The following is a 54,887-nucleotide window of genomic DNA, read 5'->3' as shown; positions in this document are numbered from 1 at the left end:
CGCATTTCGAGAGCAGAAATGCCGCAAAAGCCCTGTTTGACACGCTCAAGTGAGGGGGCGCAAACCCCGGTGGCAGGCGTCGCATCTTTTTACAATCTGCGCACTCGGGAAAGAATGCGTTCGCGCAAAGCACTGTCCCGAAACGGGTTTTTCAAGCAGGCACGCAATGTGCTGAAGCCGGGTTGATTGTTCGCACACGGCCTCTCGGAGGAGATTCAGAATGAAAGCAAGTATTTCCCTCGCCATCCGGTCGCTCGGCTTGATGCTCGGCCTCGGTGCCTGCGTTGCGGCTCAGGCCGCCAACACTTGGTACAACTACGGCTCCAGCAGCACCGTCGCGGGCGTCGAGGCCAGCGCCTTCTACGCCACCAACAAGACCGACGGCACCAACGCCATCGGCTCCTCGACGACGTGGACCAGCACCACGCTGGCCTGGGCCAGCGGCTACGGTCTGAAGGTGGACAGCGACAGCACCGCGTCGCCCAACCACGCGGTGGACAACTCGATCCGCACAGAAGCCATCCTGCTGAAGTTCACCGGCGGCCCGGTTGCGCTGTCCGCCATCGACCTGAGCTGGGTTGGCTGCCCCGACGGCACCAACAACACCAGCTGCTCGGACGCCGACATCACGATCTACCGCTACAACGGTTCCGACTCCACGCCCATGACCAACACGGCGTCACCCGCCGTGCCCATCACGGCCAGCCAGACGGGCATGACCACCAACGGTTGGGCGCTGGTGGGCAGCTATGCCGACCTGAAGGAAGACACCAACACCTCGTCGCCGTACAACATGGTCAACGGCTCGACGACCAGCGCCCAGGGTGCCCTGAGCGACGGCGTGTACTACTCCAGCTGGTGGCTGATCTCCGCCTTCAACAGCAGCCTGGACACCACCAAGACGCTGTCGACCGGCACGGCCGGCTTCAACAACGGCAACGACTACTTCAAGCTGTACTCCGTGGCGGCCTCCACCTGCACCGGTACCGTCACGTCGGGCGGCACCTGCACGCCGCCCAGCGGTGGTGGCGGCAAGCTGCCCGAGCCGGCAACGCTGGCTCTGACCGGCGTCGCGCTGCTGGGCGTCATGGGTCTGCGCCGCCGCAAGGCCAAGCTGGCTGCCTGATCGGCTGCCCGCCCCACCCGCGAAAGGCACTCTTCGGAGTGCCTTTTTGTTTGGCTGACGCCAACCGCTGCACTGTCCCTGGCCGGACAGCGAAGATACGAACGACCGTGCTAAAAAGCCCGGCATTGCCATCACGACAACGCAGCACGCGGAGACACATGGACCTCAACTTCACCGATGCGGAGCTGGCCTTCCGCGCCGAGGTGCGCGACTGGGTGCGCGCCAACCTGCCGGCCGACATCGCCCACAAGGTGCGCCATGCGCTGCGCCTGAACAAGGACGACCTGCAGCGCTGGGCCAAGATCCTCGGCGCCAAGGGCTGGCACGGCTGGGCCTGGCCCGAACAATTCGGCGGCCCCGGCTGGAACGCCGTGCAACGCCACCTGTTCGAGGAGGAATGCGCCCTCGCCTGCGCGCCGCGCATCGTGCCGTTCGGGCCGGTGATGGTCGCGCCGGTCATCATGGCCTTCGGCACGCCGGAGCAGCAGCAGCGCTTCCTACCGGGCATCATGAGTGGCGAGGTCTGGTGGAGCCAGGGCTACAGCGAGCCGGGCTCCGGCTCCGACCTGGCGTCGCTGAAATGCCGCGCCGAACGGCAGGGCGACAAGTACATCGTCAACGGCCAGAAGACCTGGACGACGCTGGGCCAGTACGGGGACTGGATCTTCTGCCTGGTCCGCACCTCCACCGAGGGCAAGCCGCAGACGGGCATCAGCTTCCTGCTGATCGACATGAAGTCGCCCGGCGTCAGCATCAAGCCCATCATCATGCTGGACGGCGAGCACGAGGTGAACGAGGTCTGGTTCGACAACGTCGAGGTGCCGGCCGAGAACCTGATCGGCGAGGAGAACAAGGGCTGGACGTATGCCAAGCACCTGCTGTCGCACGAGCGCACCAACATCGCCGACGTGAACCGCGCCAAGCGGGAACTGGAGCGCCTCAAGCGCATCGCCAAGGCCGAGGGGCTGATGGACGACACCCGCTTCCGCGACCAGATTGCGCTGTGCGAGGTGGATGTCGTGGCACTCGAGATGATGGTGCTGCGTGTACTGTCCGGCGAGCGTACGGGCAAGCAGCCGCTGGACGTCGCCGGTCTGCTGAAGATCCGCGGCAGCGAGCTGCAGCAGCGCTACACCGAGCTGATGATGCTGGCTGGCGGCCCGCTGGCGCTGCCCCATGTCCACGAGGCGATGGAGGCCGGCTGGCAGGGCGACCAGTGGCTGGGCGGCGCCTGGATCGGCGGTGCCGACCACGCCATCCCGCTGACCGGCAATTACCTGAACGTCCGCAAGACGACCATCTACGGCGGCTCCAACGAAGTGCAGCGCAACATCGTCGCGCAGACCGTGCTCGGCTGACCCCAGAGGAGACAGACAAATGGATTTCGACTTCTCGGAAGACCAGCAGGCGCTGCGTGATGCCGTGCGCCGCTACGTCGACAAGGACTACAGCTTCGAACGCCGCGTGCAGATCACGCGGGCCGGCGGCTTCGACCGCGCCGTCTGGGACGGCCTGGCCGGCCTGGGCCTGACGGCGCTGGCCGTGCCCGAGGCCCACGGCGGCCTGGGCTTCGGCGCAGTGGAGGCGATGGTGGTCATGGAAGAGCTGGGCCGCGGCCTGGTCATGGAGCCCATCGCCCAGGGCGCGCTGATCGCCCCGGCCGTGCTGGCCCACGCGCCTGACGAGCTGCAGGCCGTTTGGCTGCCGCGCATTGCCGGCGGTGAGGCGCTGGTGGTGCTGGCGCACCAGGAGGCCAAGGCGCGCTACCGGCTGAACCAGGTCGCCACGCGCGCGGTTGACGGCAAGCTCACCGGCGTGAAGAGCCTGGTGCCGGCCGGCGATGTGGCCGACGCCTTCATCGTGCCCGCCCGCGTGGCCGGCAACGACGACGCGCCGCATGGCGTGGCGCTCTACCTCGTCGAGCGCTCGGCGCCGGGCGTGCACACGCGCGCCTATTCGCTGTACGACGGCTCGCGCGCCGCCGAGGTCCACTTCGACAACACGCCCGCCCAGCTCATCGTGGGTGCCGACCAGGGCCTGATGCTGCTGGAACTGGCCGCGGACATCGGCATCGCGGCCCAGGCGGCGGAGGCCGTGGGCGTCATGGAGAAATACCTGGCGCTGACCGTCGAGTACCTCAACACGCGCAAGCAGTTCGGCGTCGCCATCGCCAGCTTCCAGGCGCTGCGCCACCGCACGGCGGACGTGAAGATGCAGCTGGAGCTGGCCCGCTCCATGAGCTACTACGCCACGCTGCGCCTGGGCGACCTGCCCGCCGTGCGCCGCCGCGCGCTGTCGCAGGCCAAGGTGCAGCTGGGCCAGGCGATGCGCTTCGTCGGCCAGCAGTGCACGCAGCTGCACGGTGGCATCGGCGTCACCGACGAGTACGTCGGCAGCCACTACTTCAAGCGCCTGACCGTCATGGAGATGCAGTGGGGCGACACGCTGCATCACCTGGGCGAAGTGAGCGCGCGGATGCAGGACACTGCAGGGGTGTTTGCCTGAGCAGCGCCGTCATCGGCGCTGCCCTCTCTGCCCTCGTGGAGGTCACCCGATGAAGTACACCCTCTTGCTGCTGGCCGTGCTGGCCAGCCTGCACCCCACCGCCAGCCACGCCCAGACCATGAAGCCCGGGCTGTGGGAGTTCAAACAGACGCCCCAGCTCGACCCCGGCCGCAAGGCGCAGATGGAACAGGCGCAGAAGGCCATGGACAACATGCCGCCCGAACGCCGTGCCATGGTCGAGCAGATGCTGGGCAAGCAGGGCGTCAGCGTGAACATGGCCGGCGGCGTCATCACCGTGAAGACCTGCGTGACCAAGGAGCAGGCCGAGCGCAACTTCGCACCGGTCACCCAGCACGGCAACTGCACGCAGGAAGCCAAGCGCAGCGGCAACGTCATCCAGACGCATTTCGTCTGCACCGATCCGGCCTCCGAAGGCGACGCCACCGTCACGCTGCGCGGCAGCGAGGGCTTCACGAACGAGGTCACCATCCGCCGGGACCGCCAGGGCAAGGCCGAGACCACCAAGGTCAGCGGCGAAGGCCGCTGGCTGGGCGCCGACTGCGGCGAGGTGCAGCCAACGAAGTCGATGCCCAAGTGAAGCAGAAGCTCTCTCACATCCTGTTCAGCCAGGGATTCGGAACGCGGCGCCTGTGCGCCGGGCTGGTGTGGAATGGCGAGGTCATGGTCAACGGCGAGGTGGTGGAGGAACCCGACACCGAGTTCGAGACCGCGGGCCTGCGCTTCACGATCAACGGCCACGAATGGCCTGTCTACGACAAGGCGCTGGTGCTGCTGAACAAGCCGGCCGGCTACGAGTGCTCGCAGAAGCCCAAGCACCACCCCAGCGTCATGAGCCTGCTCCCCGCCCCGCTGCGCGAGCGTGGCGTGCAGCCCATCGGCCGGCTGGACGAAGACACCACCGGCCTGCTGCTGCTGACCGACGACGGCACGCTGATCCACAAGCTCACGTCGCCCAAGCACCATGTGCCCAAGGTCTACGAGGCGCGCTGCAAGCATCCGCTGACCGCGGCGATGGTCGAGCAGTTGCTGGCCGGCGTCGAGCTGAAGGAGCCGGAAGACAAGCTGCGCCCACCGGGCAAGTTCCAGCGGCCGCCGGAGATGACCCAAGCCGATGGCGCCGAGATCGTTGACGAGACGCTGCTGCGCCTGACGCTGCTGGAAGGCAAGTACCACCAGGTCAAGCGCATGGTGGCGGCCGTCGGCAACCGCGTGGAGGCGCTGCACCGGCCGCAGTTCGGCGCGCTGAGCCTGCCCGCCGACCTCAAGCCCGGCGAGTGGCGCTGGGTCCACAGCCCGGCCGAGGTCTGGGGACAATAGCGCCGATGCGAGTCTTCAGAGGTTTTCACCATCCCGGCGTGGCGCCCGCCTGCGCGCTGACCATCGGCAACTTCGACGGCGTGCACCGCGGCCACCAGGCCATGCTGGCGCTGCTGCAGTCCGAGGCGCGGCACCGCGGCCTGCCGACCTGCGTGATGACGTTCGAGCCGCATCCGCGCGACTTCTTCGCCGCCAGGCTGGGCAAGCCCGAGCTGGCGCCGGCGCGCATCGCGACGCTGCGCGACAAGCTGGCCGAGCTGGAGCGCTGCGGCATCGACCAGGTCGTCATCCTGCCGTTCGACGAGGCGCTGGCGGGGCTGCCACCGCAGGACTTCATCCGCCAGGTGCTGATGGACGGGCTGGGCGCCAAATACGTGCTGGTCGGTGACGACTTCCGCTTCGGCGCCAAGCGGCTGGGCGACTACGCGACGCTGGACGCCGCCGGCCGGGCCCAGGGCTTCGACGTCGCCCGCATGATGAGCTACGAGGTGCACGGCCTGCGCGTCAGCAGCTCGGCCGTGCGCGAGGCGCTGGCCCGCGGCGATATGGCCGGCGCCGCGGCGCTGCTGGGGCGCCCCTACGCCGTCTCGGGTCACGTCACGCATGGCCGCAAGCTGGGCCGGCAGCTGGGCGAATCCACGCCCGGCGCGGCCGATGGTTTTCGCACGCTGAACCTGCGCTTCCCGCACGACAAGCCGGCCGCGCACGGCATCTTCGCCGTGCTCGTGCACGGCCTCACGCCCGAGCCGCTGCCGGGCGTTGCCAGCCTGGGCAACCGCCCCACGGTGGAAGACGCCGGCCGCGTGCTGCTGGAGGTCCACTGCCTGGACTGGCCCCTGGGTGCCGAGGGGGGCTACGGTAAACTCGCCCGCGTGGAACTGCTGCACAAACTTCGCGACGAAGCCAAGTACGACGGGCTGGATGCGCTCACGGCCGCCATCGCGGCGGATACCGAGGCAGCACGCGCCTTCCTGGCCACCCACGCTGCCCAGCGTCGCCAGACCACGCGCGATCGAATTTGAAGCGGCGCCCAGCCGCTCTTCGCCGTCGCCCTTCCCGCCTTTGAACCGCCAGGCCCGCCGCCTGGCCGCATGCCATGACCACCCCGGACGCACCCGACTACCGCTCCACGCTCAACCTGCCCGACACGCCCTTCCCGATGCGCGGCGACCTGCCCAAGCGCGAGCCGGGCTGGGTGAAGGCCTGGGACGAGCAAGGCCTGTACAAGCGCCTGCGCGACGCCAGCTGCGGCCGCCCGAAGTTCGTGCTGCACGACGGACCGCCGTATGCCAACGGCCAGATCCACATCGGCCACGCCGCCAACAAGATCCTGAAGGACATGATCGTCAAGGCGCGCCAGCTGGCGGGTTTTGATGCGGCTTACATCCCCGGCTGGGACTGCCACGGCCTGCCCATCGAGAACCAGATCGAGAAGACCTTTGGCCGCGGCCTGCCGCGCGACGAGGTGCAGGCCAAGAGCCGCGCCTACGCCACCGAGCAGATCGACGGCCAGCGCGCCGACTTCAAGCGCCTGGGCGTGCTGGGCGAGTGGAGCAACCCGTACAAGACGATGAACTTCGCCAACGAGGCCGGCGAAATCCGCGTCTTGAAGCGCCTGTTCGAGCGCGGCTTCGTCTACCGCGGCCTGAAGCCCGTGTACTGGTGCTTCGACTGCGGCTCGTCGCTGGCCGAGTTCGAGATCGAGTACGCGGACAAGCAGTCGCCCGCGGTCGACGTGGCGTTCCTGTCGGCCGAGCCCGAGAAGCTGGCTGCCGCCTTCGGCGTCGCGCCGCTCGGCAAGGACGCGTTCACCGTCATCTGGACGACGACACCCTGGACCATCCCGGCCAACCAGGCGCTGAACCTGAACCCCGAGCTGCCCTACGCGCTGGTCGACACGCCCAAGGGCTTCTTCGTCGTCGCCGAGGCGCTGGTGGAGAAGTGCCTGGCGCGCTGGCAGCTGGAAGGCAGCGTCGTCGCCACGGTCCCCGGCCGCACCCTCGAACTGCTGAAGTTCAAGCACCCGCTGGCCCACGTGCACCCGGGCTATGACCGCGAAAGCCCGGTCTACCTGGCCGACTACGCGACCGCCGACGACGGCACCGGCGTCGTCCACTCCGCGCCCGCCTACGGCCTGGACGACTTCCAAAGCTGCGTCGCCCACGGCCTGGCGTTCGACGACATCCTGAACCCCGTGCAGGGCAACGGCGCCTACGCGGCCGACCTGCCGCTGTTTGGCGGCCAGCACATCTGGAAGGCCAACGCCGTCGTCGCGCAGACGCTGCTGGACAACGGCCGCCTGATGGCGCAGTCCAAGATCACGCACAGCTACCCGCACTGCTGGCGCCACAAGACGCCGGTCATCTACCGCGCCGCGGCGCAGTGGTTCGTGCGCATGGACGACGGCGACGGCCTGTTCACCACCGACAAGGCGCCGGACAGCCTGCGCAAGACGGCGCTGGCCGCCATCGAAGCGACCAGCTTCTATCCCGAGAACGGCCGCGCCCGCCTGCACGACATGATCGCCGGCCGGCCCGACTGGTGCATCTCGCGCCAGCGCAGCTGGGGCGTGCCGCTACCCATCTTCCTGCACAAGGACACCGGCGAGGCGCACCCGAACACGCTGGAATTCATCGAGCGCGCCGCGCAGCTGGTGGAGGCCAATGGCATCGAGGCCTGGTCCAAGCTGGACGCGGCCGAGTGGCTGGGCGCCGAGGCGGCCCAGTACACCAAGGGCAACGACATCCTGGACGTCTGGTTCGACTCCGGCTCCACCTTCGAGCATGTGCTCAAGGGCAGCCACAAGGGCGCTGCGCACGACAGCGGCCCCGAGGCCGACCTCTATCTCGAAGGCCACGACCAGCACCGCGGCTGGTTCCACTCGTCGCTGCTGATCGCCTGCGCGCTGTACGGCCGCGCGCCGTACAAGGGCCTGCTGACGCACGGCTTCGTCGTCGACGGCCAGGGCCGCAAGATGAGCAAGTCGCAGGGCAACGTCGTCGCACCGCAGGCCGTGTCGGACAAGTTCGGCGCCGAGATCCTGCGCCTGTGGACGGCCGCGACCGACTACTCCGGCGACCTGGGCCTGGACGAGAAGATCCTCGCCCGCGTCGTCGACAGCTACCGCCGCATCCGCAACACGTTGCGCTTCCTGCTCGCCAACGTCAGCGACTTCGACCCGGCGACGGACACGGTCGCGCCGGGCGACCTGCTGGAGGTGGACCGCTACGCGCTGGCTCGCGCGGCCGAGCTGCAGGCGGACATCCTGGCCCACTTCGAGCGCTACGAGTTCCACCCCGTCGTCGCCAAGCTGCAGGTCTACTGCTCCGAGGACCTGGGCGCGTTCTACCTGGACGTGCTGAAGGACCGCCTCTACACGACGGCGCCCAAGAGCCTGGCGCGCCGCTCGGCGCAGACGGCGCTGTGGCAGATCACGAACGCAATGCTGCGCTGGATGGCGCCGTTCCTGAGCTTCACCGCCGAGGAGGCGTGGCAGGTCTTTGCGAAGGGCGAGACCATCTTCACCGAGACCTTCTGGGACTTCGGCGCCACCGACGCCAGCCTGCTGGCCAAGTGGGCCCGCATCCACGAGATCCGTGACGAGGTCAACAAGGCCATCGAGGCGGTGCGCACGACCGGCGCGGTCGGCGCGTCGCTGCAGGCCGAGCTGGTGCTGAAGGTCAACGAGCAGGACGAGGCGCTGCTCGCCAGCCTGGGCGAGGACCTGCGTTTCGTCTTCATCACGTCGGCCGTCAAGCTCGTGTCGGCGGCGGAACTGGGCGTCATGGTCACGCCCAGCAGCCACGCCAAGTGCGAGCGCTGCTGGCACTACCGCGCCGACGTCGGCAGCATCGCCGCACACCCGACGCTGTGCGGCCGCTGCGACAGCAACCTGCACGGCGCGGGCGAAACCCGGACGGTGGCCTGACATGGCGGGCAAATCCTCGACGGGCCTGGCCCAGTGGCTGCTGATCGCGGCACTCATCATCCTGGCCGACCAGTTCACCAAGATCCTCGTCATCGGCAGCTTCCAGCTGGGCGACGTGCGCCCGGTGACCGGCTTCTTCGACCTGGTGCGCGCCCACAACTACGGCGCCGCGTTCAGCTTCCTGCACGGTGCCTCGGGCTGGCAGCGCTGGTTCTTCCTGGGCCTGGGGCTGGCGGCCGCCGTCTTCATCACCTGGATGCTGCGCCGCCACGGCCATCAGAAGCTGTTCGCCTGGGCGCTGACGCTGATCCTCGGCGGCGCGCTGGGCAACGTCATCGACCGCGCCATCCACGGCTACGTCGTCGACTTCATCCAGGTCCACGCCGGCGGCTGGTACTTCCCGGCCTTCAACATCGCCGACAGCGCCATCACGGTGGGCGCGGTGCTGCTGATCCTGGACGAATTGCGCCGCGTGCGGCGCACCTGACGGGGCCCGCGCCGCGTGCATTAATTCACGCGGCGCAGTTGTGACGGAAGGTGACAATCGCGCGCCTTCCGCCGCCCCCTCCATGCTTCTCGATTTCGCCAGCCTCAGCCACTACGACTGGCTCGACGTGCCCCTGTGGGTGTTCGACCCGCAGCAGCAGCGCAACCTGTGGGCCAACGCCGCCGCGCTGCGCTTCTGGCATGCCGACAGCGCCGAGGAATTCCTGTCGCGCGACTTCTCCGAGCATGGCGACGCCGTGCAGGAACGCCTGGCCGTCACGGCCGCCGACCACGCGCAGGGCAGGATCGTGCGGGAGATGTGGACGCTCTACCCCAAGGGCGAGCCCACCACGGTGATGCTGGTGTCGCGCGGCATGCGCACGCCGGACCGGCGCCAGGTCATGCTGTTCGCGGCCGACTCGCTGGGCGGCGGCGCGGACTCGGGCCTGCTGCGCGGCGTGGAGGCGCTACAGCACACCTCCGTGCGCATCGCCGTGTTCGGCCTGGAAGGCGGCGAGCTGCTGATGCGCAACCCCGCCGCGGCGCTGACCTTCGGCGACACACCGCCGCCGCCCGGCGGCAGCGAGTTCACGCGGCTGTTCGCGCACGCGCACGACGCCGCCAGCATCCAGTCGCGCGTGCAGCGCGGCGAGACCTGCCGCCAGGACGCCGAGCTGCAGACGCTGGCCGGCCCGCGCTGGCATGCGCTGGACGCGCGCCCGATGCGCGACCCGGTCACCGGCGACACCGTCATGCTGCTGAACGCACGCGACATCGCCGACCTCAAGGCCAGCCAGGCCGCGCTGGTGGCCGCCCGCGAGGCCGCCGAGGCCGCCAGCCTGGCCAAGAGCAGCTTCCTGGCCAACATGAGCCACGAGATCCGCACACCCATGAACGGCGTGCTGGGGCTGACCGAGCTGGTGCTGCAGGGCGACGACCTCACCGAGCGCCAGCGCCGCTTCATCACGATGGCGCACGACTCCGCCAAGGGCTTGATGACCATCATCAACGACCTGCTGGACGTGGCCAAGATCGAGGCCGGCCGCACCGTCATCGACGAACAGCCGTTCGGCCTGCACGACTGCCTGACCGAGTCGCTGCAGCCGCTGCTGCTGCAGGCGCATGCCAAGGGCATCCAGCTGCATGCGATGGTGCAGCCAAACGTGCCGCAGCGGCTGGTGGGCGACGCCGTGCGGCTGCGCCAAGTACTGATCAACCTGATCGGCAACGCGCTGAAGTTCACCGAGCGCGGCGAGGTGCGCATCGAGATCGCGCGCGCCGACGCGCGGCCCGACGACGCGGCCGACCGCCTGCGGCTGCGCATCGCCGTGACCGACACCGGCATCGGCATGACGCGCGACCAGATCGGCCAGATCTTCGACCCCTTCACGCAGGCCGACGGCAGCATCACGCGGCGCTACGGCGGCACGGGCCTGGGGTTGACCATCGTGCAGCGGCTGGTGGACCTGATGGGCGGCAGCGTCAGCGTGGAGAGCGAACCGGGCGTGGGCTCCAGCTTCAGCTTCGAGGTGGCGCTGGGCCGGGTGATGCAGCTGGTGCCGCGCACCGAGGCCCGGGCGGCCTGAGGCCGGACCTCAAGACCCGTCGAACGACACCCTCAGCCGTCCGTTGACGACCCGCACGTCGCGCACGGTCCGCTTCGCGAGCGCGCCCTTGGCCGTGCCCGTGTCCAGCGTGTAGATCGGGTGCGACTGCAACGCCCCCTGCGCCGCCGCCGGGCCGCGCAGCTTCACCAGCTCCGCGTACGCCTCGGGCAGGCCTGCCAGCGCCAGCGAGTCGATGCGCAGGTCGTCCAGGAACAGCTGCCCCTGCTGCGGCTCGTAGCGCGGTCGCCCGGACAAGCCGATGTGCCCGGTGCGCGCCTTCAAGCCGAGCACGACGCTGACGTCGGCCGTGAAGCCGATGCGGTCGTCGCCGTCCTTCAGCACCACCACCGGGTTGGACAGGTCCACGCAAGCCACGACCAGCTTGCAGTGGTGTGTCGGGAAGCGCGGCGCGATGCGCGCCTGCAGCTCGGCCTGCGAGATGTCCAGATGCCCGGTGACGAGCCCGCCGACGACGTCACAGCCGGCGAGCACGAGCGCGGCGAGTGTGACACCGGCCCACCTCTTCGCTTTGCCGGCCATGTCAGGGCAGCAGCACCGCGCTGCCCAGCAGCTGGCGGGCTTCCAGGTCGCGATGCGCCTGCGCCGCGTCGCCCAGCGCGTAGCGCCTGTCGATGCGGATCTTGACCTGGCCGCTGCGCACGACGTCGAACAGCTCGTCGCCCATGGCCTGCGTGCTCTCGCGCGTGGCGATGTGCGTGAACAGCGTCGGCCGCGTCACGTAGAGCGAGCCCTTGGCCGCCAGCGTGCCGATGTTGATGGGCGGCACCGGGCCGGACGCGCCGCCGAAGCTGGCCAGCAGCCCGAACGGCGCCAGGCTGTCCAGCGAGCCGGCCCAGGTGTCGGCGCCCACCGAGTCGTAGACCACCTTCACGCCGCGGCCGCCGGTGATGTCGCGCACCTGGGCGGCGAAGTCGGGCTGGCTGCGGTAGTTGATCGCATGCGCCGCGCCGTGCTCCAGCGCCAGCGCGCATTTCTCGTCGCTGCCGGCGGTGCCGATGAGCTGCAGGCCCAGCGCGTGGGCCCACTGGCAGGCGATCAGCCCGACGCCGCCCGCCGCGGCGTGGAACAGCACGAAGTCGCCCGCTTGCAGGCCGCCCTGCGGCAGCGTCTTGCGCAGCAGGTACTGCACTGTCAGGCCCTTCAGCATCATGGCGGCCGCCGTGTCGAACGGGATGTCGTCGGGCAGCTTCAGCACGGCCCTGGCCGGCATCACCCGCGCCGTCGCGTAGGCGCCCGGCGGCTGGCTGGCGTAGGCCGCGCGGTCGCCGGGCTTCAGGTGCGAAACGCCCTCGCCCACCGCCTCCACGACGCCCGCGCCTTCCATGCCCAGCCGCGCCGCCAGCGGCAGCGGGTAGGTGCCGTTGCGGTGGTAGACGTCGATGTAGTTCAGCCCGCAGGCCTCGTGGCGGATGCGGATCTCGCCCGGCCCGGGTGCGCCGACGTCCACCTCCACCAGCTTCAGCTGCTCAGGCCCTCCGGGCTGCTCGATGACCACGGCTTTTTCACGCATGCGACTTCTCCAGTTGGCGAGGTCGGCTATCGTGCCAGCCCTTTGCGCCCTTCGCCGCCGCCGATGAAGCTGACCCCACGACTTGCCCTGCTGCTGACGCTGCCGCCGCTGCTGTGGGCCGGCAACGCGGTGGTGGGCCGGCTGGTGCGCGACGCCATCCCGCCGATGACGCTGAACGCGCTGCGCTGGGGGCTGGCCTTCCTGCTGCTGGCGCCGCTGGCCTGGCCGCTGCTGCGCCGCCCCGGCGAGGCGCTGAAGCGCTGGCGCGGCCTGGCGTGGCTGGGCCTGCTGGGCATGGGTTGCTACAACGCGCTGCAGTACCTGGCGCTGCACACCTCGTCGCCGCTGAACGTGACGCTGATCACCGCCAGCATGCCGGTCTGGATGCTGGGCGTGGGCGCCCTCTTCTACGGCGTGCGCCCCAAGCCGCGCCAGCTGGCCGGCGCCGTGCTGTCGCTGCTGGGCGTGGCGCTGGTCATCGCGCGCGGCGACCCGGCCGCGCTGCTGGCCGTGCACTTCGTGCCGGGCGACCTGCTGATGCTGGTGGCCATCTTCACCTGGGCCATCTACTCGTGGATGCTGGCGCGGCCCGCGCCGGGGCTGCGGCCCGGCGAGCGGCCCGACTGGAACTGGGCCGAGTCGCTGATGGCGCAGCTGATGTTCGGCGTCGTGTTCTCGGCCGTGTCGGCCGGCGTCGAGCAGGCCATGGCGCCCGCCGCCATCCACTGGAGCCCCACGCTGCTGGCCGTGCTGGCCTACGTGGCCATCGGGCCGTCGCTGATCGCCTACCGCTGCTGGGGCCTGGGCGTGGCGGAGGCCGGGCCGGCGCTGGCGGGCTTCTTCGTCAACCTGACGCCGCTGTTCGCCGCCGTCATCTCCGCCGCGGTGCTGGGCCAGATGCCGGCCTGGTACCACGGCGCGGCCTTCGTGCTGATCGCGGCCGGCATCGTCGTGTCGTCCCGCGCGTGAGGATCGTCCACACCGACGACCGCCTGGTCGTCATCGACAAGCCGGCCGGCCTGCTCAGCGTGCCGGGCCGCACCGAGCCCGACTGCGCCAGCGCCCGCGTGCAGGCGCTCTACCCCGACGCGCTCATCGTGCACCGGCTGGACCAGGCCACGTCGGGCCTGCTGCTGTTCGCCCGCGGCCCGCAGGCGCAGCGCGAGCTGAGCGCGGATTTCGCCGAGCGGCGCGTCGACAAGGTCTACATCGCCATCGTCGCCGGCCTGCTGGAAGGCGACGGCCTCATCGACCTGCCGCTGGCCGCCGACTGGCCCAACCGGCCGCGCCAGCAGGTGGACGCCGTGCACGGCAAGCCGTCGCAGACCCGCTGGCAGGCGCTCAGCCACGACGGCGGCACGACCCGCGTGCGGCTGCAGCCGCTGACCGGCCGCAGCCACCAGCTGCGCGTGCACCTGGCCACGCTGAGCCACGCCATCCTCGGCGACGCGCTGTACGCCGCGCCGGACGTCGCCGCCGCCAGCCCGCGGCTGCTGCTGCACGCCAGCGAACTGCAGATCGGCGACCATCGCTTCGTCTGCCCACCGGAGTTCTGAATGCATCTTTTCGTCATCACCGGCAGCTCGCGCGGCCTGGGCGCCGGCCTCGTGCGCCAGCTGGCTCAGCCGGGCCACACCGTCATCGGCATCGCCCGCCAGGCCGACCCGGCCCTGCCCGCCGAGCAATGGACGCTGGACCTCGCCGACCCGCTGCCCGCCGCCGAGCGGCTGCAGGCCTGGCTGCGCGGCCACGGCGGCTGGGCCAGCGCAACGCTGATCAACAACGCCGCGCTGCTGAGCGCCCCGGGCCCACTGGCCGCGACGGACCTGGGCCAGCTCTCTGCCGCGCTGCGCGTCGGCCTGGAGGCGCCGGCGCTGCTGAGCCGCGTGTTCCTGGCCGAGACGACCGCCGTGCCGACGCGGCGCGTCCTCAACATCTCGTCCGGCCTGGGCCGGCGCGCGATGGCCGGCAGCGCTGGCTACTGCGCCGTCAAGGCGGGGCTGGACCACCTCAGCCGGGCGCTGGCGCTGGAGGAGCCCGGCGTGGGCGTCGTGTCGCTGGCGCCGGGCGTCATCGACACCGACATGCAGGTGCAGCTGCGTGGCGCGGACCTGGCCCGCTTCCCCGAGCAGGCGCGCTTCCAGGGCCTGAAGGACGGCGGCCAGCTGCAGACGGCCGATGACACGGCGGCCGCGATTGTTCGGTTTCTCATGCGGCCAGACTTCGGAAAAACCGTTGTTGCAGACATCCGGGACGCTTGAAAATCCTGATCCACGTCCGCACCTGCGGACGGTTCGATTCCTCACCCGGAGACTGACGTGAACCGCATCCTTGCTGTGACCCTGGCCACCTTGATGGCCGTCGCCCTGCCCGTGCAGGACGCCGAGGCCAAACGCCTCAGCGGCGGCGGCATGAAGCGCAGCGTGCCCGCGCAGACGGCCCCCAACACGCCGCCGGCCCAGCAGCCCGCCGCGCCGCAGCAGGCCGCCCCCGCCAAACAGGCTGCGGCCACGCCGGCAGCGCCCGCCGCAGCACCCAAGCGCTCGTGGATGGGCCCCATCGCCGGCCTCGCCGCCGGCCTGGGCCTGGCCGCGCTGGCCAGCCACTTCGGCTTCGGCGCCGAGCTGGCCAACTTCATGACGATGCTGCTGGTCGGCGTGCTGGCTGCGGTGGTCATCGGCTTCCTGGTGCGCCGCTTCGCCAAGCCCAAGGCGCAGCTGGCCGGTGCCGGCGCGCATGGCGCCAACTTCCGCATGCAGCCCGAGCCGCAGACGCCCGCCGCCTGGCAGCCGCAAGGCAGCGCCGCCCCGGCTGCCACGGTGGCCTCGGCCCTGCCGGCCGACTTCGACGCCGCCGGCTTCGAGAAGATCGCCAAGCAGGTGTTCATCCGCCTGCAGGCCGCCAACGACGCCGGTGACCAGGCCGACCTGCGCCGCTTCACGACGCCGCAGATGTACGCCGCCATCCAGCACGAGCTGCTGGAACGCAGCGGCAAGACGCAGCGCACCGAGGTGCTGCAGCTGGACGCCAGCGTCGTCGACGTCGCCACCGAGAACGGCGAGCAGGTCGTCTCGGTGCGCTTCTGGGGCCTGGTGCGCGAAGACAGCGAGCAGGCCGCAACGGACTTCGACGAGGTCTGGCACCTGGTCAAGTCGGGCGAAGGCTGGCTGATCGCCGGCATCCAGCAGACGGCATGACCAACGACACGTCGGGTTAGTCGCTAACCCGACCTCCCCGAAAATGGGCGCCCTGAGCGCCCATTTCCTTTTCAAGGCTCCCATGACTCCTGTTCGTCTTTCCCTGTGCGCGCTGGCCACCGCCCTGCTCGCCGCCTGCGCGTCCACCCCGACGCCCGCGCCCACCGCCGTCGTCGCACCCAACGCCAATCTCGTCGCGCAGGGCATCCCGCCCGTGCCGCAGAGCCTGGCCGACGCCATCGGCCGCTACAACGACTTCCGCGGCCACGCGTTCGTCGACTGGCATCCGCAGCAGCGCGAGATGCTGGTGGCCCACCGCAAGGCCGGCGCCAACACGGCGCAGCTGTTCCGCCTGACGGCGCCGATGGCTGAGCCGCAGCAGCTGACCGACAGCGCCGAGCCGGTCACGCAGGCCAGCTACGAGCCGCGCACGGGCCAGTACATCGTCTTCGAGCGGGCGAGCGGCGGCAACGAGGTGGGGCAGCTGTACCGCCTGTCGTTGACACAGCCCGGCGCCCAGCCGCAGCTGCTGACCAACCCGGACGAGCGCCACGCGATGAACACCTGGCTGCGCAAGAGCGGCCAGCTGATCCACTCGTCCGTGCCCATCGACCGCACGGCCCAAGGCGGCACGCGCGCGAAGGTCACCACCACGCTATGGCTGATGGACCCAGAGAAGCCCGAAGGCCGCCGCAAGCTGGCCGAGCTGGACGGCGGCGGCTGGTCGGCCAGCCGCCCGTCGCCGGATGAGCGCACGGTGCTGCTGTCGCGCTACCTGTCGGCGAACGAGTCGCAGGTCTGGTCACTGGACATTGCCACCGGTGCGGTGAAGCAGCTCATGCCGGCCGCCGGCAGCCAGGAAGCCAAGGCCACCTACTCGCCGGTCGGCTGGTCGGCGGATGCGGCGGCGCTGTGGATTGCCAGCGACCGCGCCGGCGAGTTCCGCGAGCTGATGAAGCTGGACACCGCCAGCGGTCGCGTCGACCGTGTCAGCCGCCACATCCCTTGGGATGTCAGCGGCGTCACGTTCACCGACGACCGCCGCAAGCTGGCGGCGCAGTTCAACGTGGACGGCCGTGACGAGCTGCACTTCTTCGACGCCGCCACCGGCCAGGAGACCACCGCGCCCGCCGCGCTGCCGGCCGGCAACGTCGGTGCCGCGTCCTACCACCGCGGCCGTGGCGACCTGGCCTTCTCGGTCAGCAACGCGCAGGGGCCGGGCCAGGTCTATTCGCTGGACGCCGACGGCCGCGTGCAGCAATGGACCCGCGCCTACGCGCCGGCCGGCATCGACACCGCGCAGTTCACGGAGCAGAAGATCGTGCGCTGGAAGAGCTTCGACGGCACGACGATCTCGGGCCTGCTGACGCCGCCGCCTAAGAAGTTCACCGGCAAGCGCCCGGTGCTGATCGCCATCCACGGCGGCCCCGAGTCGCAGGCGCAGATGGGCTTCCTGGGACGCAACGCCTACTTCACGCAGGAGCTGGGCATCGCGCTGATCCAGCCCAACGTGCGCGGCTCCAGCGGCTACGGCAAGAGCTTCCTGGCGATGGACAACGGTTTCAAGCGCGAGGACTCCGTGAAGGACATCGGCGCGCTGCTGGACTGGATCGCCACGCAGCCGGACCTGGACGCCTCGCGCGTGCTGGTGACCGGCGGCAGCTACGGCGGCTACATGTCGCTGGCCGTGTCGACGCACTACGCCGACCGCATTGCCGGCGCCATCGACGTGGTGGGCATCTCGCACTTCGTGACCTTCCTGAACAACACCGAGAGCTACCGCCGCGACCTGCGCCGCGTCGAGTACGGCGACGAGCGCGACCCGGCGATGCGGGCCCACCTGGAGAAGATCTCGCCACTGACCAACGTGGCCAGGATCAAGAAGCCGCTGTTCGTCATCCAGGGCAAGAACGACCCGCGCGTGCCCTACACCGAGGCCGAGCAGATCGTCACCAAGGTGCGCGAGGGTGGCACGCCGGTCTGGTACCTGCGCGCGGAGAACGAGGGCCATGGTTTCCAGAAGAAGGAGAACCAGGACTTCCAGTTCTACGCGACGGTGCTGTTCATGCAGCAGACGGTGCTGAAGCAGTAGGCCGGCCGTAGCCGGGCGGTGCCGGCCAGCTCGACGGTGTCGGCGCCGCCCCGCCGGGCCAGTGCCTGGCGGTGATCCAGCCGCCATGGCCCACGGCCAGCGCGCACGGCGGCTGCCAGGCCGCGGCGCGGGCCAGCAGCGCGGTCAGCGACTCGCCGCCGTCGAAATCGAAGCCGCAGAAGTCGGCCATCCAGCGGTCGAACTCGTGCGCCGGGATGGCGCTCCACGGCTGCCCGTCCCAGCGGCCGAAGTCCATCTCGGCCAGCGCGGGGTCGACGCGCCAGGCAAAGCCCCAGCGTTTCAACCAGCGCCCCACGTCGGCTGCGCGCGCCAACGGCGACGTGACGACCTCGCGCGGCAGCGCATGCCGCCGTGCGTGGGCGCGGAGGCGATGGGCCAGGCGCTTGGCCTTGCGCGGGTCCACGGGCAGGTCCGTGCGCCCGCCGATGCAGCGCCCCTCGGCGCCACGCGGCTTGGGGTGGCGCCAGATCGTGAACATCAGAACGAGGCCGTGAAAGCCAGCAGCACGGCGATCTCGGCCAGCTGCTCGGTGGCACCCAGCCCGTCGCCCGTGTAGCCGCCCAGGCGGCGCTGCAGCCATTGGCGCATCAGCCAGGCCACGCTGGCCGCCGCAGCCAGGGCCAGCAGCAGCCGCGGCGGCCACACGCCGGCCGCCGCCAGCCCGGCCAGCAGCAGCCCGCACCAGGCCAGCGCGATGACGAAGTTGCGCGGCGCGACCGCCAGCGCCAGCGGCTTGGCCTTGGCGTGCTCCGCATCGCCGCCGTAGGGCAGGCTGACCATGACGCCCACCGCCGCCGCCCGCGCCAGCGCATGGCTGGCCAGCAGCGCGGCCACGGCGCCCAGCAGCGGCCGCGTCGCCAGCACCGCCAGCAGCGCGGCGCGCAGCAGCAGGCTCAGGCCCAGCGCCAGCGCGCCGTAGCTGCCGATGCGCGAGTCCTTCATGATCGTGAGTGCCTTGTCGCGCGGCACCACGCCGCCCAGCGCATCGAAGGTGTCGGCCAGGCCGTCCTCGTGGAAGCCGCCCGTCAGCGCAACCGTCGCCGCCAGCGCCAGCACGGCCGCTACCCACGCGGGCCACAGCTGCGACGCCCCCGCCAGCACGGCCGCCCCGACCGCACCAACCAGCACGCCAACCAGCGGAAAGTGCCGCACGCAGTCGTTCAGCCAGCCCGGCTCGAAGCGGCTCAGCCGCACCGGCAGCCGGGTCAGGAACTGCAGCGCGACGAGAAGGAGCCGCACCGCTTACTCGCGGTTGCTGACGCCGGCGCTGTCGAAGCTGGCCATGTCGGCCAGCAGCGCGCAGGCGGCCGTCAGCAGCGGCCAGGCCAGTGCGGCGCCGCTGCCCTCGCCCAGGCGCAGGTCCAGGTCCAGCAGCGCATGCGCACCCAGCTGCTGCAGCCAGCGCGCGTGCGGCCCCTCGGCAGAGCGATGCGCGAACACGCAGGCCGCCAGCACGCCGGGGCGCAGCGCCTCGGCCAGCGCGACGGCGGCGGTCGTGATGAAGCCGTCCACCAGCACCACGCGGCGCTGCGCCGCGGCGGCGATGACGCTGCCGGCCATCGTGACGATCTCGAACCCGCCCAGCGCGGCGCCGATCTCCAGCGGCGCCTGCGCGGCCGCATTGGCGGCCAGTGCTTCCTGCAGCACGGCCAGCTTGCGCGCGAGGCCGGCGTCGTCCACGCCCGTGCCGCGGCCGACGCAGTCGGCCAGCGGCAGGCCGGTCAGCCGCTGCATCAGCAGGCTGGCCGAGGACGTGTTGCCGATGCCCATCTCGCCCAGCAGCAGCGCGTTGCCCGGCAGGCGCTCGACGAGGGCCATGCCGTGGCGCAGCGCGCGTTCGGCCTGCGCAATGGACATCGCCGGGCCGACGCTCGCATCGGCCGTGCCGGCGGCGATGCGCAGATCCACCGCGCCCTCGGCCAGCGGCGCGTCCACACCGCAATCCGCGATCGTCAACGCCAGCTCCTGCTGGCGCGCCAGCACCGACACGGCCGCGCCGCCGGCCAGCATGTTGGCCACCATCTGCGGCGTCACCTCGCGCGGATAGGCCGACACGCCGCGCCGCGACAGGCCGTGGTCCGCCGCGTAGACGACGAGCTGCGGCTCGCGCAGCGCAGGTCGCTCCACGCCCTGGATCAGCGCCAGCTGCAGTGCCAGCGCCTCGATGCGGCCCAGCGCGCCCAGCGGCTTGGTCTTGTGATCGAGGGCATGCTGCACACGCGCCGCGAGGCCGGGCTCGGCGAGTGCCGGCAGGTCAGGAAAGTTCATTTACAGCACCAAAACATGATTTGCGGGCCGAGCGCCGGGCCGCTCCCAAGCCGGCCCGCTCGGGCGATGTGCTTGCGGCTCAATGCCGCAAGCATCGCCGTCCCCCAGGGGGACCGACCGGGCTCGCCCGCGTCCAGCGGGGCGAGACTGGGCGAGGGGCACCATTCTTCAGCCGACGAGATTGGCCAGGGTAAGCAATGCCAGCAGCAGCATCCACAGCACCACCGAACGCCACACCAGGCCCACGACGCTCTGCAGATGGCCCAGCTGCGGCAGCGCGCCGGCCGTGGAGCCGGCCGCGCCGGTGGCATCGGGCTCCGAGCCGGACTCGAACGTGCGGCTGCGGTCCGGCGTGATGCCCGGTGCCGCCGCGCCGCCCAGTTGCAGGCCCACGGCGCCGGCGGCGGAGGCGAGGATGATGCCCTCGTTGGGATGCAGCCACAGCGCGGCGTCGCGACGCCACGCGTTCACGGCTTCCTCGAAGTTGCCGACGATGGCAAAGCCCGCCGCCGTCAGACGCGCCGGCACGTGGTCGATGACCATGAAGGCCTGGCGTGACAGGGCCAGCAGGCGCGGGTTGGTGGGCGCGTCCAGCGTGCGGCTCTTGAAGGCCCAGTAGCGGCTGGCGAACTCAGCCATGCGGTAGATGATGGCGCCGGCCGGGCCCAGGCCCAGCGTCGAGAACACGATGAACCAGAAGAACACGCCGAACACATGCCGGTGCGCGGCCAGCAGCGAATGCTCGATGACGTGGCGGATCAGCTCGGTGCGCGGCAGCTCGCTGGCGTCCAGGTGGCGCCAGTCGGCCAGCAGCTGGCGGGCGGTCAGGTCGTCGCCGCGCTCCAGCGCGTCGCGGATGTCGGTGAAGTAGTGGCTGAACTGCCGGAAGCCCAGCGTCAGGTAGAGCACCAGCACGTTCAGCGCCAGCGCCAGCAGCAGGCTGAAGTGGCGCAGACCCCAGTAGGCCAGCGTCAGCAGCAGGCCCGGCACGAGCACGGTGATGGTCCAGACGATGACGGCATGGTGCTCGTCACCGGCGTCGAAATTGCGGCCCGTCCAGCGCACCCAGCCGATGACGGACTGGTGCACACGGTTGCCGTGTCTCAGGGGCTTGAGCTGCTCACACAACAGGGCCAACAGCACCGCGAAGAAATTCATGGGCCGGGATGATAGTGGCGCGCTCAGCCCGCGCTGAGGAGTCGGTAGAGGTTGCGCAACATTGCGGCCGTTGCGCCCCAGATGAAGTACTCGCGTTCGGGGCCCTGCCACGGCATGGACAGGAAGCGCCGCTCCGTGCCGCCGAACTCGAAGCGGTGATGGCGATGGTGTGCCGGGTTCATCAGGAAGGCCAGCGGCACCTCGAAGGCTTCGGCCACCTCGAAGTCGTCCAGCGCCAGCGTGAATCCGGGCTCGACCAGCGCCACGACGGGCGTGACCTGGAAGGCCGTCACCGTGGAATAGACCGGCAACTGGCCGATGACGCGGATGCGCTCGCGCGGCAGGCCGATCTCCTCCTCGGTCTCGCGCAGCGCGGTGGCGACGGGGCCGTCGTCCTCGGGCTCGACGCGGCCGCCGGGGAAGCTGATCTGGCCGGCGTGGTCACGCAGGTGGTCGGCGCGGCGCGTCAGCAGCAGCGTGAGGCCGTCGTCGTGCTGCACCAGCGGCACCAGCACGGCGGCCCCGGCCGGCTCGCGGCCGGCGAACAGGCCGCCGTCGCCGGCGAACTCGGGCGCCCAGCCGGCGAGCGAGGCCAGGCGCGCCCGGATCGCGTCGGGCGTCAGCCCCGCCACCGGGACGGCGGGCAGATGGCTGTCAATGCTCGTGACCGGCACGAGCTGCGGCTGGGTGATGGCGGGTCGAGTCGTCGTCATGAACGCAAAAAACAAAAGCCGCCGAGAGCGTAGCTCCAGGCGGCTTTGGCGGTAAGGAACCGGCTGATTAAGCCAGCTTTTCCTTGATACGCGCCGACTTGCCCGAACGCTGGCGGAGGTAGTACAGCTTGGCGCGACGGACGTCGCCGCGACGCTTAACTTCGATCGACGCGATCAGCGGGCTGTACAGCTGGAACGTACGCTCCACGCCTTCGCCGCTGGAGATCTTGCGAACGATGAAGCTGCTGTTCAGGCCGCGGTTGCGCTTGGCAATCACGACGCCTTCGTAGGCCTGCACGCGCTTGCGGGTGCCTTCAACGACGTTGACGCTGACGATCACGGTGTCGCCGGGGGCGAACGTCGGGATGGTCTTGTTCAGGCGAGCAATTTCTTCTTGCTCGAGGGTTTGGATCAGGTTCATCTGTGCTCCTGGGATCTTGGCGGACCGCTATTTATCGGGATGTTTGCAGCGCTGCCGTTTTTGCATTCAACAGCGCCACTCGACCCGCCAGAGGATCGGACAGCCCGCTAGTGTAGCGGGGATCGAGGGTTTTGCCTAGAGTTTGGCCAGAAAGGCTTCGTCGGCCTTGCTGAGCCGGCCTGCCGCACGGGCGGCGGCGATGAGCTCGGGCCGTCGCGCGGCGGTCAGCGCCAGCGAGCGTTCGCGGCGCCAGCGCTTGATGTCGGCGTGGTGACCGGACATCAGCACCGCAGGCACCTCGCGGCCATCGGCCAGCACCTCGGGGCGGCTGTAGTGTGGGCAGTCCAGCAGGCCGTCCGAGAAACTGTCCTGCTGGTGCGACTGGGCATCCCCCAGCACGCCGTCCTGAAGCCGCGCCACGGCGTCCAGCAGCGCCAGCGCCGGCAGCTCGCCGCCGGACAGCACGAAATCGCCCAGGCTCAGCTCCAGCGTCACATGGCGGTCCAGCACGCGCTGGTCGATGCCCTCGTAGCGGCCGCACAGCAGTATGGCGCCGGGGCCGGCGGCCAGTTCCTGCACGAGCGACTGGTCGATGCGCCGGCCGGTCGGCGTGAAATGGATGACGGCCGGCGCCGCTTCGCCGCGGTCGGCCCGGGCGGCGGTCAGCGCCCGCTCCAGCGGCTCCACCAGCATGACCATGCCGGGGCCGCCGCCGTACGGGCGGTCATCGACGCGGCGGTAGTTGTCGTCGGCGAAGTCGCGCAGCGACCACAACCGCACGTCGACCTGCCGGCTCTCGAACGCGCGCCGCGTGACGCCGTGCGTCAGGTGCGGCGCGAACAGCTCGGGGAAGATCGTCAGGATGTCGAAGCGCATGGCCTCAGAAATCCAGACCCCAGTCGACGGTGATGCGCTTGGCTTCGAGGCTCACATCGTCGATGAACGCGCCGACGAACGGGATCAGGCGCTCCTGGTCCGGCTTGGCCGGCTCTTCCACGCCGGGCGGCAGGATGCGCAGCACCGCGTGCGGGCCGGTGTCGATGAGCCCGATGACGCGGCCCAGCGGCTGCGACTCGCGGTTGACGACGTCCAGACCGATCAGGTCGATCCAGTAGTACTCGCCGTCTGGCGTGCGCGGAAAGTCGCTGCGGGGGATGAAGATCTCATGGCCGCGCAGCGCCTCCGCGGCGTTGCGGTCGTCCACGCCGTCGGCGGTCGCGACGATGCCTTCGCCCTGCTCCCGCACCGAGCGCACGGCCAGTTGCAGCTGCGCGGGCTTGGGGCCGATGGACTTCAGGTACCAGCGCTTGGCGCTGAACAGCGCGTCGGCGTCGGTCGAGTAGGCCTGCACCTTCAGGCCGCCCTTGATGCCCCAGGCATCCAGGATGCGGCCGACCGGCACGAGATCTTCCGGCCAGGAAGCACCAGAAGCAAAAGACGGCGCCGAGGCGCCGTCTTGCTGAGGCTTGTTGCCTGCCACGCCTGCTTAGGCGGCAGCGACGGCCGCCTTCTTGGCGTCGTCCACGAGGCGAGCCACGGTGGGCGACAGCTGGGCGCCGACGCCGATCCAGTAGCTGACGCGGTCCTGCGCCACGCGCAGCTTCTCAGCGGCACCGGCGGCGATGGGGTTGTAGAAGCCGACGCGCTCGATGAAGCGGCCGTCACGGCGTTGCTGGCTGTTGGCGACGACGATGTTGTAGAAGGGGCGCTTCTTGGAACCGCCGCGGGCAAGACGAATGACAACCATGATGTTTCCTAAAAATTGGGCGACTGACGCACGAGGAGACACTCAGGGCGAGCAAGTCGGATAGCAGGAACCCCCTGCGAGGGGCTGGCCTCTGTAGATACGCCGCCACCTTCTTGACAAGGCGGCGACCAGCGCCAAAACCGCGCATTATAAACTCGTTCGGATTCACTTCCGACACATATGTCACATCCCTCGCCTGCCGCCCCGCTGATTCTGCGTCCCAGCACGGACGCCGACCTCCCCGCCATCCAGGCCATCTATGCCCAGGCCGTGCTGGAAGGCGCCGGCACCTTCGAGACCGAGGTGCCCGCCGTCGAGGAGATGGGCCGCCGCCGCGCCGAGGTGCTGGGCCGGCATTTGCCGTGGCTGGTGGCCGAGCGCGACGGCAATATTCTCGGCTACGCCTACGCCAACTACTTCCGCCCGCGCCTGGCCTACCGGTTCTGCGTGGAGGACTCGATTTACCTCGCCCCCGCCGCCCAGGGCCAGGGCGTGGGCAGGCTGCTGCTGGCCGAGCTGATGGCCCGCTGCGAGGCCGCGGGTGCGCGCCAGATGCTGGCCGTCATCGGCGACGCGGCCAACGCCGGCTCCATCGGCGTGCACACGGCACTGGGCTTCCAGCACACCGGCGTGTTGAAGAGCGCCGGCTGGAAGTTCGGCCGCTGGCTGGACGTGGTACTGATGCAGCGCCCGCTGGGCCTGGGCGACGGCACGACGCCCACCGAATGAGCCGCCCCGTCAAGCACAAGGCGGTCGCCACCTGGCTGGCGCTGCTGGTGGGCGTGTTCGGCGTGCACCGTTTCTACCTGCACGGTCCGAAGGACCGCTGGGCCTGGCTGTTCCCGCTGCCGACGCTGCTGGGCCTCGCGGGCCTGCAGCGCATGGACACACTGGGCCAGGACGACCGCCTGGCCTGGCTGCTGATCCCGTTGCTGGGCGCCAGCCTCGTTGCGGCGCTGCTGGGCGGCATCGTCTACGGGCTGATGCCGGACGAGCGCTGGAACCAGCGCTTCAACGGCGCGCAGGCCGCGTCGACGGGCGGCTGGGCCGCCGTCATCGGCGTCGTGCTGTGCCTGTTCGTCGGCGGCATCGCACTGATGTCGACCATCGCCTTCAGCGCCCAGCGCTATTTCGAGTCACAGGTCGAATCGCGCTAGCCAAGCTCGCGCGCGCAGCGCCTCGAGCCCTCCGGCGGCTGCCGTGGAACCGGCGTTGCCGGGCCACTGGCAGCGCCCCCTTGAGGGGGCCGCCGTCAGGCGGTAGGGGGCGGGTCAATACAGGGCGAAGCTGACCCAGTAGCAGATCGCGGCGACGAGCGCCGCGGCGGGGATCGTGAAGATCCATGCCCAGACGATGTTGCCGGCCACCCCCCAGCGCACGGCCGAGGCACGTTGCACCGACCCCACGCCGACGATGGCGCCGGTGATGGTGTGCGTCGTCGACACCGGCACGCCCATCGCCGTCGCGAGGAACAGCGTGATCGCGCCCCCGGTCTCGGCGCAGAAGCCCCCGACCGGCTTGAGCTTGGTGATGCGTTGACCCATGGTCTGCACGATGCGCCAGCCGCCGAACATCGTCCCCAGGCCGATGGCGACGTAGCAGGCGAAGATGACCCAGCTGGGCGGCGCATGGTCACCCACCGACACCATGCCGGCGGCGATCAGCAGCATCCAGATCAGGCCGATGGTCTTCTGCGCGTCGTTGCCGCCATGGCCCAGGCTGTACAGCCCGGCGGACACCAGTTGCAGCCGGCGGAACCAGCGGTCCACCCGCAGCGGCGACGTGTTTCGGCAGATCCAGGCCACCAGCACCATCATCAGCGAGCCCAGCAGATAGCCCAGCAACGGCGAGATGACGATGAAGGCCACCGTCTTCCAGATGCCGGCCCCGACCAGCGCATCCGGGCCGGCCTTGGCGATGACGGCGCCGACGATGCCGCCGATCAGCGCGTGCGAGGAGCTGGACGGGATGCCCCACCACCAAGTGATGGCGTTCCAGGCGATGGCACCGATCAGCGCGCCGAAGATGACGTGGTGATCGACGATGCCCGGCTCGACGATGCCCTTGCCGATGGTGGCCGCCACCTTGAGCTGGAAGAAGGCGATGGCGACGACGTTGAAGAACGCAGCGAACAGCACCGCCTGCTGCGGCTTCAGCACGCCCGTGGACACGACGGTGGCGATGGAGTTGGCCGCGTCGTGGAAGCCGTTCATGAAGTCGAACAGCAGCGCCAGCACGACGAGCAGGGCCACCACCCAGAAGGCGATCTCAGCGGATGCCATGGACAGCCCTGATCAGGAGTTCTCGAGGACGATGCCCTCGATGAGATTGGCGACGTCCTCGCAGCGGTCGGAGATGGACTCCAGTTGCTCGTAGATGGCCTTGAGCTTGATCAGCTCGCGCACGTCCGCCTCCTCGCGGAACAGGCGCGACATGGCCGAGCGCATGACGCGGTCGGCGTCGGACTCCAGGCGGTCGATCTCCTCGCAGGTCTTGATCGCGGCCTCGGTCGTGGCCGGCTGGCTCAGGTGCGGCAGCAGCGTCACGGCGTGTTGCACGCGCTCGCAGCAGCGCACCGACAGCATGGCCAGTTGCAGCACCTGCTCGGGCACGGCACGCACGTCGTACAGCGACAGCGTCTCGGACGAGTCCTGCAGCAGGTCGACGATGTCGTCCATCGCGTTGATCAGGCTGTGGATCTGTTCGCGGTCGATGGGCGTGATGAAGGTGCGGTGCAGCAGCCGGTTCACCTCGGCGGTGACGCGGTCGGCGGCATGCTCGGCCTTGTCGACCTCGTCGGCGAATTGCTGGCGCAGCGTGGGGTCGTTGTAGTTCTCGATCATCTTCTGGAAGGCGCGCGCGCCCTCCAGGATGAAGCCACCGTGTTCATTGAACAGCTCAAAAAAATTGCCCTCACGGGGCAGCAGCTTGCCAAACAACATGGCGATCCTTGGATTTCTTGGAAGCCTCACAGTTTACCGGGCTCCGTCACAACTTCGTCACACACCTGTCACGCGACAGCATCCGCAGACGCCCGCCGCCGGCGTGCAGGGTTAAAGCCGGCCGGAAAAATGCAGGCAGACCGCCCCGAGCACGGCGCTGAACAACAGCGCCGGCACGGCATAGGCGTGGAACAGCCGCCACGCCCGGGTGTCGCCGGACATGCGCAGCGCAATCAGGTTGGCGAGCGACCCGACCATGAAGCCGAAGCCCCCCACGTTCACGCCGTAGGCCAGCACGCGCCAGTCGGTGGTGTATTCCGACAGCGCAATCGCGGCCGGCACATTGCTGATGAGCTGGCTGGCGCCGATGCTCGCGAGGTAGAGGTTCAGCGGCTGCTGCAGGTCCAGCGTCGACATCGCGGACCGCACGGCCGGCAGCTGCGCCAGCAGGCGCAGGTCGATGAACATCAGTGCGAACACCAGCAGCAGACCCCAGTCCAGATCCAGCACCACGCGCCGGTGCGCAACGAAGAACAGCACCAGCAGCACCGCCACCATGCCGGGAGCGTGCCCCATGTCCGCCGCCACCAGGAACGGCGCATACAGCATGGCTGAGAGCCCCAGCAAGCGATTGTCCAGCGCTGTCACGGGCGCGGGCGTCAGGTGGATCTCGCGGCGGCCGAACGCCACCCACGTCAACATCGCCAGCGCGAGCATCAGCCCCGCCACCAGTGGCGCCTGGTGCAGCACGAACTCGCCGAAGGACACCTTGGACAGTTGCCACAGGAACAGGTTCTGCGGATTGCCGATGGGCGTCAGCGCGGAGCCGGCGTTGACGGCCAGCGCCTCGAACACGATGAGCCGCGTGGCGGGCAGCGCCGTCAGGCGACACACGCCCAGCGCCAGCGGCACCACGACGAACAGCGCCACGTCGTTGGTCAGCACCATGGACAGCACCGCGGCCGCAAGCACCAGGCTGAGCGCGATGGCGCGTTCGCTCGGCATCGCCTGCACCAGCCGCAGGCCCAGCCGCTGCAGCACGCCGCTGAGCTCCAGCCCCTTGGTGAGCAACAGCAGCCCCGTCAGCGCGGCGAGCGTGCCGCCGTCGATCAGCGACGGATAGGACGAGATGGGGGCCGGCGACACCCCGGCCAACACCACCAGGCCGGCCAGCAGGATCAGGAAGAAGCTGTCGCCGGCCAGCCCCCGCAGCACCCGCAGCAAGGCCTCGCTCAGCACGGCGTCGGGCCGTTCACAGCGACAGCGGACCCAGCCGCTCGATGCGCTGGCTGGCCCACTCGTCGCCACGCGCAAGCTGGGCCAGCTCCGGCGCGATCTCCAGCAGAGGCCGCAGCACGAAGGCGCGCTCGCCCAGCCGCGGGTGCGGCAGCGTCAGGCGCGGCGTGTCCAGCACGACGTCGCCATGCAGCAGCAGGTCCAGATCCAGCGTGCGCGGCGCATTGCGGTAGGGGCGCTCGCGGCCGTGGGCCTGCTCGATGGCCTGCAGCGCGTCCAGCAGCGCCAGCGGCGCCAACTCGGTGTCCAGCGCCACGACGGCATTCAGGAAGTCGGGCCCGGCGGCGTCCACCGGCGCGCTGCGCCAGACGCTGGACAGCGCCGCCACCCGGGTGTCGGGCAGCGCGGCGAGGTGCAGGGCCGCCTGCGTCAGCGTGGCGCCCAGGTCGTCGCCGAGGTTGGCGCCCAGCCCGACGTAGGCCCGCAAGCTCACTCGGCGGCAGGCGCCGGCGCGGCGCCCTCCCCGCCTCCGGCGGGCTTGCGGCGGCGGCGACGGCGCTTCTTGGCGGGCGCATCGGCGGCCTCGGCCGCGTCGTCATCGGCCGGCACGTCGGCCGGCGCCTCAGCCTCGGTGGCCGGGCGCGGTGCGCGCACGGCGCGGGGATGCTTCTGCTGCGACGCGCGGACGTCGGCCAGCAGGGCCTGGCGGTCGTCGTCGCCGCCCAGCGCGAAGTCCTCCCACCAGTCGGCCAGGGCCGGGTCGATCTCGCCGGCGTCGGCACGCAGGCGCAAGAAGTCAAAGCCGGCGCGGTAGCGCGGCTGCTCGATGAGGCTGAACACGCCGGAGCCGCTGCGGCGCTCGAAGCGGGTCTGCATCATCCAGATCTCGCGCATGTCCGCCGCCAGCTTGCCACGGCCGGAGATGTCGCCGATGCGGGCGTCGAAGACGGCGTCGATGGCCTGCGCCAGCGCCGGCACGGGCGGCTCGCCGCCGTTGCGGATCTTGGTCCAGCGGTCCAGCACCTCGTGCCACAGCATGCAGGCCAGCATGAAGCTGGGGCTGACGCCGCGGCCCTCCGCCACGCGGCGGTCGGTGTCCTCGAACGCCTGGCGCACGAACTTGCCGCGCACGCCGCCGTGCAGGTCACCGGTCTCGTCGAGCATGGCGTCCAGCACGGCGAACACGCCCCGGCCCAGGCCCAGTTTCTTCAGCTGCGCGATGCTGGCCAGCGAGTGGCCGGTCTGCAGCAGCTTGATCATCTCGTCGAACAGCCGCGAGGCCGGCACGTTGGCCAGCAGCGCCGACGAGGCCTTCACCGGCGCCAGCGTCTTGGGCTCCAGCGTGAAGCCCAGCTTGGCCGCAAAACGTACCGCGCGAATGATGCGCACGGGGTCTTCGCGGTAGCGCGTCTCGGGGTCGCCGATCATGCGCAGCAGCTTGGCCTTCGCGTCGGCGAGGCCGCCGTGGTAGTCGACGACGAGCTGGCGCTGCGGGTCGTAGTACATCGCGTTGACGGTGTAGTCGCGGCGCGCGGCATCCTCGATCTGCGGGCCCCAGACGTTGTCGCGCAGCACGCGGCCGCTGGCGTCCACGGCGTGGGACTTGCCTTCGAGTTCGCTCTTGGACGTCTTCTCGTTGCCCGAGACGGCGCCGGCGGCGTCCGACTCCGTCGGCAGTGCGCGGAACGTCGACACCTCGATGACCTCGTGCTCACGGCCGCGGCCGTAGACGACGTGCACGATGCGGAAGCGCCGGCCGATGATGAAGGCGCGGCGGAACAGGCCCTTGACCTGCTCGGGCGTCGCATTGGTGGCGACGTCGAAGTCCTTGGGGCGCACGCCCAGCAACAGGTCGCGCACCGCGCCGCCGACGATGTAGGCCTCGAAGCCGGCATCGGTCAGCGTCTTGACGACCTTGACGGCGCGCTCGTCGAGCAGCCCGGGGTCGATGCCATGGACGTCGGCGGTGATCTCCACCCGCTGACCCAGCGGGCTGGCCTTCTTGGTGGGCGCGGCAGGCTTGCCGAGCAGCTTGTCGATGAACTTCTTGATCATGCGAAGAGTTGCAGCTGTGGCCAGCCGCGCGCGTTGGCGATGTTGGCGAGCGAGGGGCTGGGATTGGTCGCCACCGGGTGGCTGACGCGTTCGAGCAGCGGGAGGTCGTTGGTCGAGTCGCTGTAGAACGTCACACGCTCGAAACCGCCCCATTGTGCCCCCAGGCCTTGCAGCCAGGATGCCACGCGCTCGATCTTGCCCTCGCGGAAGCTGGGCACGCCGCGGATGGCGCCGGTGTAGCGGCCGGCGTCGTCGCGCTGCAGCTGCACGGCGATCAGGTGCTCGATGCCGAAGGCCTCGGCGAACGGCGCGGTGACGAACTCGTTGGTGGCGGTGACCAGCGCGATCAGGTCACCGGCTGCGCGGTGCCGCTCCACCAGCGCCCTCGCCTCGGGCCGCAGCGCCGGCTTGCCGATCTCGGCCATGAAGCGCTCGCGCATCGCCAGCGCCTCGTCCAGCGGCCGGTGCCGCCAGGCGGACGTGGCGAAGTCGACATAGGCCGGCAGGTCCAGCGTGCCGGCGTTGTACTGGGCGAAGAATTCGTCGTTGCGCCGCCCCCAGGCCTCGCCATCCGCCCAGCCCACCTCCACCATGAAGGCGCCGAAGGAGTGATCGGAATCCACCGGGATCAGCGTCCCGTCCAGGTCAAACAGCGTGAGATTCATAAAATGGGGTCAGAGTCTGTTTTCTTGTCGCCGGCCTTGCCGTCGGTCTCGTCGGCCAGCATGGCCTTCAGCAACGGCAGCGTCAGCGCCCGCTTGGCTGAAAGCGCGAATTCGTCCAGCCGCTCCAGCAGCGCCATCAGGCCCTTGAGGTTGCGCTCGAAGCGGGTCAGCAGGTAGCCCAGCACGTCGTCGCCCAGCAGCAGGCCGCGGCGGTCGGCCTCGCGGCGCAGCACGGCGCGCATCTCGGCCTCGCGCAGCGGTTCCAGCGCGAAGCTGGGGCCCCAGCCCAGGCGGGTGCGCAGGTCCTCGCGCACGGCCAGGTCGACGGCCGGCGCGTCGGCCGTGGCGACGACCGTGTAGCCCTGCCCGGCCGACTGCACGAACAGCGCAAACGCGCCGTGCTGCTGGCCGGCGTCGAAGCGCTGGCAGTCGTCCAGCAGCAGCAGGCTCTCGTGGGCAGGCAGCTCCCAGGGCAGCGGCGTGTCGGCGTCGTACCAGGCGACGCGCTGGCCGGCCGCCTGCCAGCGCTCGGCCAGCGCCTGCAACAGGTGCGTCTTGCCGGAGCCGGTGGGCCCCCACAGCAGCACGGGCGGGTCGGCCGGCATCAGGCCCAGCAGGTAGGCCAGCGCCTCGGCATTGGCGCCGGTCAGGAAATTGTCGAAGCTGTGCGCGGGCGGGGCGAACAGCGTGAGCGGGATCTGCCTCATCAAACGAACGTGCGGACTGGCTGCATTCAGCGACAGCGGGTGGGCGAGCGGGCGCGGATTGTCACTGAAGCGGCGGCGGTCGCTGCTCGAGCAGTTCAGCCAGGCGAGCCTGCAGCGCCGGCGCGTCGGCCGCGTCGCCGCACTGGGCCAGGTAGAAGGCCAGGTCGTCCGCCGCGACGGCGTGGGCGCCCAGCGCGTCCAGCACCAGGCCGCGGTCGCGCCGCTCGGCCGCATCGCCCGGCAGCAGCACGACCAGGCGCTGCTGCACCGCCAGCAGCCGAGGCCAGTCGCGCGCCGCGCGGTGCACCTCCTTCAGGTTGCGCAGCATGCGGGCCAGGATCTGCCGCGGCGTCGCCGCGCGCAGGAAGAACTCCAGCGGCAGCTCCATGTCGTCGGGCAGGCCGCTGCCCTGGCGGTAGACGGCCAGCCGCTCGTCCAGCCGGGAGGGCGACAAGGCCTCGCCGGTGAACGGGTCCAGCACCACCTCGCCCAGGCCGACACGGCACTTGACGAGGAAATGCCCCGGGAACGCCACGCCCGCCATGCGCAGCCCGGCCTGTTCGCCCAGCTCCAGCAGCAGCACCGCCAGCGTGATGGGGATGCCGCGGCGCGTCTGCAGCACGCGGTGGACGAAGCTGTTGTCGGTCGCGTAGTAGTTGTTCAGGTTGCCGGCGAAGCCCAGCTCGCCGTGGAAGAAGCGTGTCAGCTGGCGCAGCCGCTCGGCGGGCGGCGTCTCGGGCGCCAGACGCTCGCGCAGGCGGCGCGCCAGCGCGTCCACCTCGGCCAGCACGGCCTGCACGTCCAGCTGCGGATGCTCGTCCTGCGCCAGGCTGACGGCGGCCTCGAACAGGTTCAGGCCCGCGTCCTGCGCCACCAGCGTGGCGAAGTGCTCCAGCGGTGTCGGCGCGGCGTAGCGCATCAACCGGGCCGCCCCAGCGCGCGCGGCCGCAACCCCACCACCAGCAACACGGCGAAGTACACCAGCGCACTGCCGGCCAGGCTGGCGGCCATGACCAGCCCGCGCTGCAACTCGTGCGCGCCCAGCGCGATCCAGTCCACCCGCGTGGCCAGTTGCCACTGCAGCAGCCCCATGGCCGCGCAACCCAGCACGACGCGCGCCGCGAACGCGAACCAGCCCGGCTCGGGCCGGTAGCTGCCCAGCTTCTTCAGCCCCCACAGCAGCCAGCTGGCGTTGACCAGCGCCCCCAGCCCGATGGACAGCGCCAGCCCGGCCACGCCGATCCACGGCACGAACACCAGGTTGAAGCACTGCGTCAGCACCAGCACGGCGATGGCGATCTTGGCCGGCGTGCCGGTGTCCTGGCGTGCGTAGAAGCCCGGCGCCAGCACCTTCACGGCGATCAGGCCCATCAGGCCCACGCCCCAGCCCATCACCGACTGCGCCGTGTGCATCACGTCCGAGGCCAGGAACTTGCCGCGGTGGTAGAGCACCGCCGTCAGCGGCTCGGCAAACACCAGCAAGGCCACCGCGCAAGGCAGTGCCAGCAGCATCACCATGCGCAGCCCCCAGTCCAGCAGCCGGCTGTAGCGCTCGCGCTCGCCGGCGGCCTGCGCGGCCGACAGCTGCGGCGTCAGCACCGCGGCCAGCGCCACGCCCAGCAGGCCGATGGGGAACTCCATCAGCCGGTCGGCATAGTTCAGCCAGGACGTCGCCCCTTCGCCGAGATGGCTGGAGATCTGCGTGTTGATCATCAGCGACAGCTGCGACACGCCCACGCCCAGCAGCGCCGGCCCCATCTGCTTGAGCACCCGCCCGACGCCCGGGTGGGCGCCCGACTCGCGCAGGCCCTGCAGGCTCAGGCGCATGCGCGGCATCGCGCCGATGGCGCGCAGCGCCGGCCACTGCACCAGCAGCTGCAGCACGCCGCCCAGCATGACGCCGAAGGCCATCGCGTAGATGCCCGGGTAGCCGGCGCGCTGCAGCGGCCCCGCCAGCGCCCAGCCGACGGCGATGACGCTGAGGTTCAGCAGCACCGGCGTCGCCGCCGGCACGACGAAGCGCCGCCAGGTGTTCAGGATGCCCGCCGACAACGCCACCATGGACATGCAGCCGATGTAGGGGAACATGAAACGGGTCATGGCCACGGACGCATCGAAGGCGTCGCGTGGCAGGCCCGATCCCAGCAGCCAGACCAGCACCGGCGCCGCGACGACGCCGATCACGGACGTCACCACCAGCGCCCACAGCAGCACGGTGGCGACGGCGTCGATGAGGCGATGCGTGGCCGCCTCGCCGTCGGTGGCCTTGGTGGCCGCCAGCAGCGGCACGAAGGCCTGCGAGAACGCGCCTTCGGCAAACAGCCGCCGCAGCAGGTTGGGGATGCGGAAGGCGACGAGGAAGGCGTCCGTCATCGCCGTGGCGCCGAACAGGCCGGCGACCATGGTTTCGCGGACGAGCCCGGTGATGCGCGAGGCCAGGGTCAGAAGAGAGATGGTTGACGCGGCACGCAGCAGATTCATGGCGGCGGATTATCTGTGTCGCCATCGGCACCACTTTTGAAACTCCGCCCTGACACTTGGCTTTAACAATGATTTCAGGCTATACTCGCTGTCTTTGCACCAACTGGGTATAGATACAGCATGGCAACCAGCTCCAAAGCCAAGAAGAAGACGGTTCGCCTGGCATCGGGCCGCAAGCGCGCCCGCCAGGACGTCAAGCTCAACGCCGCGAACACCGCGCTGCGCTCCAAATTCCGCACGGTCATCAAGAACGTGCAAAAGGCCGTGACGGCCGGCGACAAGCCCAAGGCCGCCGACCTGTTCAAGACCGCCCAAGCCGTCATCGACTCTGTCGCCGACAAGGGCATCTTCCACAAGAACAAGGCTGCTCGTCACAAGAGCCGCCTGTCCGCCAAGATCAAGGCGCTCGCCGCCTGATAACCAATCCAGCTCTGGTGCAAGCAAAAGGCCCGCTTCGGCGGGCTTTTTGCATTTCCGGATTTGGATTTAGGGCCGAGCGCCGGGCCGCCCCCAAGCCGGCCCGTTAGGCGATGTACTTGCGGCTCAATGCCGCGAGCACCGCCGTCCCCTTGGGGGACCGGCCAGGCTCGCCCGCGTTCAGCGCGGCGAGACTGGACGAGGGGCCTACGTCAGTGCCACTCCCCCGGACTCACGCCCTGGATGCTGCGGTCGCGCATCCACTCCGCCACGGCGCGGGCCACCCATTGCGGGTCGTCCAGCGGCAGGTCATGCCCGGCCTTGGTGTGCAGGCGCAGCGGCGCGCCCCAGGCCCGGCTGATGGCCTGTGAGCAGCGCCAATCCACCAGATCGTCGGCCTTGCTGCACAGCAGCAGCATGGGCGCGGCCGGCCGGGTGCGGCTGGCGCGGTATCGCACGCTGGCCAGCAGTTGCCGCGCCGTGTTGCGCACGCCCAGCGGGTGCTGGCGCTGCAGCTCCAGCCAGCGTTCGATGACGGCCTGGGCCGGCGTCAACCGCGTCGTCAGGCTGAGCACGCGTTCCTCGCGCAGGCGGGCACTGAAGCGGCTCAGCGACAGCAGCGCCAGGCCCAAGTAATTCAGCGGCCGCGGCTTGCGGAACAACTCGCTGAACGGCCGCAGGCTGGCGTTGATGAGCACGCCGGCCTCGATCTCCGACGGGTAGCGGTTGGCCCAGTCGCTCAGCACTGCACCGCCCAGCGACATGCCCACCACGCACACCGGCCCGGCGACGCCTCGACGCTTCAGCTCGGCACGGCAGGCCTCGACGATGGCCGATACCTGCGTGGGGCTGGACAGTCGCCGCAGCGTGCCGGTGCCCGGCAGATCCAGCGAAATGACCTGTGCGGCGGGTTGCAGCGAGCGCAGCTCGCTCAGCAGGTGCTCCGGGAACACGCCCCAGTGGCCGCTCTCGCGCGACAGCCCGCGCAGCAGCACCCAGACGCCCACCGGCACCGGTGCCACCACCCCTCGCAAGGCGGGAGACGCGGCGGGCGTGGCGGCATCGGCGGCGCTGAGGTTCATCGGCATGTGTCTAAACGTAGCCGTCGAGGATAACGGCCGGCCGCCCCGTCGCGGCCTGGGAATGTCGCTAATCCGCCCCGGGACAGGGGGTCAGGCGCCCGGCTTGCCGTCGGGCAGCAGGCAAGCGTCCGCGACCTGCAGCTTGTTGTCGCGTGCGAAGTTCATGACGAAGTCCCAGGCCATCGGTTCCAGCCGGCGCAGTTCCTCGTTCACGATGACGCATTTCACGCCGTTGATGACGGTGGGCACGCAATACGGGGAGTACCCGATGTGGGCACCGATGCCCATGCGGGCGCCGCCGGGGCGGAAGCTGGACATCGCGCCGGCCAGCCGTTCGGCCCAGTCGCTCGGGCGGAAGGTGCGTCCATCCAATGTCACACCCTGGATGAATACTTCGCGCGGCGGTTGGGCAACGGTCATGGAAATCGGTCGGCTTCGCGGGTCAGCGGACCACCGCCGCCAGAGGCCGCTATTGTGCCTTGGCCCACGGCGATCTGTTGCGCCGCAGCAAAGCGCTTCGCATCGACTCTAGAATCAAAAGTCCACTTTTCCTCAACCCAATCGGAGACCCGATGAACGCTGTGCCCCTCCCGTCCGACGCCCACGTGATGCCGACCTACGGCCGCCTGCCTGTTGCGCTTTCGCACGGCCAGGGCAGCTGGGTCTGGGACACGGCCGGCCGACGATTGCTGGACGGGCTGGCGGGCATCGCCGTCAACACGCTGGGCCACAACCACCCGCGCCTGGTGGCGGCGCTGCAGGATCAGGTCACCAAGCTGATCCACACCAGCAACTACTACCGCATCCCGCTGCAGGAGCAACTGGCCGACAAGCTCGTCGAGCTGTCGGGCCTGGCCAATGTCTTCTTCTGCAACAGCGGCCTGGAGGCCAACGAGGCGGCGCTGAAGATCGCGCGCAAGTTCGGCCATGACCGCGGCGTCGAGTCGCCCGAGGTCATCGTCTTCGAGGGCGCCTTCCACGGCCGCTCCATCGCGACGCTGTCGGCCACGGCCAACCCCAAGATCCACGCCGGCTTCGGCCCGCTGGTGCCGGGCTTCGTGCGCGTGAAGCTCAACGACATCGCCGCCGTGGAGGCCGCCATCGCGGCGCATCCCGGCGTCACGGCCATCTTCCTGGAGACCATCCAGGGCGAAGGCGGCATCAACCCGGCGCGCGTCGAGTTCCTGCAGGCGCTGCGCCGCGTCTGCGACCAGCACGACCTGCTGCTGATGCTGGACGAGGTGCAGTGCGGCATCGGCCGCACCGGCAAGTGGTTCGCCCACCAGTGGGCCGGCATCCAGCCGGACGTGATGCCGCTGGCCAAGGGCCTGGGCTCGGGCGTGCCCGTCGGCGCCGTCGTCTGCGGCCCGCGCGCGGCCGGTGTGCTGAAGGCCGGCAACCACGGCACCACGTTCGGCGGCAACCCGCTGGCCATGCGCGCCGGTGTCGAGACGCTGAAGGTCATGCAAGAGGACGGCCTGCTGGCGAACGCCGAGGCCGTGGGCGCCACGCTGCGCAACGGGCTGGCCGAGGGCCTGGCCGGTGAGGCCGGCGTCGTCGACATCCGCGGCCAGGGCCTGATGCTGGGCATCGAGCTGGACCGCCCCTGCGGCGTGCTGCTGACGCGCGCGCTGGAGGCCGGCCTGCTCATCAGCGTAACGGCCGACCGCGTCGTGCGCCTGCTGCCGCCACTCATCCTCACGCACGACGAGGCGCGCCAGATCACGGCCCTGCTGGTGCCGCTGATCAAGGCCTTCCTGGCCGAGCCCAAGCCATGAAGCCGGGAGACACCTTGATGCGCCACTACCTCCAGTTCAAGGACCTGCGGGCCGAGGAATACGCCCACCTGTTCGACCGCGCCGGCATCATCAAGCGCCGCTTCAAGAACTACGAGAAGTACCAGCCGCTGCAGGACCGCACGCTGGCCATGATCTTCGAGAAGGCCAGCACGCGCACGCGCGTCAGCTTCGAGGCGGGCATGTACCAGATGGGCGGCTCGGTCGTGCACCTGACGACCGGCGACAGCCAGCTGGGCCGCGCCGAGCCGGTGGAGGACTCGGCGCGCGTCATCAGTCGCATGGTCGACATCGTCATGATCCGCACCTTCGAGCAGAGCAAGCTCGAGCGCTTCGCGGCGCACTCGCGCGTGCCGGTCATCAACGGCCTGACGAACGAGTACCACCCCTGCCAGATCCTGGCCGACCTGTTCACGTTCATCGAAGCCCGCGGCATGGACCGCCGCGGCAGCATCGACATGGACTGCCTGAAGGGCCGCGTCGTGGCCTGGGTGGGCGACGGCAACAACATGGCCAACACCTGGCTGCAGGCGGCGGAGATCCTGGGCTTCACGGTGCATGTCAGCACGCCCAGCGGCTACGGCGTCGACCCGGCGGTGGCCGGCATCAAGGACGCCGGCTGCTACAAGGTCTTCAAGGACCCGCGCGAGGCCTGCATCGGCGCCGACCTGGTGACGACCGACGTCTGGACCAGCATGGGCTACGAGGCCGAGAACGAGGCCCGCAAGGCCGCGTTCGCCGACTGGTGCGTGGACCGCGACATGATGGCCCGCGCCAAGCCGGACGCGCTCTTCATGCACTGCCTGCCGGCGCACCGCGGCGAGGAGGTGGCGGCGGACGTCATCGACGGGCCGCAGTCGGTCGTGTGGGATGAAGCTGAGAACCGCATGCACGTGCAGAAGGCACTCATGGAGTACCTGCTGCTGGGCCGCATCGGCTGACGCGCCGCCCTCCCCCGCATCAAGCCGGCAACCGCCGGCTTTTTCTTTGCCCCCGCATCCGCGGGGGAGGCGGGCGCGCGCCCTGATCCGGCGTCATCGGCGCGTCTTGGAGCGCTGCGAGATTGCGCGCTGATCCGTGCGCCACCGCGCACGGCGACAGCCAGCAACGAAGCAGGAGCGCGCATGAAGGGCAACAGCCATCCCCGCAACGACCGGTCTTTGAACCCGTCGGGCAACGAGTCCATCCTCGACGTCATCGACCGCGTCGACGCCGGCCGCCGCAACTTCGTCCGCGGTGGCGTCGGCGCCGGTGCGCTGGCCGCGGCCGGCGGGCTGTCGCTGGGCGGCCTGGTGCAGACCGTGCAGGCGGCCAGCGCCTCCACGCTGTCGCAACCCATCGCCTTCGCCAACGTGCCCGCCAACACGCGCGCGCTGAACGTGAGCCTGGGCGGCAGCGCCAGCGCCGTGGTCGACAAGATCACCGTCCCGGCCGGCTACACCGCCAAGCTGCTGGTCGCCTGGGGCGACCCCATCATGCCCGGCGGCACCGCGTTCAAGGGCGATGCCAGCGAGACGGCGGCCCAGCAGGCCAAGCAGTACGGCATGCACACCGACGGCATGCACTTCTTCCCGCTGCAAGGCGCCGGCGGCGTGGCGCTGAGCGACCGCGGCGTGCTGTGCGCGAACAACGAGTACACGCACGAAGACCTGCTGTTCCCCGACGGCCAGGCCGCCGGCTACAGCATCGCCAAGACGCGCAAGTCGCAGGCCGCGCATGGCGTGTCGGTGTGCGAGCTGCGCCGCGTCAACGGCAGCTGGCAGGTCGTGAAGAACTCGCCCTACGGCCGCCGCATCACGGCCAACACGCTGTGCAAGGTCAGCGGCCCGGCCGCCGGCCACGCGCTGCTGAAGGCACGCAAGTACGCCATCGGCGACGCCGGCACGGTCGACACCGGCACGCTGACGGACGGCACCACCGCCTACGGCACGATCAACAACTGCGCCAACGGCACCACGCCCTGGGGCACCTACCTGACCTGCGAAGAGAACTTCAACGGCAACTTCGGCAGCACCAGCGCCGTGCCCGCCCCCACGTCCGGCGAGACCGGCAAGCTGTTCAACCGCTACGGCCTGGTGGCCGCCGGCTTCGGCTACCGCTGGCACGAAACCGACCCGCGCTTCGACCTGAACGCCAACCCGAACGAAGCCAACCTGTTCGGCTGGGTGGTCGAGATCGACCCGGCCAACCCCGCGGCCGCGCCCGTCAAGCGCACCGCGCTGGGCCGCTTCAAGCACGAGAGCGCGCAGCATGTGGTGGACGCGCAGAACCGCGTCGCCTTCTACATGGGCGACGACGAGCGCAACGAGTACATCTACAAGTTCGTCTGCGCGGGCACCTTCAACCCCGCCAACCGCGCCGCCAACCGTGACCTGCTGGACAGCGGCACGCTGTACGTCGCCAAGTTCGCCGCCGACCTGACCGGCCAGTGGATCGCGCTGCAGCCCGGCACCGTCGGCGTGGACGGCGTGGCGCTGCGCGACAACCCGAACTTCGCCGGCGCGAACGACGCCGAGGTGCTGGCCAAGATCCTCATCAAGGCCCGCATGGCCGGCGACGCCGTGGGCGCCACGATGATGGACCGCCCCGAGTGGACCGGTGCGCGCCCGCGCACCAACGGCTACAGCGACATCGAGATCTACTGCACGCTGACCAACAACAACCGCCGCGGCAGCGCCGCCACGCCCAGCGCCAACGCCGCCGACGGCTCCACCGCCGCTGCCAGCGCCCGCCCGGCGGTGGACGCCGCCAACCCGCGCGCCAACAACCTGTACGGCCACATCCTGCGCTGGCGCGAGGACGGCAAGACCGTCACCGCCACCACCTTCACGTGGGACATCTTTGCCCAGGCCGGCGACACCGCCACCAGCAAGACGCCCAAGACCCAGTACGAAGGCAACATCAACGACAGCCCCAACGGCAGCGCCGACTACGGCGCACCGGACGGCCTGTGGTTCGACCCGTTCGGCCGCCTGTGGGTGCAGACCGACCAGATCGGCGACGGCAGCGGCGACTTCATCAACATCGGCGGCAACATGATGGTCTGCGCCGACCCGGCCACCGGCGAGACGCGCCGCTTCCTGACCGGCCCGAACAAGTGCGAGATCACCGGCATCACGATGACGCCGGACGGCCGCACCTTGCTGGTGGGCGTGCAGCACCCGGGCGAGGACGCGCCCTTCACCAACCCCACCCAGTTCTCCAACTGGCCGCAGAACCAGTGGACCGTCGAGGCCGACGGCACCACGCCGCTGCCCGCCGGCCGCCCGCGCTCGGCCGTGGTCGTCATCACCAAGGACGACGGCGGCGTCATCGGCACCTGAGCCCCCTCCGATCTCACAACGACAAGGACATCCCATGAAACAACCTCTGATCGCCGCAGCCCTGCTGGCCGCCGCCGCGCTGCCGGCGCAGGCCGCCGTCGTGAACGCCCCCGCCGCCGTGGGCAGCGCGCTGACCGTCGTCGACTTCGAGGCCTTCGACGGCCTGCTGACCAGCGGCCCCGTGACGCTGGCCCCCGGCATCACGTTCACCGGCGACAGCCACGCCGAGCTGGGCGCCACGTCGCGCGACCTGGGCGACAACGGCCTGTGGACCGTCATCGGCAACGCCGACCGCAGCGGCCACTTCGCCGCGGGCGGCGTCGCGGGTGAGCTGCGCTTCACGTTCACCGGCGCGCTGACGAGCGGCGCCGGCGCCTACGTGAGCCTGTACGCCAACGCGGTGCTGCCGTTCCCGCTGACGCTGGAGGTGTCGGCCTACGGCCAGAACAACCAGATCATCGAGACGCACAACATCACGTTCAACGCCGCGTCGGGCAGCTTCGGCTACGACGAGGGCCTGTTCGTGGGCATCACGCGCAGCCAGGCCGACATCCGCTCCATCGCCTTCAAGGGCGTGGGCATCGTGGCCGACAACCTGACCGTCTCGGCCGTGCCCGAGCCGCAGGCCTATGCGCTGATGCTGGCCGGCCTGGGCGTGCTGGGCCTGCTGGCACGCCGTCGCCTCGGCTGATCCGGTTTCCGCCCCCCCAACGCCCCACGCCCGTGGGGCGTTTTCGTTGGGGCTGGTGCCAGCCTGCTGCGGACAACCTCTGGCCAATGCTGCGTCACGAGACAGCACGCAGCGAGCCAACAAAAAAGCCGGCTGCAAGCAGCCGGCTTTTCCGCGGAGCGAGGTCGCTCAGGCGCGACGGCGGCGGGCCAGCAGCAGCGCACCACCGGCCAGCAGCAGCGCGATGCTGCTCGGCTCCGGCACCGCGGCGATGTTGTCCAGCGCGGCAACGCCGTTCAGGCCGGTCAGGTCGAAGGACTGGGCCGAGCCGGCAAAGCTCAGCACGGTCTGCTTCCACGTCGAGTAGTCGCCCGTGGCAGACAGCGTGACGCTGCCCAGCAGCGTGCCGGTGCCGTTCAGGCCGGAGTAGGCGCTGATGGTGACGGCTTCGGTGCCGGCGTAGTGGAAGCTCAGGCCACCGGTGACGCCCGCGGCCACGTTCATGTAGGCGGCGGTGTTGACGACGCCGTCCAGCTGCACATAGGCCACGCCCAGCGGCGACGGCGCGTTCGTGAAGTAGCTGAAGTCGACGTCGTTGGACAGGCCCAGCACGTTCGTGAAGCTCACGCCTTCGTAGGTGCCGGCGACTTCCTCGCCATACGACCAGTTCTTTTCAAAGTCCACGGACAGCGGGGCGGCAGCGAAGGCCGGGGAGACGAGGCCGAGGGCCAGGGCGAGAGCGGCGAGCTTCATCGAAGAACTCCAGGGATTGAGATGTTGGGGCGGCCGTAGTAGCCGCTGCGTTTGAGTCGGGCCGGAGTGTGGGGACGCAAGACGACAGGCGCGTGACGCAACGAAGGCATCGTGCCGCCACCGCCGACGCTTCACATCGCTGTCATCGCGCGCTGCGATGGTCGCGAGCCCCGTCTGCCCTGCCCCACCATGCACCGCCCCCCCCTGCTCCGCCGCCATCTGCTCATCGCGCTGGGCGCCGCCGGCCTGGCCCGCCCCGCACGGGCCTGCGAGTTCTTCAGCGAGCACCTGCGCATCTGGCACCCGTGGGCGCGGGCCACGCGCGTCGACGCCGACACCGCGCGGCTGTGCATGCGCTTCGACGAAGTGCGCCGCACCGACCGGCTGGTGGGTGTGGAGACCCCCGTGGCTGCGGGGGCGCGGCTGGCCGGCCCGGGCGCGCCGGAGGGGGCAAAAGACCTGTCCCTGCTGATCCGCGAAGGCAGCGAACTGACGCTGACCGAGGAAGGCCTGCACATCGAGCTGCTGGACCTGCAGCAGCCGTTGCAGGTGGGCCGCAGCTTCCCGCTGCGCCTGCTGTTCGAGCACGCGCCGCCCGTGGAGGCGCTGCTCAACATCGACTACGCAGTGCTGCGCTGACCCCTGCCGGGCGGCCTGCGAGCCGTCGCCATCCCGTCACGCCCGGGTCATCGCGGCTGCCTAGCATCCGCCCCGTTTTTGGCCCTCCCTACTTCCTTCCGGAGCCGCTTCCATGTCCCAACTCTTCAGCAAGAGCCAGATCGCCCTGGCCGCATTTGCCGCGCTGGGCAGCGCTGCAGTCATTGCGCCCAACCTCGCCACGGCCGCCGGCAAGACGCCCGGCAAGTACGTGTCCGGCGACTTCCACAACCACACCACCTGCTCCGATGGCGCCATCTCGATGCAGAAGCTGGTGAAGAAGGTCACCGACAAGACCACCGACTCGCCCTGGGGCCTCGACTGGTTCGTCCAGGCCGGCCACGGCGGCAACGGCAACCGCAACTGCACGCTGGTCGAGGACGCGTCGCTGTCCACGCCCGCCTACCCCTTCGTCGACGGCAAGGGCCCCACGACGACCTGGGCCAACAGCATCGGCGCCGCCGCCATCAAGGGCAACGGCACCGGCGGCACGAACATGTGGCGCTGGCAGTCGCTGCAGGAGTTCCAGTACCCCGTCGTCGAGTACCTCGCGGCGCAGAAGAACCTGCCGCTGTTCGTCGGCCTGGAATCCGTCGTGGCCGGCCATGAGCACAGCTCCATGGCCGTCATCACGGGCCAGATGCCCGCGTCGCTGGACAACGCCACGCTGCCCAACACGCCCGGCTACACGGCGCTGGGCAATGCCAACGCGCTGTCGCAGTGGTCGTACTGCTTCGACCGTGGCGACACCGACACCAGCCGCGGCAACCCGGCCGGCTCCAACGTCGGCAACAACTGGAACTGCGCCGTGACGGGCAGCGCCAACGCCGCCGACCCGAGCTGGAACGCCACCGCCCAGAAGCTGATGCCCACCGGCAGCGGCGTGGGTTCGGGCGTCGGCACCAAGGGCCACCTGAAGACGCTGGAAGCGCTGAAGTGGATGAAGGAGCTGCACGGCAGCGCCAGCTACTACGTGCCCGCCCACCTGGAGCGCGCCGGCCCGTTCAACCCGGACGGCAACAACGGCTTCAACATCGAGCACCTGCGCAACTTCAACAACACCGCGCCGGACATCGCCTTCGGCTTCGAGACCCAGCCGGGCCACGGCGCCTCCGCCGAGCGCGGCGAGTACCGCCAGCTGCGCAACGGCTTCACCGGCTCGCCCACCAACGTCGACTCCGTCGGCGGCACGACCTACGGCGGCACCGGCGTCTACGGCGCGCAGGTCGGCGGCGTGTGGGACGCGCTGCTGGGCGAAGGCCGTAACTGGTGGTTCTTCGCCAGCTCCGACTGGCACAACCGCGGCAGCTTCGGCCCGGATGACCGCCGCTCCACGCAGGACTTCTACCCCGGCGAATACCAGCGCACCCACGTGCTGGTGCGCAACGGCAGCGACAAGATCCGCCCGCAGGCCATCGTCGACGGCCTGCGCACCGGCAACGCCTGGGCCGCCAGCGGCCAGCTGATCGACCGCTTCGCCATCGTCGCCTGCGCGTCCTACGCCGGCGTCGGTGCGCGCAGCAACGCGTCCGTCGAAGCCCTGGCCGTGGCCGCCGCCACGAGCGCCACCGACGTGGACGCCGCCAACTGCGCCACGATGGGCCAGAAGCTCAAGGTGCGCCCGGGTGCCGAGATCGTCGTCAGCATTGCGCTGCGCGACCCCGCCGGCAACAACTTCTCGCCCTACAGCTTCCCGAACCCGTCGCTGGCGCAGATCGGCGTCAACCAGCCGATCAACCAGCCGGTGCTGGACCACGTGGACCTGATCCGCGGCATGGTCAGCGGCTACCGCACGCCGGGCGCTGCCGACTACTCGGGCGAATGGCCGCGCAACAACGACTGGCTGAAGGCCGACGGCAGCACGGCCGGCCTGGCCGCCGTGCCCGCCGCCGCCAAGAACACGACGGCCGCCATCATCCGCAGCTTCAGCGCCGCCGGCGCGAACCCGTGGGTGCAGGTGCAGTCCGGCGTGGACGGCAGCGGCTTCCTGAAGATGACCTACCGCATCCCCGCGGTCCAGGCCTCGCAGTACGTGCGCGTGCGCGGCAGCAACCTGCCCGCCGCCCTGCCCTACGAGACCGACGCCAGCGGCAACCCGCTGTCCGACCTCTTCACGAACGCCACCGTCACGGCCAACCTGCGCATCCCCTGCACCACGGTCGGCACCAACGTGCCCGCCAACGGCGCGCTGTGGAACAGCAGCACCACCATCGACGGCTGCCCCAACCACCTGCCGGTCGTGAACGGCAAGAAGATGGTGGCCTACGACGTGGCCGCCTGGTCGGACCTGTGGTTCTACAGCAACCCGATCTACGTGGAAGTCACCGGCTCCACGCTGGTGGCCGGCGTCAAATAAGCCGCAACTACCGGCACCGCCTCACGCCGTCACCGACGGCGTGACGACGACGGGGCGCCCCGCCATCGGCCGATGGCGGGGCGCCCTTTTCCGTTTGTCGTCGTCCTGTCGCACTGTGTCACTAGCATGACCCGCAGCCCCTCTTCTGCCGTCATGTCTGCCCAGTTCCCCCTCACCCAGGACCGCCCCGCCGCACCCGCCACACGCCTGCCCGGCTGGCTGCGCGAACCGCTGCTGCACTTCCTCGCCATCGGCGCGCTGCTGTTCGCCATCGACCACGCGCTGAACCGCGGCGCTGGCGATGCGAACACCATCGTCGTCGGCGCCGACGTGACGGCCGAGGCCGTGCAGACCTTCAAGGCCGCCCGCGGCCGCGAGCCCGACGCGCAGGAACTGAAGGCCCTGCAGCAGATCTGGCTGGATAACGAGGTGCTGTACCGCGAAGGCATCGCGCTGCAGCTGGACAAGGGCGACAGCGCCATCCGCGAGCGCGTCATCTTCAAGGCGCTCAGCATGGTGGACAGCGGCGTCAAGCCGCCCGCCATCGACGACGCCGGCCTGCGCGCCTGGTTCGAGGCGCGCCGCGCCCGCTACGACGAACCGCCCCGCTTCGACTTCCAGGAAGCCGTGCTGGACGGCCCGTCCGACGAGGCCGCCGTGCGCGCCTTCGTCGCCGCGCTGAACGCCGGCACGCCAGGCGATGCCAAGGCCGGCCTGCGCCTCTTCAAGGGCCGGCCGCACGGCAACCTCGTGCAGAGCTATGGCGACGACTTCGCCAAGGCGCTGGAAGCCGCCACGCCCGGCACCTGGCTGGCCCTGCAGGGCAAGGACGGCTGGCGCGCCGTGCGGCTGGAGTCCGCCACCGCCGCCCGGCCGGCGCAGTTCGAGGCGCTGCGCCCCGTCGTCATGCAGGACTGGACCGACGCCACGATGGCCGAGCAGCGCAGCGCCGCCGTCGCGACGCTGGCGAAGAAGTACAAGGTCCAGGTCGAGGCCGGCACGAAATGAGCCGCCTGCTGACCTGGTGGCGGGCCGCACTGCTGCTCGCGCTGGCCGCCATCGCCGCGCCGTCGCAGGCGCACGAGATGAGCATGGCCGAGATGCAGGTGCGCGAGGTGGCGCCCGGCGAGTTCATGTGGCAGTGGGGTGCCAGCGAGAAGTACCACCCGTCGCAGGTGCTGCGCGTGACCTGGCCCGAGGGCTGCGAGGCCGACGCGACGCGGCTGCGCTGCGCCGGCCCGGGCCTGGCGGGCCGGCTGGCCATCAGCGGCGTCGGCGAGTACTTCTCGGCCGCGCTCGTCAAGGTGCACTGGCGCGACGGCCAGGTGCGCGTCTACACGCTGACCAAGGCGCAACCCAGCGTGCAGCTGTACGGCGCCGCCGACGACCCGCGCGGCATGGGCGAGATCGCCAGCGCCTACGCGCTGCTGGGCGTGGAGCACATCCTCGGCGGCATCGACCACCTGCTGTTCGTCATCGGGCTGCTGTTCCTCGTCGGCTTCCGCCGTCACCTCGTGTGGACGATCACCGCCTTCACCGCCGCGCACAGCCTCACGCTGGCCAGCAGCGCGCTTGGGCTGCTGACGCTGCCATCAGCACCGGTGGAAGCCAGCATCGCGCTGTCCATCGTGCTGGTCGCCGTGGAGGCGCTGAACAGGCGCGACACGCTCGCGCGGCGCTGGCCGGCGCTGGTGGCCTTCCTGTTCGGCCTCGTGCACGGGCTGGGCTTCGCCGGCGCGCTGAAGGAGATCGGCCTGCCCGAGAACCACCTGTTCGTCGCGCTGCTGACATTCAACGTCGGTGTGGAGCTGGGCCAGCTGATGACGGTGGCGCTGTGCTGGGGCGTGTGGCGCATCAGCGCGCGCTGGCCGGCCGTGCAGCGTGCGCGCACGGTGCTGCTGTACGGCATCGGCGGTGTGGCGGCGTACTGGTCGTGGCTGCGCGTGGCGGCGGTGCTGTCATGACCGACGAGGTCATCGGGCTGTTCCCCATTCCCGTGCAACGCTCGCCCGGCGTGCTGCCGCCGCCGCTGGTCAACGCGCTGGTGGACCACTTCACCACCCGCGCGCTGCAGCCCAACAACAGCTCCGACGCGCTGTCGCACACCCGCATGCTGCAGCCGTCCGACAGCCCGCTGCTGGTGCAGGCCGCGGCCCTCATCACGCCGCGCATCGTCGAGTTCGGCCGCCACCTGTTCGGCGAGCCGCTGGGCTGGGCCATCAAGGAGATGTGGGTCAACGTGCTGGACACCGGCGGCCGCCAGGCCATGCACAACCATGCCAACAGCTTCGCGTCCGGCGTGGTCTACCTGACCGAGACGCACGACTCGGCCCGCACCGTGTTCATGAAGTCGCCCGGCGGGCATGACTTCGCGATCAAGAACGATCACGCCGGCGTGGCCACCGGCGCCTACAACGCCGAGAAGTGGGTCAGCCCGTCACCGAGCCCGGGCGACCTGATTCTGTTCCCGAGCTACCTGATGCACGCGGTGCCGCCCAACGCCGGCGGGCGGCGCATCAGCCTGGCCTTCAACGCGATCCCGACGCGGCTGGAGAGCTGGGGCTACACGCTCACGTTCAACGGATGACCATGGTGCCCCTCGTCCAAGGAGTACCTTGGCCGGTCCCCCGCGGGGACGGCGATGCTTGCGGCATCGAGCCGCAAACACATCGCCTGCGGGCCGGCTTGGGGCGGCCCGGCACCGGTCCGCGGCTGCATGCACGACGCCAAAGCTGAGATGCGCCATCTCGCGCTGCTGCTGATGGCCGCGTCCGGCTTTGCCGGGCTGGGCTACCAGATCGTCTGGACGCAGCAGTTCGGCCTGGTGCTGGGGCATGAATCGGCCGCCGTGCTGGCCGTCGTCGCCGCCTTCTTCGGCGGGCTGTCAGTGGGCGCGCTGGCGCTGGGCCGGCGCATCGAGGCCAGCGCCCGGCCGCTGCGCTGGTATGCCGGCTGCGAGGCGCTGATCGGCGCCTGGGGCGGCGTGCTGATGCTCGCCATGCCGGCGGCGAGCCGCGCCGCCCTGCAGCTGATCGGCCCGGACGCCTCGCCCGCCTGGCACTGGTGCGTGGCGTTCGGCGCCAGCTTCGCGCTGCTGCTGCCGGCCACGGCGGCCATGGGCGCGACGCTGCCGGCCATGGCGCGCCTGGCCCCGGCCGGCGTGGCGCCGCTGTACGCGGCCAACACGCTGGGCGCCGTCGCGGGCGTGCTGGCGACGGCGTTCTGGCTGATCCCGGACTGGGGCCTCACGCGCAGCGCCGGGCTGTGCGTGGCGCTGAACCTCGGCTGCGCGCTGCTGGCCGGCACCGCGCTGCGGGCCGGGCCGGCCGCGGCACCGCTGCCGGCGACGTCGACACGCCCGCTGTGGCTGCTGGCCGCCACCGGCCTGCTGGGCATCGCCTACGAGGTGCTGGCCGTGCGCGTGCTCAGCCAGGTGGCCGAGGACACCGTCTACACCTTCGCGCTGCTGCTGGCCGTGTATCTCGCCGGCAGCGCCGGCGGCGCCGCGGCGTTTGCGCGCTGGCCGGCACTGCGCCACACGCCGCGGCTGCTGCAGGCGCTGGCCGTCAGCATCCTGCTGGGCATGGCCGCGCTGTGGGGCGCCGAGGCGCTGAAGCAGGCGCTGAACCCCGGCACGCTGGCGGGCGCGCTGGCCACCGAGGCCTTGCTGGCCGCGGCCGTGTTCGCGCTGCCCACGGCGTTGATGGGCGCCCTCTTCTGCCAGCTGAGCGCCGACGCCGCGGCCGCCGGCCAGCCGTTCAGCCGCGCGCTGGGTGTCAACACGCTCGGCGCAATGCTTGCCGCACCGACCTTCGGCGTCGCGCTGGCACCGGCACTTGGCCCCAAGCTGGCGCTGGTGCTCGTCGCGGCCGGCTATCTGCTGCTGATGCCCGCGTGGCGCAGCCCAGGCTGGTGGCTGCCGGCGGGCGCCACGGCAGCCATCGCCGCACTGGCCCCGCCGCTGGCCTTCATCGACCTGCCCGACGGCGGCCGCATGCTCAGCTACCGCGACGGCGCGATGGCTGCCGTCAGCGTCGTCGAGGACGACGCCGGCGTCGCGCGGCTGCGCATCAACAACCGCCAGCAGGAAGGCAGCAGCGCCACGCTGCATGTGGACGGCCGCCAGGCGCTGCTGCCGCTGTTGCTGCATGGCGACGCGAAGCGGGCCTTGTTCCTTGGCGTGGGCTCCGGCGTCACGTCGGGCGTGGCCGCGCGCATGCCCGGCCTGCAGGTGGACGCCGTGGAGCTGTTGCCCGAGGTCATCGAGGCGTCGGCGCTGTTCCAGCCCGCGCTGGCGCCGCTCGGCGATGGCCCCGCGCCGCGCCTCATCGCGGCCGACGCCCGCCGCTTCGTGCGCACCGCGCCGCAGCGCTACGACGTCGTCGTGTCCGACAACTTCCACCCCGCCCGCAGCGGCTCCGGCGCGCTCTACACGGTGGAGCACTTCCAGGCCGTGCGCGACCGCCTCGCGCCGCAGGGCCTGTTCTGCCAGTGGCTGCCGCTGCACCAGCTGGACATCGCCACGCTGCGCAGCATCACGGCCGCGTTCCTGCAGGCCTTCCCCGACGGCGCCGCGCTGCTGGCCAGCAACAGCCTGGACACGCCCACCGTCGGCCTCGTCGGCCGCGCGGGCGGCACGCGATTCGCGCCCGGCACCACCCGGCCGCCAATGGCCGCGGCCTTCGGCCTCGCCGACGAGTTCGCCGTGCTGGGCAGCCTCATCGCCGACAGCACCTCGCTGCACCGCCTGGCGGGCGATGCGCCGCCGAACACCGACGACCGCCCCTGGGTGGCCTACCGCGCGCCGCGCATCACCTACGCGCCCGACGCCGCGCCACGCGACCGGCTGCTGGCGCTGCTGGGCCAGGTCAGCCTCAACGCCACCACGCTGCTGGCAACACCCGAACTCGCCCCACGCCTGAACGCCTACGCGCAGGCGCGCCACGGCTACCTGGACCTGGGCCGGCGCACCGCGCCGAGCGCCGACCCCGCCGTCATGCTGGCCCGCGTGGGCCCGCCGCTGCTGGCCGTGCTGCGCCAGAGCCCCGACTTCCAGCCCGCCGCCGAGCCGCTGCGCCGGCTGGCGCAAGCCCTGGCACCGCGCGACCCGGCCGCGGCCCGCGCGCTGCTGGCGTCCCTGGCGCGCATCCGGCCCGATCTGGCAAGCCTCTGAACGCGTGTCCGGCTGACGTCAGCGGGCCGTGGCAAGCTGTCGGGCTATGCGCTGGGCTTTCATCACCGACATTCACGCCAACCGACAGGCTTTCGAGGCCGTCCTCGCCGACGCCCGAGCCCAGGGGGCGACCCGCATCGCGCTGCTGGGCGACTTCGTCGGCTACGGCGCCGACCCGGCCTGGGTCATGGACCAGGTCATGGCGCTGGCCGCCGACGGCGCCATCGCCATCCAGGGCAACCACGACGAGGCCGTGGCCCACGGCAGCACGCCCGGCATGCACCCGGATGCCCGCGCCGTCATCGACTGGACGCGTGCCCAGCTCAGCGAGGACCAGCTGCGCTTCCTCGCCCGTCTGCCGCTGCAGGCGCACGGTGAGCCCGGCAACTGCCTGTTCGTGCACGCCAACGCCTTCCAGCCCAACGGCTGGGAGTACGTGCAGGGCCGCGCCGAGGCCGTGAAGAGCCTGCACGCCAGCAGCGCCCGCATCCAGGTCTGCGGCCACATGCACGAGCCCATGCTGTACCACCTGTCCGGCACCGGCAAGGCGGGCGACTTCCGGCCGCTGGCCGGCGTGCCGATGCCGCTGCCGGGCCACCGCCAGTGGCTGGCCATCCCCGGCTCCTGCGGCCAGCCGCGCGACGGCAACCCGGCGGCCTGCTACGCGCTGCTGGACCCGGCCAAGAGCGACCTCGACGACGCCCGCATCACCTTCCAGCGCGTGGCCTACGACGTCGAGGCCGCCTGCAATGCGCTGCGGGCCACCGACCTGCCGTCGCCCATCGTCGAGCGCCTGGCCCGGCGCCTGACCGTCGGCGAATGAGCACCGTTGCTGCATCCACGCCGGCACCGCCGGCCCCGCTGGAGGCCGGCCAGGTGCTGGACGGCTTCCGCCTGGAAGAGCGGCTGCACCAGGGCGGCATGGCCAACCTGTGGCGCATCAGCCGCGTCGACGGCAACGACGACGGCCACGAGCTGCTGATGAAGGTGCCGCGCATCAAGGGCGGCGAAGACCCGGCCACCATCGTCGGCTTCGAGGTCGAGCAGATGCTGATGCCGCAGCTCGGCGGCCCGCACGTGCCGCGCTTCGTCGCTCGCGGCGACTGGACGCGCCAGGCCTTCATCGTCATGGAGCGCATCCCCGGCGACACGCTGCGCCCGCGGCTGGACGACGCGCCGCTGCCGCCCGAGGAAGTCGCCGACATCGGCGCCCGCGTGGCCACCGCGCTGGCCGCGCTGCACCGCCAGCATGTCGTGCACCTGGACGTGAAGCCCAGCAACATCATGTTCCGCCCCGACGGCACGGCGGTGCTGGTGGACTTCGGCCTGAGCCGCCACGAGCAGCTGCCCGACCTGCTGGAAGAAGAGTTCACGCTGCCCATGGGCACCGGGCCGTACATGAGCCCGGAGCAGGTGCAGTTCGTGCGCAGCGACCCGCGCAGCGACCTGTTCGCGCTGGGCGTCATGCTCTACCACCTCGCTACCGGCGAGCGGCCGTTCGGCCAGCCGAACTCGGTGCGCGGCCTGCGCCGCCGGCTCTACGTGGAGCCGGTGCCGCCACGCGCCATCCGGCCCGAGTTGCCGGCCTGGCTGCAGGAAATCATCCTGCGCTGCCTGGAGGTGCGCCCAGAGCGCCGCTACCAGAGCGCCGCGCAGCTGGCGCTGGACCTGCGCGAGCCGGGCGGCGTGGCGCTGACCGCCCGCGCCGAGAAGCTGCAGGCCAGCGGCGCGATGCTGCGGCTGAAGCGCTGGTTCTTCGCGCTGGGCGCCGAGCCGGCGCCGGTGCCGGCCGTCGCGGAGCAGCTGGCGCGCAGCCCCATCATCATGGCCGCCGTCGAGATCGACCGCGGCACCAACGAGCTGCGCGCCCAGCTGTGCGAGACCGTGCGCCGCATCGTGCAGACCGAGGCCGGCGCGCGGCTGGCCTGCGTGTCGGTCATGAAGATCAACCGCATCGGCATCGACGAGCTGACCGACCAGCATGGCCAGAGCCTGCACGTGAAGCAGCTCATCGCGCTGAAGCACTGGGCCCGGCCGATCAGCAAGGCGCTGGACCTGTCGGACGGCCGGCTGACCTTCCATGTGCTGGAGGCGCCCGACGTGGCCGGCGCGCTGGTGGACTTCGCGCGCCGCAACGGCGTGGACCACATCGTCATGGGCGCGCGCGGCGCGTCGGCCATCCGGCGCTACCTGGGCAGCGTGTCGGGCGAGGTGGTGGCAGAGTCGGACTGCACGGTCACCGTCGTGCGCGAGCCGGCCGGCGGCAGCTGAAACGAGGGCGCGCAACCGCCTGTTTCGCGCCCTCTTGAAACCTCGCGAGGCGCTCCTAATTCGGCGCTGATGCCCCCGACACCCGGGCATCACGACTTGAAAGGAGGCTCGCATGTACTCGTCACTCTGGACTTTTCCTTCCGGCTTCTTCTCCGACTTCGACCGCCTGCAGCGCGAGTTCGATGACAGCTTCGGCGGCTTCGGTGCGCCGTCCAGCATCCGCTCGACCGCGCCCGGCGCCTTCCCGGCCATCAACGTGGGCAACACGCCGACCAGCGTGGAGATCTATGCCTTCGCGCCCGGCCTGGACGCCGCCAGGCTCGACGTGACCGTGGACCGCGGCGTGCTGACCATCGCCGGCGAACGCGCCGCAGAGCCGCAGGACGGCAGCGCGCGCACTTACAGCCGCGAGCGCTTCAGCGGCAGCTTCCGCCGCGCCGTCAGCCTGCCCGACGACACCGACGCATCGCAGATCCATGCCAGCTACCGCGACGGCATCCTGCGCATCAGCGTCGCCCGCCAGGCCGAGGCCCAGCCCCGGCGCATCGCCATCCAGTAACCGCTTGCCCAGGAGTTCCGACATGAGCACCACTGCTGTTCAGACCGACACCGGCCGCGACCGCAACACGGCCCGCACGAGCGCCGACGGCGATGCCCGGCGCGCCCTCACGCCGCGCGTGGATGTGCGCGAAGACGACACCGGCATCACGCTGCTGGCCGACCTGCCCGGTGTGGCGCGCGACCAGCTGGACCTGCAGGTCGAAGGCGACACGCTGCACATCGAGGGCAGCGTGGACGCCACCGCACCGGGTGGGCTGGAACCGGTCTACGCCGAAGTCCGCCTGCCGCGCTACCGCCGCTCCTTCACGCTGAGCCGCGAGCTGGACGCCTCGCGCATCGAGGCGCAGCTCAAGGACGGCGTGCTGCGGCTTCGCATCCCCAAGCAGGCCCATGCCCAGCCGCGGCGCATCCCGGTGAACGCGGGCTGAAGCCTGTCGCCAGGTGATCGCTCAGAGGCCCGGGTAGTTCGGGTCGGCTGCCGGCGCCGCGCGCTTCTTGCGGGCCGGCGTGACCTGCGTGTGCACCGTCACCGCGTTGCCCGTCGCCGCGATCTGCACCGGCGTGGGCGTGCCGTCGACGAGCTGGTCCGGGTGCCAGATGCGCACGCGCGCCGGGCCTTCGGGCAGGCCCTGCAGCTGGGCGCGGCCGTCGTCGCCGCCGAGCCGCGCCCAGGGCGTGTCGGCCACGTACACATGGCCGCGCATGGAGCCGTGGATGTGGCAGCCCAGCAGGTAGGCGCCGGGCTGCGTCAGCACCTTGCTGTCGGTGGCCGGAGGCTTGCTGCCGACGCGGCCGGCGAGGCGGAACTGCGTGTTCTGGCCCGGGTCCACGTAGACGCCGCCGGCGCCCATGACGCCGAGGATGACGTGGTGATCCCAGCTGTCCAGGTTGCTGAAGCTGACCTTGGCGCCCAGCCCGACGACGGTGACGGCGGGCACGAAGCGCAGCTTCTCCTGCGCGATGCCGGCCTCCAGCACGGGCGCCGGCCGCGCGCCCTGCACGCTGCTGTCGACGAGGACGACGGCATCGGCCAGCGGCTTGCCGTTGCGGTCCAGCACGGTGACGGTCAGGTCGGCCGCCTGGGCCGTGGCGGCCGCGAGCAGCAGGGAAGCGATCAGGGTGGCGCGCATGATGGACGGGGTGGGCCGGGGTGAAACCAGTGTCTCACCGCTGCCTACACTGGCGAGATGAGTAGCAACCCCTGTCTGAGCTGCGGCGCCTGCTGCGCGAGTTTCCGCGTCGACTTCGACCGCAGCGAGCTGGAAAGCGAGGGCGGCTGCGTGCCCGACGGGCTGGCAGTGGAGCTGACCGGCCGCCTGATGCGCCTGCGTGGCACCGACCATACGCAGCCGCGCTGCGCGGCGCTCAGCGGCAAGGTGGGCGAGCGGGCCAGCTGCGGCATCCATGAGTGGCGGCCGTCGCCGTGCCGGGAGTTCGGCGAACGCGCGCCGATGGGCATCGGCGACGACGCCTGCGCGCGCGCCCGCGCCCGGCACGGGCTGCCGCCGATCTAGGGAGGGTCTGCAAAACCCCTGTGGGCCGCGTTTGCGACAGCACCGGCCCGCGAGTAGGCGCGTCGCGAAGCTGGGGCTGGCCGCCCCAGC

57 protein-coding genes (1 of these 57 running past the window's edge) are annotated in these 54,887 nt (G+C 70.6%); 33 read left to right on the top strand and 24 right to left on the bottom strand.

Annotated elements, in window-relative coordinates:
* The 10 genes from prsT to AC1Q7O_RS22395 all read left to right on the top strand — a co-directional run.
* Nucleotides 1–53, top strand: the 3' end of a protein-coding gene (gene prsT / locus AC1Q7O_RS22440; protein WP_492658843.1) for an XrtA/PEP-CTERM system TPR-repeat protein PrsT. Its footprint begins 2,755 nt before the window's first position; the window shows 53 of its 2,808 coding nt (coding positions 2,756–2,808); its start codon lies off the left edge, out of view; the stop codon is at nt 51–53.
* A gap of 167 nt (nt 54–220) precedes the next feature.
* Nucleotides 221–1,126 (top strand): PEP-CTERM sorting domain-containing protein, encoded by a 906-nt coding sequence (locus tag AC1Q7O_RS22435; protein ID WP_492658842.1) that lies wholly within the window; start codon nt 221–223, stop codon nt 1,124–1,126.
* A 158-nt stretch (nt 1,127–1,284) separates the two neighbouring features.
* Entirely contained in the window at nt 1,285–2,484 is a 1,200-nt protein-coding gene (locus tag AC1Q7O_RS22430) for an acyl-CoA dehydrogenase family protein (protein WP_492658841.1), read from the top strand.
* Nucleotides 2,485–2,503: 19 nt separating this feature from the next.
* The gene (locus AC1Q7O_RS22425) at nt 2,504–3,631 is read left to right on the top strand and encodes an acyl-CoA dehydrogenase family protein (protein WP_492658840.1); all 1,128 of its coding nucleotides are present in this window, start codon (nt 2,504–2,506) and stop codon (nt 3,629–3,631) included.
* Nucleotides 3,632–3,680: 49 nt separating this feature from the next.
* Entirely contained in the window at nt 3,681–4,229 is a 549-nt protein-coding gene (locus AC1Q7O_RS22420; RefSeq protein WP_492658839.1) for a DUF3617 domain-containing protein, read from the top strand.
* On the top strand, nt 4,226–4,969 hold the full coding sequence (locus tag AC1Q7O_RS22415) for a pseudouridine synthase (protein WP_492658838.1): 744 nt from the start codon (nt 4,226–4,228) through the stop codon (nt 4,967–4,969). The genes AC1Q7O_RS22420 and AC1Q7O_RS22415 overlap by 4 nt, the downstream gene beginning before the upstream one ends.
* A gap of 5 nt (nt 4,970–4,974) precedes the next feature.
* A complete protein-coding gene (locus tag AC1Q7O_RS22410) occupies nt 4,975–5,991 on the top strand; it encodes a bifunctional riboflavin kinase/FAD synthetase (protein WP_492658837.1) in 1,017 nt (338 codons plus the stop codon).
* Between the two features lie 74 nt (nt 5,992–6,065).
* Complete coding sequence (gene ileS, locus AC1Q7O_RS22405; protein ID WP_492658836.1) at nt 6,066–8,897, top strand: isoleucine--tRNA ligase; 2,832 nt, start codon at nt 6,066–6,068, stop codon at nt 8,895–8,897.
* Nucleotide 8,898: 1 nt separating this feature from the next.
* Nucleotides 8,899–9,384 carry a signal peptidase II gene (gene lspA / locus AC1Q7O_RS22400; protein WP_492658835.1) on the top strand — a complete coding sequence of 162 codons (486 nt, stop codon included), beginning with the start codon at nt 8,899–8,901 and terminating at the stop codon, nt 9,382–9,384.
* Between the two features lie 82 nt (nt 9,385–9,466).
* A complete protein-coding gene (locus tag AC1Q7O_RS22395) occupies nt 9,467–10,969 on the top strand; it encodes a sensor histidine kinase (RefSeq protein ID WP_492658834.1) in 1,503 nt (500 codons plus the stop codon).
* A 9-nt stretch (nt 10,970–10,978) separates the two neighbouring features.
* Here the strand turns inward: AC1Q7O_RS22395 and AC1Q7O_RS22390 are convergent, their stop codons facing one another.
* Both AC1Q7O_RS22390 and AC1Q7O_RS22385 read right to left on the bottom strand, forming a co-directional pair.
* Nucleotides 10,979–11,530 (bottom strand): DUF1439 domain-containing protein, encoded by a 552-nt coding sequence (locus tag AC1Q7O_RS22390; RefSeq protein ID WP_492658833.1) that lies wholly within the window; start codon nt 11,528–11,530, stop codon nt 10,979–10,981.
* A gap of 1 nt (nt 11,531) precedes the next feature.
* Nucleotides 11,532–12,521: a quinone oxidoreductase family protein gene (locus tag AC1Q7O_RS22385; protein WP_492658832.1), complete on the bottom strand. Its 990-nt coding sequence runs from the start codon at nt 12,519–12,521 to the stop codon at nt 11,532–11,534.
* 63 nt (nt 12,522–12,584) lie between these two features.
* Here AC1Q7O_RS22385 and AC1Q7O_RS22380 point away from each other — a divergent pair, with 63 nt between their 5' ends.
* The 5 genes from AC1Q7O_RS22380 (at nt 12,585) to AC1Q7O_RS22360 (ending at nt 17,810) form a co-directional block, all read left to right on the top strand.
* A complete protein-coding gene (locus AC1Q7O_RS22380; protein WP_492658831.1) occupies nt 12,585–13,490 on the top strand; it encodes a DMT family transporter in 906 nt (301 codons plus the stop codon).
* The gene (locus tag AC1Q7O_RS22375; RefSeq protein ID WP_492658830.1) at nt 13,487–14,077 is read left to right on the top strand and encodes an RluA family pseudouridine synthase; all 591 of its coding nucleotides are present in this window, start codon (nt 13,487–13,489) and stop codon (nt 14,075–14,077) included. Before AC1Q7O_RS22380 ends, AC1Q7O_RS22375 begins: the two co-directional genes overlap by 4 nt.
* Nucleotides 14,078–14,782: an SDR family NAD(P)-dependent oxidoreductase gene (locus AC1Q7O_RS22370; protein WP_492658829.1), complete on the top strand. Its 705-nt coding sequence runs from the start codon at nt 14,078–14,080 to the stop codon at nt 14,780–14,782.
* 57 nt (nt 14,783–14,839) lie between these two features.
* Entirely contained in the window at nt 14,840–15,718 is an 879-nt protein-coding gene (locus tag AC1Q7O_RS22365; protein WP_492658828.1) for a Tim44 domain-containing protein, read from the top strand.
* A gap of 82 nt (nt 15,719–15,800) precedes the next feature.
* Nucleotides 15,801–17,810 (top strand): S9 family peptidase, encoded by a 2,010-nt coding sequence (locus AC1Q7O_RS22360; protein WP_492658827.1) that lies wholly within the window; start codon nt 15,801–15,803, stop codon nt 17,808–17,810.
* On the opposite strand, the gene AC1Q7O_RS22355 is transcribed toward AC1Q7O_RS22360, so the two are convergent.
* From AC1Q7O_RS22355 to rpsP, 9 genes are all read right to left on the bottom strand, one after another.
* Nucleotides 17,782–18,309: a histidine phosphatase family protein gene (locus AC1Q7O_RS22355; RefSeq protein ID WP_492658826.1), complete on the bottom strand. Its 528-nt coding sequence runs from the start codon at nt 18,307–18,309 to the stop codon at nt 17,782–17,784. The two genes, AC1Q7O_RS22360 and AC1Q7O_RS22355, sit on opposite strands and share 29 nt — an antisense overlap.
* Nucleotides 18,309–19,070 (bottom strand): adenosylcobinamide-GDP ribazoletransferase, encoded by a 762-nt coding sequence (gene cobS, locus AC1Q7O_RS22350; protein WP_492658825.1) that lies wholly within the window; start codon nt 19,068–19,070, stop codon nt 18,309–18,311. The genes AC1Q7O_RS22355 and cobS overlap by 1 nt, the downstream gene beginning before the upstream one ends.
* Before the next feature lie 3 nt (nt 19,071–19,073).
* Nucleotides 19,074–20,099 carry a nicotinate-nucleotide--dimethylbenzimidazole phosphoribosyltransferase gene (gene cobT / locus AC1Q7O_RS22345; protein ID WP_492658824.1) on the bottom strand — a complete coding sequence of 342 codons (1,026 nt, stop codon included), beginning with the start codon at nt 20,097–20,099 and terminating at the stop codon, nt 19,074–19,076.
* Between the two features lie 168 nt (nt 20,100–20,267).
* Entirely contained in the window at nt 20,268–21,257 is a 990-nt protein-coding gene (locus tag AC1Q7O_RS22340; RefSeq protein WP_492658823.1) for a CobD/CbiB family protein, read from the bottom strand.
* Between the two features lie 23 nt (nt 21,258–21,280).
* Nucleotides 21,281–21,970 carry a CoA pyrophosphatase gene (locus tag AC1Q7O_RS22335; protein WP_492658822.1) on the bottom strand — a complete coding sequence of 230 codons (690 nt, stop codon included), beginning with the start codon at nt 21,968–21,970 and terminating at the stop codon, nt 21,281–21,283.
* A 67-nt stretch (nt 21,971–22,037) separates the two neighbouring features.
* Entirely contained in the window at nt 22,038–22,391 is a 354-nt protein-coding gene (gene rplS / locus AC1Q7O_RS22330) for a 50S ribosomal protein L19 (RefSeq protein WP_394509863.1), read from the bottom strand.
* Between the two features lie 135 nt (nt 22,392–22,526).
* Complete coding sequence (trmD, locus tag AC1Q7O_RS22325; protein WP_492658821.1) at nt 22,527–23,267, bottom strand: tRNA (guanosine(37)-N1)-methyltransferase TrmD; 741 nt, start codon at nt 23,265–23,267, stop codon at nt 22,527–22,529.
* Between the two features lie 4 nt (nt 23,268–23,271).
* The gene (gene rimM, locus AC1Q7O_RS22320; RefSeq protein WP_492658820.1) at nt 23,272–23,793 is read right to left on the bottom strand and encodes a ribosome maturation factor RimM; all 522 of its coding nucleotides are present in this window, start codon (nt 23,791–23,793) and stop codon (nt 23,272–23,274) included.
* Between the two features lie 84 nt (nt 23,794–23,877).
* Complete coding sequence (rpsP, locus tag AC1Q7O_RS22315) at nt 23,878–24,138, bottom strand: 30S ribosomal protein S16 (RefSeq protein ID WP_394406571.1); 261 nt, start codon at nt 24,136–24,138, stop codon at nt 23,878–23,880.
* Between the two features lie 180 nt (nt 24,139–24,318).
* On the opposite strand from rpsP, the gene AC1Q7O_RS22310 reads away from it, so the two are divergent.
* Nucleotides 24,319–24,867 carry a GNAT family N-acetyltransferase gene (locus tag AC1Q7O_RS22310; protein WP_492658819.1) on the top strand — a complete coding sequence of 183 codons (549 nt, stop codon included), beginning with the start codon at nt 24,319–24,321 and terminating at the stop codon, nt 24,865–24,867.
* The gene (locus AC1Q7O_RS22305) at nt 24,864–25,295 is read left to right on the top strand and encodes an NINE protein (RefSeq protein WP_492658818.1); all 432 of its coding nucleotides are present in this window, start codon (nt 24,864–24,866) and stop codon (nt 25,293–25,295) included. Before AC1Q7O_RS22310 ends, AC1Q7O_RS22305 begins: the two co-directional genes overlap by 4 nt.
* A 114-nt stretch (nt 25,296–25,409) precedes the next feature.
* Here the strand turns inward: AC1Q7O_RS22305 and AC1Q7O_RS22300 are convergent, their stop codons facing one another.
* From AC1Q7O_RS22300 to murJ, 9 genes are all read right to left on the bottom strand, one after another.
* A complete protein-coding gene (locus tag AC1Q7O_RS22300) occupies nt 25,410–26,420 on the bottom strand; it encodes an inorganic phosphate transporter (RefSeq protein ID WP_492658817.1) in 1,011 nt (336 codons plus the stop codon).
* Between the two features lie 12 nt (nt 26,421–26,432).
* A complete protein-coding gene (locus tag AC1Q7O_RS22295) occupies nt 26,433–27,080 on the bottom strand; it encodes a DUF47 domain-containing protein (protein WP_492658816.1) in 648 nt (215 codons plus the stop codon).
* A gap of 111 nt (nt 27,081–27,191) precedes the next feature.
* Nucleotides 27,192–28,319 carry an SLC13 family permease gene (locus tag AC1Q7O_RS22290; RefSeq protein WP_492658815.1) on the bottom strand — a complete coding sequence of 376 codons (1,128 nt, stop codon included), beginning with the start codon at nt 28,317–28,319 and terminating at the stop codon, nt 27,192–27,194.
* A 13-nt stretch (nt 28,320–28,332) separates the two neighbouring features.
* Nucleotides 28,333–28,809: a 2-amino-4-hydroxy-6-hydroxymethyldihydropteridine diphosphokinase gene (folK, locus tag AC1Q7O_RS22285; protein WP_492658814.1), complete on the bottom strand. Its 477-nt coding sequence runs from the start codon at nt 28,807–28,809 to the stop codon at nt 28,333–28,335.
* Nucleotides 28,806–30,371, bottom strand: a complete 1,566-nt coding sequence (gene pcnB / locus AC1Q7O_RS22280) for a polynucleotide adenylyltransferase PcnB (protein ID WP_492658813.1) — start codon at nt 30,369–30,371, stop codon at nt 28,806–28,808. The genes folK and pcnB overlap by 4 nt, the downstream gene beginning before the upstream one ends.
* Complete coding sequence (locus AC1Q7O_RS22275; protein ID WP_492658812.1) at nt 30,368–31,036, bottom strand: HAD family hydrolase; 669 nt, start codon at nt 31,034–31,036, stop codon at nt 30,368–30,370. Before AC1Q7O_RS22275 ends, pcnB begins: the two co-directional genes overlap by 4 nt.
* Entirely contained in the window at nt 31,033–31,743 is a 711-nt protein-coding gene (locus AC1Q7O_RS22270) for an HdaA/DnaA family protein (RefSeq protein ID WP_492658811.1), read from the bottom strand. The genes AC1Q7O_RS22275 and AC1Q7O_RS22270 overlap by 4 nt, the downstream gene beginning before the upstream one ends.
* A 61-nt stretch (nt 31,744–31,804) precedes the next feature.
* Nucleotides 31,805–32,662, bottom strand: coding sequence for a SirB1 family protein (locus AC1Q7O_RS22265; protein WP_492658810.1), 858 nt, complete (start codon nt 32,660–32,662; stop codon nt 31,805–31,807).
* Complete coding sequence (gene murJ, locus AC1Q7O_RS22260; protein WP_492658809.1) at nt 32,662–34,224, bottom strand: murein biosynthesis integral membrane protein MurJ; 1,563 nt, start codon at nt 34,222–34,224, stop codon at nt 32,662–32,664. Before murJ ends, AC1Q7O_RS22265 begins: the two co-directional genes overlap by 1 nt.
* A 120-nt stretch (nt 34,225–34,344) precedes the next feature.
* On the opposite strand from murJ, the gene rpsT reads away from it, so the two are divergent.
* Nucleotides 34,345–34,641 (top strand): 30S ribosomal protein S20, encoded by a 297-nt coding sequence (gene rpsT, locus AC1Q7O_RS22255; RefSeq protein ID WP_119046154.1) that lies wholly within the window; start codon nt 34,345–34,347, stop codon nt 34,639–34,641.
* Between the two features lie 212 nt (nt 34,642–34,853).
* Here the strand turns inward: rpsT and AC1Q7O_RS22250 are convergent, their stop codons facing one another.
* Both AC1Q7O_RS22250 and AC1Q7O_RS22245 read right to left on the bottom strand, forming a co-directional pair.
* Nucleotides 34,854–35,723, bottom strand: coding sequence for an alpha/beta fold hydrolase (locus AC1Q7O_RS22250; protein ID WP_492658808.1), 870 nt, complete (start codon nt 35,721–35,723; stop codon nt 34,854–34,856).
* Nucleotides 35,724–35,813: 90 nt separating this feature from the next.
* On the bottom strand, nt 35,814–36,143 hold the full coding sequence (locus AC1Q7O_RS22245; protein WP_492658807.1) for a DUF3579 domain-containing protein: 330 nt from the start codon (nt 36,141–36,143) through the stop codon (nt 35,814–35,816).
* Nucleotides 36,144–36,295: 152 nt separating this feature from the next.
* On the opposite strand from AC1Q7O_RS22245, the gene AC1Q7O_RS22240 reads away from it, so the two are divergent.
* The 4 genes from AC1Q7O_RS22240 (at nt 36,296) to AC1Q7O_RS22225 (ending at nt 41,533) form a co-directional block, all read left to right on the top strand.
* Nucleotides 36,296–37,501 carry an aspartate aminotransferase family protein gene (locus AC1Q7O_RS22240; protein ID WP_492658806.1) on the top strand — a complete coding sequence of 402 codons (1,206 nt, stop codon included), beginning with the start codon at nt 36,296–36,298 and terminating at the stop codon, nt 37,499–37,501.
* A complete protein-coding gene (argF, locus tag AC1Q7O_RS22235) occupies nt 37,498–38,460 on the top strand; it encodes an ornithine carbamoyltransferase (protein WP_492658805.1) in 963 nt (320 codons plus the stop codon). The genes AC1Q7O_RS22240 and argF overlap by 4 nt, the downstream gene beginning before the upstream one ends.
* A gap of 183 nt (nt 38,461–38,643) precedes the next feature.
* Entirely contained in the window at nt 38,644–40,842 is a 2,199-nt protein-coding gene (locus tag AC1Q7O_RS22230; protein WP_492658804.1) for a PhoX family protein, read from the top strand.
* Nucleotides 40,843–40,876: 34 nt separating this feature from the next.
* Nucleotides 40,877–41,533, top strand: a complete 657-nt coding sequence (locus tag AC1Q7O_RS22225) for a PEP-CTERM sorting domain-containing protein (protein ID WP_492658803.1) — start codon at nt 40,877–40,879, stop codon at nt 41,531–41,533.
* A 168-nt stretch (nt 41,534–41,701) separates the two neighbouring features.
* Here the strand turns inward: AC1Q7O_RS22225 and AC1Q7O_RS22220 are convergent, their stop codons facing one another.
* Entirely contained in the window at nt 41,702–42,265 is a 564-nt protein-coding gene (locus tag AC1Q7O_RS22220) for a PEP-CTERM sorting domain-containing protein (RefSeq protein WP_492658802.1), read from the bottom strand.
* Between the two features lie 189 nt (nt 42,266–42,454).
* Between AC1Q7O_RS22220 and AC1Q7O_RS22215 the strand changes: the two genes are divergently transcribed.
* From AC1Q7O_RS22215 to AC1Q7O_RS22170, 10 genes are all read left to right on the top strand, one after another.
* Nucleotides 42,455–42,904 carry a copper chaperone PCu(A)C gene (locus AC1Q7O_RS22215; protein ID WP_492658801.1) on the top strand — a complete coding sequence of 150 codons (450 nt, stop codon included), beginning with the start codon at nt 42,455–42,457 and terminating at the stop codon, nt 42,902–42,904.
* Between the two features lie 112 nt (nt 42,905–43,016).
* Nucleotides 43,017–45,278 carry a hypothetical protein gene (locus AC1Q7O_RS22210; protein WP_492658876.1) on the top strand — a complete coding sequence of 754 codons (2,262 nt, stop codon included), beginning with the start codon at nt 43,017–43,019 and terminating at the stop codon, nt 45,276–45,278.
* A gap of 153 nt (nt 45,279–45,431) precedes the next feature.
* Nucleotides 45,432–46,286, top strand: a complete 855-nt coding sequence (locus AC1Q7O_RS22205) for a peptidyl-prolyl cis-trans isomerase (RefSeq protein WP_492658800.1) — start codon at nt 45,432–45,434, stop codon at nt 46,284–46,286.
* Nucleotides 46,283–47,242, top strand: coding sequence for a HupE/UreJ family protein (locus AC1Q7O_RS22200; RefSeq protein ID WP_492658799.1), 960 nt, complete (start codon nt 46,283–46,285; stop codon nt 47,240–47,242). The genes AC1Q7O_RS22205 and AC1Q7O_RS22200 overlap by 4 nt, the downstream gene beginning before the upstream one ends.
* Nucleotides 47,239–47,865, top strand: a complete 627-nt coding sequence (locus tag AC1Q7O_RS22195; RefSeq protein ID WP_492658798.1) for a putative 2OG-Fe(II) oxygenase — start codon at nt 47,239–47,241, stop codon at nt 47,863–47,865. Before AC1Q7O_RS22200 ends, AC1Q7O_RS22195 begins: the two co-directional genes overlap by 4 nt.
* A gap of 129 nt (nt 47,866–47,994) precedes the next feature.
* On the top strand, nt 47,995–50,451 hold the full coding sequence (locus AC1Q7O_RS22190; RefSeq protein ID WP_492658797.1) for a spermine/spermidine synthase domain-containing protein: 2,457 nt from the start codon (nt 47,995–47,997) through the stop codon (nt 50,449–50,451).
* A 46-nt stretch (nt 50,452–50,497) separates the two neighbouring features.
* Nucleotides 50,498–51,274, top strand: coding sequence for a metallophosphoesterase family protein (locus tag AC1Q7O_RS22185; protein WP_492658796.1), 777 nt, complete (start codon nt 50,498–50,500; stop codon nt 51,272–51,274).
* Nucleotides 51,271–52,722, top strand: a complete 1,452-nt coding sequence (locus AC1Q7O_RS22180) for a protein kinase domain-containing protein (protein WP_492658795.1) — start codon at nt 51,271–51,273, stop codon at nt 52,720–52,722. Before AC1Q7O_RS22185 ends, AC1Q7O_RS22180 begins: the two co-directional genes overlap by 4 nt.
* Before the next feature lie 112 nt (nt 52,723–52,834).
* Nucleotides 52,835–53,281, top strand: a complete 447-nt coding sequence (locus AC1Q7O_RS22175; protein WP_492658794.1) for an Hsp20/alpha crystallin family protein — start codon at nt 52,835–52,837, stop codon at nt 53,279–53,281.
* Between the two features lie 22 nt (nt 53,282–53,303).
* A complete protein-coding gene (locus tag AC1Q7O_RS22170; protein ID WP_492658793.1) occupies nt 53,304–53,711 on the top strand; it encodes an Hsp20/alpha crystallin family protein in 408 nt (135 codons plus the stop codon).
* A gap of 21 nt (nt 53,712–53,732) precedes the next feature.
* Here AC1Q7O_RS22170 and AC1Q7O_RS22165 read toward each other — a convergent pair whose 3' ends face one another.
* Nucleotides 53,733–54,413, bottom strand: coding sequence for a cupredoxin domain-containing protein (locus AC1Q7O_RS22165; protein WP_492658792.1), 681 nt, complete (start codon nt 54,411–54,413; stop codon nt 53,733–53,735).
* A 57-nt stretch (nt 54,414–54,470) separates the two neighbouring features.
* Between AC1Q7O_RS22165 and AC1Q7O_RS22160 the strand changes: the two genes are divergently transcribed.
* A complete protein-coding gene (locus AC1Q7O_RS22160) occupies nt 54,471–54,797 on the top strand; it encodes a YkgJ family cysteine cluster protein (RefSeq protein ID WP_492658791.1) in 327 nt (108 codons plus the stop codon).
* The last annotated feature ends 90 nt before the right edge of the window (nt 54,798–54,887 follow it).

It is taken from the genome of Roseateles sp. GW823-FHT07B05, from assembly GCF_058794515.1.
The sequence above is the reverse complement of the archived record's forward strand: the minus strand, read 5'-3'. Positions and strand labels throughout refer to the sequence as shown.

Bases quoted from the DNA above. Each gene is read 5' to 3' on its own strand.
- AC1Q7O_RS22185 (WP_492658796.1), top strand. From the start codon at position 50,498: ATGCGCTGGGCTTTCATCACCGACATTCACGCCAACCGACAGGCTTTC.
- AC1Q7O_RS22425 (WP_492658840.1), top strand. From the start codon at position 2,504: ATGGATTTCGACTTCTCGGAAGACCAGCAGGCGCTGCGTGATGCCGTG.
- AC1Q7O_RS22215 (WP_492658801.1), top strand. From the start codon at position 42,455: ATGCACCGCCCCCCCCTGCTCCGCCGCCATCTGCTCATCGCGCTGGGC.
- ileS (WP_492658836.1), top strand. From the start codon at position 6,066: ATGACCACCCCGGACGCACCCGACTACCGCTCCACGCTCAACCTGCCC.
- rpsP (WP_394406571.1), bottom strand. From the start codon at position 24,138: ATGGTTGTCATTCGTCTTGCCCGCGGCGGTTCCAAGAAGCGCCCCTTC.
- AC1Q7O_RS22205 (WP_492658800.1), top strand. From the start codon at position 45,432: ATGTCTGCCCAGTTCCCCCTCACCCAGGACCGCCCCGCCGCACCCGCC.
- rplS (WP_394509863.1), bottom strand. From the start codon at position 22,391: ATGAACCTGATCCAAACCCTCGAGCAAGAAGAAATTGCTCGCCTGAAC.
- murJ (WP_492658809.1), bottom strand. From the start codon at position 34,224: ATGAATCTGCTGCGTGCCGCGTCAACCATCTCTCTTCTGACCCTGGCC.
- AC1Q7O_RS22220 (WP_492658802.1), bottom strand. From the start codon at position 42,265: ATGAAGCTCGCCGCTCTCGCCCTGGCCCTCGGCCTCGTCTCCCCGGCC.
- AC1Q7O_RS22380 (WP_492658831.1), top strand. From the start codon at position 12,585: ATGAAGCTGACCCCACGACTTGCCCTGCTGCTGACGCTGCCGCCGCTG.
- AC1Q7O_RS22250 (WP_492658808.1), bottom strand. From the start codon at position 35,723: ATGAACCTCAGCGCCGCCGATGCCGCCACGCCCGCCGCGTCTCCCGCC.
- AC1Q7O_RS22265 (WP_492658810.1), bottom strand. From the start codon at position 32,662: ATGCGCTACGCCGCGCCGACACCGCTGGAGCACTTCGCCACGCTGGTG.
- AC1Q7O_RS22230 (WP_492658804.1), top strand. From the start codon at position 38,644: ATGAAGGGCAACAGCCATCCCCGCAACGACCGGTCTTTGAACCCGTCG.
- AC1Q7O_RS22210 (WP_492658876.1), top strand. From the start codon at position 43,017: ATGTCCCAACTCTTCAGCAAGAGCCAGATCGCCCTGGCCGCATTTGCC.
- AC1Q7O_RS22370 (WP_492658829.1), top strand. From the start codon at position 14,078: ATGCATCTTTTCGTCATCACCGGCAGCTCGCGCGGCCTGGGCGCCGGC.
- AC1Q7O_RS22410 (WP_492658837.1), top strand. From the start codon at position 4,975: ATGCGAGTCTTCAGAGGTTTTCACCATCCCGGCGTGGCGCCCGCCTGC.
- pcnB (WP_492658813.1), bottom strand. From the start codon at position 30,371: ATGATCAAGAAGTTCATCGACAAGCTGCTCGGCAAGCCTGCCGCGCCC.
- AC1Q7O_RS22170 (WP_492658793.1), top strand. From the start codon at position 53,304: ATGAGCACCACTGCTGTTCAGACCGACACCGGCCGCGACCGCAACACG.
- AC1Q7O_RS22200 (WP_492658799.1), top strand. From the start codon at position 46,283: ATGAGCCGCCTGCTGACCTGGTGGCGGGCCGCACTGCTGCTCGCGCTG.
- AC1Q7O_RS22340 (WP_492658823.1), bottom strand. From the start codon at position 21,257: ATGAATTTCTTCGCGGTGCTGTTGGCCCTGTTGTGTGAGCAGCTCAAG.
- AC1Q7O_RS22430 (WP_492658841.1), top strand. From the start codon at position 1,285: ATGGACCTCAACTTCACCGATGCGGAGCTGGCCTTCCGCGCCGAGGTG.
- AC1Q7O_RS22175 (WP_492658794.1), top strand. From the start codon at position 52,835: ATGTACTCGTCACTCTGGACTTTTCCTTCCGGCTTCTTCTCCGACTTC.
- rpsT (WP_119046154.1), top strand. From the start codon at position 34,345: ATGGCAACCAGCTCCAAAGCCAAGAAGAAGACGGTTCGCCTGGCATCG.
- lspA (WP_492658835.1), top strand. From the start codon at position 8,899: ATGGCGGGCAAATCCTCGACGGGCCTGGCCCAGTGGCTGCTGATCGCG.
- AC1Q7O_RS22275 (WP_492658812.1), bottom strand. From the start codon at position 31,036: ATGAATCTCACGCTGTTTGACCTGGACGGGACGCTGATCCCGGTGGAT.
- AC1Q7O_RS22385 (WP_492658832.1), bottom strand. From the start codon at position 12,521: ATGCGTGAAAAAGCCGTGGTCATCGAGCAGCCCGGAGGGCCTGAGCAG.
- AC1Q7O_RS22295 (WP_492658816.1), bottom strand. From the start codon at position 27,080: ATGTTGTTTGGCAAGCTGCTGCCCCGTGAGGGCAATTTTTTTGAGCTG.
- AC1Q7O_RS22270 (WP_492658811.1), bottom strand. From the start codon at position 31,743: ATGAGGCAGATCCCGCTCACGCTGTTCGCCCCGCCCGCGCACAGCTTC.
- AC1Q7O_RS22435 (WP_492658842.1), top strand. From the start codon at position 221: ATGAAAGCAAGTATTTCCCTCGCCATCCGGTCGCTCGGCTTGATGCTC.
- AC1Q7O_RS22390 (WP_492658833.1), bottom strand. From the start codon at position 11,530: ATGGCCGGCAAAGCGAAGAGGTGGGCCGGTGTCACACTCGCCGCGCTC.
- AC1Q7O_RS22190 (WP_492658797.1), top strand. From the start codon at position 47,995: ATGCACGACGCCAAAGCTGAGATGCGCCATCTCGCGCTGCTGCTGATG.
- AC1Q7O_RS22225 (WP_492658803.1), top strand. From the start codon at position 40,877: ATGAAACAACCTCTGATCGCCGCAGCCCTGCTGGCCGCCGCCGCGCTG.
- AC1Q7O_RS22355 (WP_492658826.1), bottom strand. From the start codon at position 18,309: ATGTTCACGATCTGGCGCCACCCCAAGCCGCGTGGCGCCGAGGGGCGC.
- AC1Q7O_RS22420 (WP_492658839.1), top strand. From the start codon at position 3,681: ATGAAGTACACCCTCTTGCTGCTGGCCGTGCTGGCCAGCCTGCACCCC.
- AC1Q7O_RS22165 (WP_492658792.1), bottom strand. From the start codon at position 54,413: ATGCGCGCCACCCTGATCGCTTCCCTGCTGCTCGCGGCCGCCACGGCC.
- AC1Q7O_RS22335 (WP_492658822.1), bottom strand. From the start codon at position 21,970: ATGACGACGACTCGACCCGCCATCACCCAGCCGCAGCTCGTGCCGGTC.
- AC1Q7O_RS22240 (WP_492658806.1), top strand. From the start codon at position 36,296: ATGAACGCTGTGCCCCTCCCGTCCGACGCCCACGTGATGCCGACCTAC.
- AC1Q7O_RS22160 (WP_492658791.1), top strand. From the start codon at position 54,471: ATGAGTAGCAACCCCTGTCTGAGCTGCGGCGCCTGCTGCGCGAGTTTC.
- AC1Q7O_RS22305 (WP_492658818.1), top strand. From the start codon at position 24,864: ATGAGCCGCCCCGTCAAGCACAAGGCGGTCGCCACCTGGCTGGCGCTG.
- AC1Q7O_RS22195 (WP_492658798.1), top strand. From the start codon at position 47,239: ATGACCGACGAGGTCATCGGGCTGTTCCCCATTCCCGTGCAACGCTCG.
- cobT (WP_492658824.1), bottom strand. From the start codon at position 20,099: ATGAACTTTCCTGACCTGCCGGCACTCGCCGAGCCCGGCCTCGCGGCG.
- AC1Q7O_RS22310 (WP_492658819.1), top strand. From the start codon at position 24,319: ATGTCACATCCCTCGCCTGCCGCCCCGCTGATTCTGCGTCCCAGCACG.
- AC1Q7O_RS22395 (WP_492658834.1), top strand. From the start codon at position 9,467: ATGCTTCTCGATTTCGCCAGCCTCAGCCACTACGACTGGCTCGACGTG.
- AC1Q7O_RS22245 (WP_492658807.1), bottom strand. From the start codon at position 36,143: ATGACCGTTGCCCAACCGCCGCGCGAAGTATTCATCCAGGGTGTGACA.
- trmD (WP_492658821.1), bottom strand. From the start codon at position 23,267: ATGCGCTTCGACATCCTGACGATCTTCCCCGAGCTGTTCGCGCCGCAC.
- AC1Q7O_RS22300 (WP_492658817.1), bottom strand. From the start codon at position 26,420: ATGGCATCCGCTGAGATCGCCTTCTGGGTGGTGGCCCTGCTCGTCGTG.
- AC1Q7O_RS22360 (WP_492658827.1), top strand. From the start codon at position 15,801: ATGACTCCTGTTCGTCTTTCCCTGTGCGCGCTGGCCACCGCCCTGCTC.
- AC1Q7O_RS22180 (WP_492658795.1), top strand. From the start codon at position 51,271: ATGAGCACCGTTGCTGCATCCACGCCGGCACCGCCGGCCCCGCTGGAG.
- argF (WP_492658805.1), top strand. From the start codon at position 37,498: ATGAAGCCGGGAGACACCTTGATGCGCCACTACCTCCAGTTCAAGGAC.